This is a genomic window from Alphaproteobacteria bacterium, from assembly GCA_024244705.1.
Lineage (GTDB): Bacteria > Pseudomonadota > Alphaproteobacteria > JAAEOK01 > JAAEOK01 > JAAEOK01.
Genome location: JAAEOK010000042.1, coordinates 115,344 through 173,014 on the forward strand (window position 1 = coordinate 115,344; position 57,671 = coordinate 173,014).

Sequence of the window (57,671 nt, forward strand, 5' to 3'; positions counted from 1 at the left end):
CCTAGAAGAAGGCGGGCGTATTCTCATGGTCGATGAAATCGAGGCGGTCGAGAGGGCCGCGGTGGAAGATCTCGGCGCGGCGGCATCCGAGGAACTTCGCGCGGCCCTGAAGATTGAAAGCGGAGCCCTTGGGTCGGCCCACTGTTTGATTGCCGGCGGCCTGCCCGCTTCGGCGATCGTCATCAACCGAACGATCGGCCTTGGCCTTACGAAACCCGCCGACCGCGACTTGGTGGCGGACATGGTCGCCCGTTATCGCGCCGCCGGTGCCGCGCGCTATTTCGTCCACGTCCATCACCAAGCGCAACCCGACGAACTTCCGGGATGGCTCGGTGAGTTCGGCCTAAAACCGACACGCGGGTGGGCCAAATTCAGGCGCGGACGCGAAGCGCCGCCGGCGGTCGAGACGACGCTCGATATTCGACCGGCAACCGCCGACGCCTTCGGACGCATCGAGGCCGACGCCTTCGATGTCGGATCGGCGGGCGCGCCGTGGCTGGCGCGACTCGTCGGCCGTCCCAATTGGCACATCTTCATGAGTTTCGCGGGGGACGAGCCCGCCGGCGCCGGAGCGCTGTTCGTCCACGACGGCATCGGCTGGTGCGATTGGGGCGCGACTGCTCCCGATTTCCGCGGCCGCGGCGGCCAGAGCGCCGTCTTGCGCGCGCGCATCGTGGCGGCCCTCGACCTCGGATGTCGCATGCTCGTCACCGAAACCGGCGAAGAAGTCCCCGGCGACCCCCAGCACTCGTACAAGAATATCGTCAAAATGGGCTTCGAGGAGGCTTACGTGCGGGCCAACTACGCGCTGCCGAAATCAGTCTGATCGAGCGGGAAGGATGGGTTCGATCTCGTCCGCGACAAGGGCCCGCTTCACCGCCGGACGGGATTCGATTCGGGCCACCGTTTGGGCGGCATGGATGAACCGATCGAAATCGGGCATTTCATCGGCGTGCCACCGGCCACGGACCTCGAAGTACCAGCGCGCAAGCACATAAAGGTAAATGTCGGCGATCGAGTAATTGATCCCCAGCACGAACGGCCCATCTTTGAGGCGAGCATCGATTTCGGACCAATAGCGGACGATCCAGCTGATGCCGCGATGACGAATCCGGTCGGCGTCGGATTCATCGGTCGAATAGCGTGCCGGATAATAGGCCATCATGTAGGCGCCCTGGACCATTTCGGCCATGTCGAACATATGGCGGTAGCACAGGCCGCGAGCGGTCGAGCCCACGGCCGGGCACAAGGCCGTCGAGGGGTGCTTGTCGGCCAAATGGAACAGGATCGCCGCCGAGGGATAAACGACAATATCGCCGTCGACCAGCGAGGGAATCTTGCCATGCGGGTTTTGCGCCAAATACCAATCGGGTGGCGCCGGCTTGAGCTCGACCTCCACCACCTCATATGTGGCATCGACCTCTTCGAGAGCGATCCGCGCGACCAGGGCCGTCGATTCGTGGGTGTACGATCGTGTCGTGTAATAGAGCGTGTACATCGATCTAGCGGACTTGGCGCGGTCAGCTCAACGATGACGCGGCCCCGGTCCCGCCGTCAGATATCGGCATAGACGTGCGTTTCCGCGGTCGCCCCCGGATGAGTGACCGCGCCCTTATAGGCCGGCCCAACCGTCTGGGCATAACGCCACAATGCGCCGGATTGATAATTGTTCGTCCGCGCTGACCAAGCTCGCCGCCGTGCCGCGAATTCGTCCTCCGACAAATCGACGTTCAGGGTTCCGGCTTCCGCATCGATGTGGATCATGTCGCCGTCCTTGAGCATTCCGATCGGCCCCCCGACCGCCGCCTCGGGCCCGACATGGCCGATGCACAGGCCACGTGTGGCGCCGGAAAAGCGGCCATCAGTAATGAGCGCAACCTTCTGTCCCAATCCGCGTCCGATGAGTGCCGAGGTCGTGGCCAGCATCTCGCGCATGCCCGGTCCGCCTTTCGGCCCTTCATAGCGAACTACCATGACATCGCCGTCTTTGATCTGGTCCGTCAGCACCGCGCTGAAAGCGTCCTCCTCGCGTTCGAAAACCCGCGCCGGGCCCGAATGCTGCAGCTGAGTCAACCCGGCAATCTTTACGATCGCCCCCTCGGGCGCCAGCGACCCCTTGAGGCCAACGACCCCGCCGGTCGAAGACAACGGGTTGCTGACGGGCCGAATGACGTCTTGATCGGTCGGAAACACCACCCCCTCAAGGTTCTCGGCGATTGTCTTGCCGGTCACGGTTAGACAATTGCCGTCGAGATATCCACCATCAAGCAGCGTCTTCATCAAGACCGGCACTCCGCCGACCTCGTACATGTCCTTGGCAACGTACCGCCCGCCGGGCACGAGGTCTGCAATATAGGGGGTCTTGCGAAAGATCTCGCAAACGTGCTCAAGGTCGAATTCGATGCCGGCCTCGTTCGCGATAGCCGGAAGATGAAGCCCAGCATTCGTCGAACCGCCGGACGCAGCGACGATAACCGCCGCGTTCTCGAGCGCCTCTCTGGTGACGATGTCGCGCGGCCGGACCCCGCTGGCGAGCAGAGCCATGACTGCTTCGCCCGACGCCTCGGCGTATTGGTCACGACTCTCGTAGGGAGCGGGCGCTCCCGCCGAGCCCGGCAGCGCGAGGCCGATGGCTTCGGAAACACAGGCCATCGTATTGGCGGTGAATTGGCCGCCGCACGATCCCGCCGACGGGCACGCCACCGCTTCGAGTTCATGGAGCTCGTCATCGCTGACCTTGCCTGCCGCATGGCCGCCCACGGCCTCGAAGACATTGATCACGGTCACGTCCTTGCCCTTGAACTGGCCGGGCAGGATCGAGCCGCCATACATGAAGACCGAGGGCACGTTCAGCCGTACCATCACCATCATCAGCCCGGGCAGCGACTTGTCGCAGCCAGCGAGGCCGACCAGCGCGTCGTAGCAATGACCGCGCATCGTGAGCTCGGTCGAATCGGCGATGACCTCTCGCGACACCAGCGATGATTTCATGCCTTCATGACCCATGGCGATGCCGTCGGTGACGGTGATGGTGGTAAATTCTCTCGGCGTTCCGCCGGCGCGGTCGACCCCGCGTTTCACGGCCTGCGCCTGGCGCGCCAGCGCGATGTTGCACGGCGCCGCTTCGTTCCACGTCGTGACCACGCCGACCAAGGGCTGGTAGATCTCCGCTTCCTTGAGTCCCATGGCATAAAGGTACGAGCGATGCGGCGCGCGCTCCGGCCCGACCGTGGTATGGCGGCTGGGTAAATTCGATTTGTCGTACCGGGTTTCACTCATGGCAACATGTCCTCGGCATTGGGTTCCGGATACAGAGCCCTTTCTATGAACTCCGAGTCAATTCTGTTTCGCATGTGGCGCGCCGGTCCACAAGGAAGCACGCGCAGCGCGATGCAGAAGCATCGGGCAAGCTTGCTGACGCCGTGGTCGGCGGCCAGATGGAAACCCTACGGGACGGGCGCTTTTGGCCGCCGAGGGTGTCGCTCGTCGCTCGATATGCTTCGGCATGTCGTCGCTCCTCGCTCCCGCCCGACAGCCAAAACCGCTCCGTCAGAATCGCTCTGAATTCATAGAAAGGGCTCTGGCGGCAAGATAGCGATGGCGACCCGCCGGTGCCAGCGCAATTCGGCCCTGAATCATTTTCCTGTCGATCGGAGGGCGGTCGGCATTCGATTGGCGATCTAAGGTACCGGCAAATCCCGCAGGAACTTGTCGGTGTCCGCGTCGGCCGGAAACATGGTCTCGGTCCGCAGTTCCTGAAGCGTGACATCGTTTGGCGTGCCAAAGGTGGAGATCAAGGTGAAAAACCGGAGCACATTGCCATTCTTCTCTATATCGATCGCGATCATCGGATCGGTTTCCGCATCCGGCTCGAAGGCCTGCCACTGCGCCGGCACCCCGGGATAGCTCAACAGCTCCCCGATGAGCCGCACGGCCTCGGCGTCGTTTCCCGCTGCCGCCGTCTCGCGTTGCAGCCGTACTATGATCCCGGCGGCGACAGTCTCCCAATTCACGATCGCGGGACGGAGTCCGTTCGGGTCAAAAAAGGTCTTGAGCAGATTCGGCCGTGTCCCGTCCGCCGCCGCCAGCGGCATATCGAGGAATCCGATCAACCGTTGAATGGCGCCGTTCGCCATGATCAGGTTCCACAGCCGGTCGATAACGACGGCCGGATAGGGCTCGTGATTGTCGAGCAAAAAACGGAGCGCCCTGGCGACCGGGGCCATCTCCGGCACCGACAGGTCGCGCGCCGGAAACGCCTCCGCATAGCCCGCCGCATTCAACAGCGTATTGCAATGGCGCAACGGCACATCCAGCACCGCGGCAAGATGCACCACCATGTCGCGGCTCGGCTTTGACCGCCCGGTTTCGATGAAGCTGAGATGACGCGCGGAGATATCGGCTTCGGTCGCGAGACGGAGCTGGCTCAGGCCGCGACGCCGTCGCCAATAGCGAAGTTGGCTGCCGAAGGTCGAAATAGACGGGGCGGCCATAGTCATCGTCCTGGTTTCTTGCTTATACAGATTCCCTGAATCGATCTTGACGCAACGGCTGCGCCGAGGCCATTACGTTAGAGGTAATTGGTCTGAATCTTCCTGAGGTCGAGCGCCCCGCGCAATGATACACCGCAGTATCGACACGTCGACGGGAAACCATTTGAAAGCGCCTTACGTCCGGCGCAGTTTCGAATTCGACCGAAGGTTTTCGAGGCGATGGCACGATGCTTTCGCCGACGTACCCACATCGGGCGGCGCATGATCCTCGGAATAGTCCTTCTTTTCCTGCTTGTCGTCGGATCCCTCGGACTGGGGATACTTTCAATCCGCGGACTGGGTCGTATCGGTGTGCTCACCCGGGCGCAGCCGCCTTCAATCGGCGAAACCGGATTGATGGGTCTCCTGACCCTCGCTTTGATCGCGCTTACAGTTCATTTCGCAATCCCTTTGGGTGGGCCCGTGCCCTGGATTGTCATCGGCGCCGGCGTCGCGGCCGCGGTCGTGTATTGTCGGTCGTTGTACAAGGCCTTCTCCCCGTCGCCGGTGGCCGGTCTCGCTTTGTTGCTCGCGTTGATCGTCATATTCGCGATTTACATCCCCGACCGCCCCCTAACATATGACAGCGGGTTTTATCATCTACAGGCGATGATGTGGATGCGGGACGAGCCGGTGATTTTCGGCTTGGCCCAAATCCACGGCCGATTCGGGTTCAATTCCGTGTGGCTCGGTGTCGGCGCCTTGGCCTGGCTGCCTGGATTCGGTGTGCGCGGCATTTTTTTGGCCGAAGCCCTGCCGGTCTTATTCGTGTTGCACGCGCTCATGCAGCATGTGCTGGCGGCGGAGAGATGGCGGGCGCTCCCCCTGTCGACGAGTTTCGCCGCCCTGACGCTCATATTCTTGCTGCTCCGCGGCAACTACTTTCTCATCACCGGCATAACGTCGACCGACAATGTCACCGCCATGCTTGTCGTAATGTCCGTGTACCTGTTCCTTCGCACCGTCGATAGGGGCTGTTTCGGGAACGCGGAAGAGATATCGGACTTTCGGCTGGATGCGGTAATTCTGGCGTTGTTGTCGGTGATGACGATATTGGTAAAGCTCGCGCTCGTGCCGGTATTGCTATTGCCGATCGGTATCGTTGCGGCATCGTGGATCGGCCGCCTTCCCAAGCTGCCCGTGTTTCGACTGGGCCTGGTGGTCGGCGTCATCGGAATGCTGTGGTCGTTGCGGGCCTTCGTGCTCACCGGATGCTTGGTCTATCCGTCGGCACCGACATGCTTTCACACCCTCCCATGGGCGGTGCGCGCCCTCGACGTTCAGCTCGAATCCACCCATATCCACATGTTCCCGCGATTTCTCAGCAATGAGCCGCTCTTGCATCGCATGTACGGCGACAATTGGGCATGGGTTCCGACATGGTTCGATATTATCTGGAACACTCGCGTGCCGAGACTGAGCAAAATGCCGAAAGCCATCGCAATTGTCACGGCGATCGCCGTCCTGGTTCGTGCTCTAGAGCTCGTTGTTCGACCACCGCCGAGGTCGAGAACATCCTCGGGAGATAGACGGTTGGCTTGGGCCGCCCTGTTCTGGTTGGGCTTGACGATCCTGGTTTGTATCGCGTTCTGGTTCCTGCTGGGTCCTCAGCCGCGATACATAGTGGGCCCGTTCGTGGCCTTGGCCGTCTTGCCGGGTACGATGATTCTGTGGCCCGGCGTCGCCGATTTCAATATCGGGCGCGGTGGGCGCGCCGTGATCCTCCCCTTCTACGCCCTGGTTTTTGCATTTTTCGTAACCACCCTGGACCTTCGATGGCGAAGCTGGGCGCCGGACCCGGCCGAATTGCGCCCCAGTGTCGATCGCCACACAACGATCGACGGCGTGACCATTTTCGAGCCCCGCAGCGGACAACAATGCTATATGGCGCCTAAACCTTGTGCTCCCGACGTCAATCCCTATCTGGTTTTCGACCGCTTAGGCCCATATCTGATGATCCGAAACGAGGCTCCGGACGGCTTCGCCGTTCCACGGACATGATCCGTTCCCAGGTCCAAAATACCGCAATTTGAATGCCTCGGCGGCTCATTGACCCGGGCGCGGCGAGGCCGATAGAGTGCCGCATCAATTCAACCAGAAAGGGGCCGCAAATGCCCGCCGACGTCAGTCTCGACATCGAATTTGTTCGCGCGCAGTTTCCGCCCTTGGCGGATGGGTGGGCCTTTCTCGAAAACGCCGGCGGCTCTTATGTTCCTGGTTCGGTGATCGACAGTACCGTCGCTTATATGAGCGAATCTCAGGTGCAGCCGGGCATCGTCGGCGCGTCGAAATTGGCATCCGAGAGAATTGCCGCTGGGCAGAATGGAATCGCGACGGCGCTTGGCGCCGAGGCCGACGAAGTCATCATCGGTCCTTCGACCTCAATGAACGTCTACGTCTTGTCGCACGCCGTTCGACCCTGGCTCCGGCCAGGCGACGAGGTGATCGTGACCAATCTCGACCATGAAGCCAACAACACGCCGTGGCGGCGCCTAGAAGAGATTGGTGTTACCGTCAAGGAGTGGTGCTTCAACCCCGATACGGGGGGACTCGATTCGGATGCCCTGAGCGCACTGCTTACCGACCGAACCCGATTCGTGTGTTTCTCCGCGTGCTCGAATATTACCGGCACGATCAACGATGTCGCCGGCCTTACGGCGCTTGCTCACGAGGCCGGTGCCGTCGTCTGTGTCGATGCGGTCGCCCTCGGATCCCATCGGGCGATTGACGTCAAGGCGCTCGATGTCGACTTTCTCGCTTGCAGCATTTACAAGCTCTATGGCCCGCACGTTGCCGCCCTTTATGGGAAGCGTGAGCATTTCCTGCGGGCCAAAGGCCAAAACCACTATTTCTTCGGCGAGGATACCATTCCGCTGAAGCTCAATCCGGGCGGCGTGAACCACGAATTCACGGCCGCGCTCAAGGGTGTCATCGATTATTTCGACAGCGTTTACGCGTACCATTTCATGACCCCGGCAAACGACGTTCAAGCCCGCGTCCGCGCCGTCTATGGGTTGTTCGAGGATTTCGAGGAACGGCTGGTCACGCCATTCGTCGACTATCTGGAGAGCACCCCTTCGATCCGCCTGCTCGGCCTGATGACCGCCGATAAGACGCGGCGGGTGCCAACTTTCTCAATCGACGTGCCGGGCAAGGACCTGGCCGCGATACAGGCCATGGCCGCGGCGCGGCAGGTCAATATCGGCCTTAGTCACTTCTACGCGCCGCGCGCACTCGAAGGCTACGGCCTCGATGCCGAACGCGGCGTGCTGCGCATCAGCATGGTGCATTACAACAATGCCGACGACGTGCAACGGGCCATAGCGGCCATCGACGAGGCGCTTTCGGCTGGCTAGACGCCGAGGATTTCCGTTGTCGTTGAACCGCCACATGCGTGCGGCCGCCGGCGCCGAATATCGGCGCGATATTGCAGGGTGTCAGGGTCGCGCGCCGGCCGCCTCGAGCAGGGCCGCGATCGTCGTATAGCCGCGTTGACGGGCCAGGCTGAGCGGCCGTGTCCCGCGCCCGTCGGCGAGGTCGATATCGGCGCCGGCCTCGATCAACGATCGAACGATCGCGATATGATTCGGCCCGCCGTCGCCAAGAACGATTGCCTCGATCAAGGCCGTCCAAGCAAGATTGTTGACGTGGTCGAGAGGTGCGCCGCCATCGATGAGGGCCTGCACGACATCGACATGGCCGAGGTGCGATGCGGCGATCAATGCCGTGCCCTGGTAAGGGCTGGTGACAAGTCCGGTATCGGCCCCCGAGGCGATGGCGAGATTGACCATGTCGATATCGTCGATGACCGCGGCGATGGTGAGCACATCGTATTGATCCCCATCGAGGGCATTGATATCGGCGCCGGCTGCGATCAGCGCCTGGGCGGCACCGAGATCCCGTTGATAGCCGGCGATCATCAACGGTGTTCGGCCATGCCCATCGCGCACGTCAACACCGTCTCCCGCGGACACCAAACGCTGGATCTCGCTGATATCGCCGGCTATCGCGGCCTTGTGGAGGCCGTCATAGGCCGAGACTTCATGCGATGACGGTGCAGTCTGAATTTGTTGATACCCGGAAAACGGCTCGATCACGGTCGAGCCTACCATTTGCCCGAAGTAAGGCGAAGCCAGGACCTCTCCACACAAGGAGCAGGCGACAACGGTTGCGGCGAACAAGCCCGATATTCGGTCGAGTCGATTGTTGGATGTCCACCTCATTGACCGACCTGCTGGTCTGCCGATTTGACGCTATCAAGGCGCACATTCACGGCGCCCGCAGGATTGTGATTTGGCCGCCGCCAGCGTCTTAGGGATATCGGGCGTGCCCATCTCGAAATCCAACGCAGCTTGGGACGCGGGCGGAGCCAATCGTGCAACCTATCGATATCGACGCGCGCGGGCCGGACGATCGGACCGTTGGCGAGACGATGGCTGCGTCCGCTCAGACCATTCTTCTTGCATAGCAAACTGAAGATCGACTGGTCGTGACGATGGTCACGAAAGCCGGCCATGTTGGATTTGCCACATTCATTTTCGGCATCGGACAAGATTCTCGGGTCCAGGGCGAACCGCAGCCATTCGGCGACAAAGGTGCGACTAAATTCGTTGCAAACGAATATCAGTAATCCTGTCTCGATCTGCTTGTCGTCATGGAATTCCGCGCGGTCGCAATCCATCAGAATGAAGGCGTCGCGCTTCGTCCAGGTCCGCTCGGTACCGGTATCGCAAACGAATCCAAGCACGCCGGGAGTCTCGTCGCAACATAGGCGCACAAGGGGTTCCACCGATCGAATAAACACGGAACCGGAATCGCAATAGATCAGAACGTCGCCCGGTTCCGCCTTCTCGAGCGCATCGGCAATGATATAAGGTTTCCACAACCAATAGCCGGCGCCCCGATCCTGGTCCAAGACCTCCTTGTTCTTGCGTCGGAAGGCCTCATCGAGATCACCGGCGCCATAAGACCAACAAAGGTCGATACGGCCGGCCGTTAGCCCTGTCCACGTATTTCGAACCTGGGATTTCAAGAACGGGCAGTCGGCATAATTGATGAGGACGGTTTTCAATTGAACGAGAATCCCACAATTGATTCTTAAGAGTTGGGTAAACGCCCCAGCGCCTCTACCAACCGATTCCGCGTGCGTTCCGCCTCTTCCCGCCGCTCGCGTTGGGTGGCGACGACATCGGTCGGCGCCTTGGCCAGGAACCCCTTATTGCCAAGTTTCTTATCGATCTTGTCGATTTCGCCGCCGAGCTTCTCGATCTCCTTCCGCAACCGGGCCGATTCCGCAGCGACATCGATGAAGTCGCCAAGCGATAGAGCAAATACCGCACCGTCCTTGACGATCTGCACCGCGTCACCCGGCAGCTTGTTATCGAACTCGATCTGAGCCAGTCCGCCTAGTCGTCGGATCCGCTCGCGATGGCCCTCCAATCGCGCCGAGAGAATCGGATCCGGATCCTGTACCGTGAGGGGAACCTTGGCCTTGGCCGGCACATTCATCTCCGACCGCACGGCGCGAATTTCACTGACGATCGATACGATGGCCTCTATTTCGGCGGCGGCGACGCCATCCACGAGATCCGGCGCATAGTCCGGCCAATCTGTCGTAATCAGTAGCCCATCGCGCTTGGGTCCCAGTTCGCCCCACAGCTCTTCGGTAATGAACGGCATAAGGGGATGCAGCATGATCAGAAGTTGGTCGAGCGCCCACCCCGCGGTCGCCCGCGTCTCGTCATCGATGACACCGCTGCGGTCGTCGGGTTTGATGAACTCGATGTACCAGTCACAAAAGCTGTGCCAAATGAAATGATAGAGTTCGTTGGCCGCATCATTGAATCGATAGGCCTCCATCGCGGTCCGCAGCCGTTCTTCCAAGCTCGCGATTCCGCTGACGACCCATCGGTTGACGGCCTGTGTCGCCGATGCGGGATCGAATGCGGGGTTCGATAGGCAGCCGTTCATCTGACAGAATCGCGATGCCTGCCACAGTTTCGTGGCGAAGTTGCGATAACCTTCGATGCGGGTTTCCGCCAACTTTACGTCGCGACCGGGCACCGCGAGAGCCGCCAGGGTAAACCGCAGCGCGTCGGAACCAAAACTGTCGATGATGTCTAGCGGATCGACGATATTGCCCCGGGATTTCGACATCTTCTGACCCTTGGCGTCCCGCACCAGGGCATGGATGTAGACGGTGTGAAATGGCACATCACCCATGAAATGGACGCCCATCATCATCATCCGTGCGACCCAGAAGAAGATGATATCGAACCCGGTCACCAGCACGTCACCGGGATAGTAGCGGGCCAATTCGGGGGTCTCCTCGGGCCAGCCGAGGGTCGAAAACGGCCATAACGCGGAAGAGAACCAGGTGTCGAGCACATCGGGGTCGCGCTCGAGCGCCACCTTTTTTCCGTAGTGCGCGGCGGCGGCGGCTTCAGCCTCCTGCTCGGAGTATTCGACGAAGATGTGCCCGTCGGGTCCGTACCAGGCCGGGATCTGGTGGCCCCACCAAATCTGGCGCGACACGCACCATGGCTGAATATTCCGCATCCACTCGAAGTACGTATTTTCCCAGTTCTTAGGCACAAAAACCGTGCGTCCCTGCTCGACCGCCTCGATACACGGTCCAGCCAGCGTTTTCGCATCGACGAACCATTGATCGGTCAGCCACGGCTCGATCGGAACGCCTGATCGGTCGCCATAGGGCACGACATGGATCGGTTCCTCGATTTTTTCGAGCAGGCCGCGCGCCGTCATCTCGGCGACAATTATCTCCCGCGCTTCATATCGGTCGAGACCGCGGTAGGCCTCGGGAACCCAGTCGATGCACGGCGTAGACTCGTCATCGTCGCTGTCGCCCAGTCGAAATGTCGTCTCGGCGTTCTCGGGTCCAATAACCCGCGCCTCGGAATCGAAGATGTTCAGCGCCGCCAGATTGTGGCGCCGGCCAACTTCGAAATCATTGAAATCATGGGCCGGGGTGATCTTGACGGCGCCACTGCCCTGCTCGGGATCGGCGTATTCGTCGGCAACGATGGGGCAGCGATAGCCGGTGATGGGTTGAAGCGCGAACTTGCCGTGAAGATCGGCATAGCGCGGGTCGTCGGGATGGACGGCAACCCCGGTGTCACCGAGCATCGTCTCCGGGCGCGTTGTGGCAACGGTGACAAAATGTCCGTCCTCGCCTTCGATCGGATAATTGAAATACCACAGCTTGCCCTTGATCTCTCGCTGCTCGACTTCGAGGTCGGAGATCGCGGTATGCAGTTTCGGGTCCCAGTTGACCAACCGCTTGGCGCGATAGATCAAACCCTGCTTGTGGAGATCGACGAAGACCTTACGCACCGCACCGGACGGCCCCTCGTCCATGGTAAAGCATTCTCGCGGCCAGTCGGCCGACGCACCCAAGCGACGCAACTGCTGCAATATCGTGCCGCCGGAGTGCGCCCGCCAATCCCAGACCTTGGCAACAAAACCCTCTCGGCCGAGATCGTGCCGCGTCTTCCCTTCCTCGGCGAGATTGCGTTCGACGACCATCTGGGTCGCGATGCCGGCATGGTCCGTTCCCGGTTGCCACAGGGCATCGCGGCCGCGCATCCGGTAATAGCGGATCAGCACGTCTTGGATGGTGAACGTAAGCGCGTGGCCGATATGGAGGCTCCCAGTCACGTTGGGAGGCGGCATTATGATTGTATAGGGCGTCTTTTCGGACCCGAGATGCGCCGCAAAGGCACCATCCGCTTCCCACCGGTCGTAGAGCTTTGCCTCGACCTCGGCCGGCCGATAGGATTTGTCCAGCATTGCTGAATCCGTTTGGTTGTTCAGATCTCCGGGAGCGCTGTTTTAGCCGAACCGTTCCGCAATTTCATAGGGTTTTTGCGAACCGACAGCGACTTCTGATCTGACTTGGCAGCGGCCTCGGGACGTGTCGTGGCCAAGCCGGTCAATCGGCCTTATCGCGAATGACCTTCTTTATTTCCTGCCTGACCAACCGCTCGACCAAGTCGGGGAGGTTTTCGTCGAGCCATGCTTTGAGCATCGGCCGCAACGACGAGCCGACCAATTCCTCGATCGTCATATCCGCCGTCATCGCGGACCTAAGCTGTGAGCTCGAATTTTCCGATCCTTCCCGTCCGGCCATGGTACCGGCCAATCTACTGACCGCTTGGGAGGTTGCCGACGCGACGTCTTCCCTATTGACGGCGTCGGAGGACTGCGCCGACGGATTGGGACGGGCTTCGCCACGATCCTCGTCGACACGGTGCGGGCTTGATGGCGAGAGCCGCCCAGATTGGGCACTATCGGAGGACTCGATTGCGGCATCATCTTTGGCGGCGATGCGGCGGTCTCGCTCGACCACTTCGGTCGAAAGCAGCACGTCGTCGTCGATCGGAGAAGGCCCTTCGGTCGTGCAATCACGACCCTTGACCTGGCACGGCTTATCGCTGTCCGCCGTTACAATGCGTCGAATCGAAGCGAGAATCTCCTCCATCGATTCGGTGTCGTCGGCGCGATCCTTCATGCTAGGACAATACCGCAATAACGTCTTGCAAGCCGTTGAAATATAATTCGGTTATACTCTAATCCGTAACGCCTGAATCGAGATCATCGCCAAGACCCCACCATTTGTCCCGGACCTCGTCGTAGTAGATCTGGGAATCATAGTAGGGCACGTCGAGGCCGAGTTGAGGAGCGGTCAGGCGGCCGATCGCCGACAAAAGATTATAGGAGGCGACCACTTCGTCGCGCCGCGCGCCGACCAGATTGACCCGGGCATCCAAATTTTCCTGCTCCGCATCGAGCACATCGAGGACCGTCCGCAGGCCGGCCTGCGCCTCCTCTTGGACGCCTTCGAGGGCGAGCGCGGTCGCGTCAGCCTCCTCCTCGAAAGCGAGGACCTGAGCGCGCGAAGTCAGGAAGTTCTCCCAAGCCTGGGTCGCCACCTCCACCGCGGCGCGTTTCGCTTCGGCGATCTCCATGCGGCGTTGGCTCACGACTTGCTTCGATTCCCGCACTCTCGAAGTCACGGATCCGGCCTGATAGATGGGAATCGTAACGGTCGCACCAATCGACGCCGATTCCGCCTCCGACGTACCCGGTGCCGGATTGTCCGCGTAACTAAGGACTCCATCCAGGGAAACCGACGGCAGCAACTCGCCAAAGACGAGGTCGACCGTATCCCGCGCCGCCGCCTCACGGTAGAGCGCCGAGACCACTGTCGGGTTGTGTGTCGCGGCCAAATTGTTGACTTCGACAACGTCCGGCGGCAGATCGTCATAGGGTAGCGGCTGTTCCAATACGCCCGGCGGCACCCCGATGACCTGCACAAAATCGGCGCGGGAGATCTCCAAATTACCTTCGGCGGCAACACGGTCGGCGATAGCGCGGGCCAACCGGGACTCGGCTTGGGCGACATCGGTTCGTGTCACCTCTCCGACTTCGAAGCGATCACGGGTCGCCTCGAGCTCGCGCCGCAAAACTTGTTCGTTGTTGATATTGAGTTCGAGTACCGCTTGATCCCGCAGCACGTTCATGAACGCGGTCACGGCGTCGAACAGCACCTGCTGCTCGGTCGTCACCAAATCGGCACGTCCGGCCCGAACGAGGTTCTCGGCTTGATCGGTTTGCGCCTCGGTCCGGAAGCCGCGGAACAGCGGCTGCGATACGCTCAGCGAGACGCCGGCCTCCAGGTTATCGCCCTTCGCCGTCACCCCGCCCATCACCGTGCGGGCATACTCCTCCGCCAGATTGCCGGTCGCCGTAACGGTGGGGCGCCAATTAGAGAGCGCCTGCGGTACTTGTTCGTCGGTCGACCGCAGCTGGGCGCGCTGTGCCAGCAGAGTGGGGTTGCTGAGATACGCCAGGGCCAAGGCCTCGTACAGGGTCTGAGCATTCGCCGACCCGCCGGCCCCAAACAGGACCAGCGCGATCGCCACAACAGCACGGCAAAATCCGCCCCTGATCGCAGCCTGCGCCCTCATAATGTTCTCTCCCCCATTCTGATTGCGCAGTTTAGCATGGCGAACGATAAACGCACGCCGGAACTCTTAGGTCAGAACGTGAAACTGGCCGGCTTCCGGAACCCGGGAAGCAGATGGATCGCGGCGTCGAAGACGGTTCGATGCCATATCCTTCCGGCCTCTTTCAGGAACAATGTGGCGCGCCCGACGCCGCCCCCGCCGTCCGAGATCACGGCGGCGGCCCGGCCATTCTCGCCGAGCTGATCGAAATACACCGCCGGCACTTCGTCGACGGCGCCGTCGAACAGAATGACTCCGAAGGGTCCTTGCGCCGGGCAGCCGTCGGTTAGCGGGCCCTCGACCACGACGGCGTTATCAATGCCCAAAGCGACCAGAGCGTCATTCGCTTTTCGAGCCAGGGCCGGGTCGGATTCCAGCACAACAACCGTGGTGCAGATGTCTGCGAGCACCGCCGCGGAATAGCCGGTCGCCCCGCCCACGACGAGTGCTATTTCGGACGCCTCGGGAGACATTTCCTGCAACAAGCGCGCCAATACCATCGGTTCCATGAGGTAGCGGTCACGATCGATGGCGATATCCTCGTCAACATAGGCAATGCTGCGCATCGACTCGGGAACGAAATTCTCGCGCGGCACCTTGGTCAGGGCCTCGACAATCGCCGGATCGTTGACCTTGTTGGTCCGAATCTGACATTCGACCATATGCTGACGAGCAATCGTGTAATCGGACATATGCCGATCTCCCTTGGACGAATAAGACCGCCCACGTCGATGGGCGCGAGACGAACATCCTGGGCGTTTATAGTCCCGCAATTCGGTGGATACAACGCCCCTCGGGCAAAGCCGCCTTGACCGGATGGCGCGCACTCCCTATACCACGGCGCGACTTTTCCCCACCCTCCGGCCGGGTGGCAGAGTGGTTATGCAGAGGACTGCAAATCCTTGTACGTCGGTTCGATTCCGGCCCCGGCCTCCAGTCGTGCGAAAACCGCTGATCGATAGCCCGAAATCAAAATCCGTGTGCGCCATCGCTGGCGCGAAATCGGACGCACACGAGGGGCGTTGTCGACGATACGGATTCCCGGCGGGGTCTCCGGTTCATTGCCTCCGCCTGTTGCGCAAATCCGCAAGACCTCCCGCGCATGGAAGGTAAACCGCTCGGTGGCGCAACCGAGTGGCGCGACACGACTTGGCTGCCCGGTCCAGGGGCGACAAGAGGACTTGGCTTTCCCCAGCGGGCTGTGACAACATAAGCCGGTGGTGCGTTGATCGATGGTGTGGTTGCCGACAACCTCAGAGGGGGGCAAACAGCCATGGCGAAGGCAAAATCATCACGTTATAGTCCAATTCGCAGGCTCGGCCTGACCGGCCCGCGGGCCAGAATCGAAGTCGCCACCTCGGCGGAGGATCGCCTGCCGGAAGACGATTCGCCCGATTTCACCCTGTCGCTGCCCGCGCATCCGCAATTGAGCGATACCGATATGGCCGCGCTGCGCCGCCAAGGTCTCGAGCAAGAGCTGCGGGCGCTCAAGGATGAAGAGAAGCTGGCGAAAAAGATCATGCGGCTTCAGGACGGTTTCAGCAAGAAGGTCGCGCAGACCGTCGGCCTACAGGCCTGGTCCGCATTACGTGCCGAGATCATGCGTGACCGGGCCAGGCTCCACCGCCTGCGGCTCAGCGATACGGCGACCGGTACGACGGATGAGGACGAAGACGAAAAACGCCGCGCGGCGGCGGCCGATCGCTACGAGGCCGCGCTGCGCCGCGCCGGTTTAGATTCCGCCGACCTTCGTCAGGCGACGACGGGCTACCGGAAAGCGCTCGGCGCTGCGTTCGCGGGGGCCGCCGCTCCCGACCCATCTATCCAGATGATTTCCCGCGAGTGGGGCCTGCCAACCGGCGAACCTCAAGACACGCGCCAGATATGGGACAGTTTCTTCTACCACCGGACACGAACCCAAAAGGGTGGCGATCGGGATCTGTTACAACCGTTTGTCGAGGCCAATCGGGAGACCGGCAGGCTCCGCGTCGACCATGTCTGGGAAAACCATGATTCCGGCAACGCCGATGCCTTCTGGTTCTGGGGCACGAGTCAGTTGGGCGAGGTGCTTTGGCTGAATGCCGGCGAATCTTTCTCGCTCGAGGTCACCATCCGGTGCGTTCACACGGTCTACGAGGTCTTTGGCAAGGACGAGTGGGGTTGGTCGGATGCCTATTATTCCGGCCGTACGATTCTACTGATCGAGGTCGGGCCCCATCAGCACCGAGCCGACATCTGGGCCCATTCTGGCGGCACCGTCGGGCATCGGCTCATTACCCCGGTGGCCCAGGGTGAGGTGCGCACCTTTCGTATCGATAATATCGGTCCAATCGCAGCCGGCGGTTTCTACATCGTTTGGTCGGGGCTGCGCCAAATCCAGTGGAGCGAACAGAACGACTTTTCGCTCAATATCTTGCACCGCGACCGGTGGAAGCTGGTCAGCGTGAAAGTCATTCAACGGGCCAATCAGCGGCCATAACTCGCGGCCAGTTTATCTCTCGAGGACGACCTTGACCTCGTGGCCCGAGACCGTGTTCTCGAACTGAACCAGTTCTTTCTTCGTGTTAAACCATAAAGATGCCTTCCAACTGCCTGTAAAATCGAATCTTTCCGTCTCAATTGATTGTTTATCGGATTTCAGGGTTTCGTTCTTTTTCGATACCGAAACCTGCCAGACCGATAGGTCCTTCATGTCGAAAATCGCCGATGCCGTGGTAATGCCGTAGTGCCAGAACGCGCTGGGAAACGCGGTCACGGGAAGCTCCACCGGTTTGCCGTTCAGGGTGGCCTCGTATCCCGACTTGGTCCGTTTCACCGTGGCCTCGTATTTGGTCCCGTCATCGTCGGTTTCGGCGTGCATGGATTGCAGCTCTCCGTCCTCCCAGTCTTCGTGGATCGTTTGCGTGAAACTGTAGACATCGATGCCGAGCACGGACATCGATGCATTCGATTTCAGGGTCTCGACATCATCGTTATCTCCGCGCGTCTCGGTAAGGTGGATTTGGCCAACCTTGTCGTCATCGATATAAACCGACGCGAAGAAGTTCGCCGCTTTGGCGGTATCCGCGCCGGCGTCATGGGGCATGACCAAGGTGACCGTAGTCGCGAACAGCAATGCGAAGAGTCTCATCACCGGATATCCTCCTATGTTGCCTGCTCGGCCGGCCCTAAACCGCCCTGATTTGTCCGCCGGGGCAGCACCACGGTTTCGCCCTCCGGGCCCGAGTTCAATTCGAGACATCGTAAGCCTCGACTGCGTCGGTCAGCGAAATCACCGTCCGAGCGCCGGCCTCCTCGCCCCCGCCGACAACATACCACCGGCTGCCGACGATGGCCGAGGTCAGGCCGTGCCGGGGAGTCGGCATATCCGCCTGGGTCGACCATGTGTCGGTCTCGGGGTCGTAGACCTCATGCGCGGCAAAGGTCCATCCGGGCGAGAACGCCTCACCGCCGGTGACGTGAAGCCGACCGTCCAAAGCCCCGGCCGCAAGCCCGCCTCGCGGCGTCGGCATGTCCGCCGCCCCACGCCATCGATCCGTCACCGGGTCGTAGATTTCGAGTGTTGACCGGTTGCCGGCGCCAAATCCGCGGCCACCGACGACATAGAGTTCGCCGCCGAGGACCGCCGCGCTCAGGTGCTCGCGCGCGGTTGGAAGCGGAGCTCGCGACGTATCCCAGATTCCCGTCTGCGGATCGAAAACCTGCATTTTCCGATGCTCGGGCCCGACGCCACCGACCACGAACAGCTTGCCATCCAGCGCCGCCATGGCGTGGGCGGCTCGGGGCAGCGGCATCGGCGGTTCTTCGCGCCAACGCCTGGTCTGGGGGTCATAGGAGAACATCGCCGTTCGATCGGGATCGAAAGCAATGCTGTCGTAGCCGCCGGTGACGTAAATCCTGCCGGCCAATCCGGCCATGCCGAGATGATGCAGGGTTTCGGGCATCGCCGGCAGCTCTTCCCAAGATTCCGACCGAGGATCGAAGGCCTCGAAAGTCGCCGTGGTGCCGAACAGGGTCAGACCGCCGCCGACATAGATCCGGTCACCCACGACCGCCGCCGCGATTTCCGACTGGGCGGTCGACATTTGCGGCGCGGTGGCCCATTCGCCCGCAGCCGCCGATCCCACGGCCGCGGCAAATACGAATTGGCAGAGCACACCGGCACGAAACAAAGACATGCCCGGATCATAGTTCGCCATGTCGCGATTGTCGCGATCGGCGTGACGGAGAGTCCCGTTCGGCAATCGCAATCGGCAGCCACCACCGGGCCCGACGGTGTTGCCAACGCAGCCGCCGCCCTGCTATAAGGCCGCGCCGTCAACGGCCGTATTGCGGACGGTCGATTTCGACCTGATCCCCGGTAGCTCAGTTGGTAGAGCGGGTGGCTGTTAACCACCATGTCGCTGGTTCGAGTCCGGCCCGGGGAGCCAACCAATCTAGGGCGTTGGGCAGCCGAGCTCAGCCCTTTTTTTGATTCCTGCGTAAGGGCCGACCGGCCCATCCTGCCGGATCTGAACCGACTTTCGCTCCAACTGCCATGTTTGCTACGCTACCAATGGTCGCACATGGTCATGCGGGGAAATTCGGATCCATGAACGATTGTTCTCAGTAAGTTACGAATGTTGCGGTCGAGACGCCGGCCAGACAGTCACGAAAGACACCATCGGCGAGGACTGGTCAAAATGCTGAACGATCGTCGCGTAAGAGTGTAAGGGGGAAGCCGCCATGGAATTCATCGATCGCATTTTCGATGCGGCGCCCATATTGGCGATCTTCGTCACGATTGCCGTCGGCTTCTCGATCGGAAAGCTGACGATCGGAAAGTTCGTGCTCGGCGGAATTGCCGGCACCTTGATCGCCGGTGTCGTGATCGGACAGCTCGACGTCAAAGTCGATGACAACCTCAAGAACATCTTCTTTGCGTTATTTATCTATGCCGTCGGCTATCAGGGCGGCCCGCAATTCTTCCATGCCCTCAACCTGCGCACGCTCAACCAGCTCGCGTCCGCCGCCGTCATGTGCATCGTTGGATTGCTCTGCGTGCTTGCCGCGGCGTGGATGTTCGATCTCGACCGCGGAACGGCGGCCGGCCTAGCGGCCGGTGGGCTGACCCAATCGGCGATCCTCGGCACGGCGGGCGATTCCCTGGCCAAGCTCAACGTTTCGCCGGAGCTGATCAAGGCGATGCAAACCAATCTCGCGGTCGGCTATGCGGTCTGCTACATCTTCGGCAACCTGGGTCCGATCATCATGGTTACCTGGTTCTTCCCGACGATCATGAAGTGGGACATCCGGCAGGAGGCGCTCAAACTCGCCAAGGATATGTCGGGGGGCCGGGCCGAAATCGAGCCGGGGCAATTCAACATGGCCGTTACCGTAACGACTCGGTTCTATGAAGTCACCGGCGACGGCAAGGCAAACGGCAAGACGGCGCTCGAGATCGACGGCGCGCTTTCCGACGCTGCCGTCGAAGTATTGCTTCGGGACGGCAAGAAGATCGAGTTCGACAACGACTCCAAGGTCATGGCGGGCGATATCGTCGGAATCACCGGAAAGGTCCCTGTCCTGGAATCGGCAAGCGATTATTTCGGCCACGAAGTCGTCGCCCCGGATGATTTCGAACTGGTCGAGGAACAGCGCCACGTGGTTTTGACCAACCGCAAGCTCCACGGCCGGACGATCAAGCAATTGCACGACCATGTCGGCGTCGAAACTCGTCACGGCGTGTTCGTGGTCGGCGTCAATCGCATGGGCCGGCACCTCCCCCTCTATCCCAACCTCGAATTGCATACCGGCGACGAGATGCGCCTGATTGGCCGCACCAAGGACCTCGATCGCGTCCAGTCGCAGATCGGGTACAAGATCTCTGCGGCAGCGATTACCGATTTCATCTTCTTCGGCATCGGAATGGGGATTGGCGTCCTCCTCGGCATGCTCCAGTTCAAGGTCGCCGGCATCCCGGTGACGATCGGCGCCGGCGGCGGCTGTCTCCTGTCGGGGCTGTTCTTCGGCTGGCTGCGCAGCGTCCACCCGCGTTTCGCCGCGCTGCCGATGGGGGCGTCGAATTACCTCCGCGATTTCGGCCTCGCCGTCTTCGTCGGCGTCGTCGGCCTGACCGCGGGGCCCCAGGCTTTGGTCACCTTGGAGCAATACGGCCTGTTGTTGCTCTTTCTCGGTGCCGGCGTGACCCTGATTCCGCAGCTCATCGTTTTCCCCTTCTCCTATTTCGTCCTGCGCATCAGAAACCCGATCGAGGCCCTCGCCTGCGTCGCCGGCGGACGCAGCGCGAACCCCACTTTCGCCGCCCTGCTGGCGAAGGCCGGCAACGCGACGCCGGTCGTTACGTTTACCGTGACCTATGCGGTCGCCAACGTATTGCTCACATTGTGGGGGCCGCTCATCGTCGGCTTCATTACCACCAATCCCGCCCCATAGACCGGCGTAGAGAGGACATCCCATGTCGGAGCACGATTACAGCCAGTTCGCCGATTTGAGTCCGTTCGAACTAAAGAACAAGCTGATCGAGATCGCCTCGACCGACTCGGAACGCATGATGCTGAACGCCGGTCGCGGCAATCCGAACTTTCTCGCGACCCTGCCGCGGCGCGCCTTCCTGCGCCTCGGTGACTTTGCCCTCCAGGAGGCCGAGCGGTCCTACGCCTATCTGGACAGCGGTTACGGCGGCCTGCCGGAGCGGACGGGGATCGTCGAAAGGTTTCATGCCTACGCCCATCACCACCTGGACACCGAGGGCGTACGCTTTCTGGAATCGGCGGTCTCCTACGTTCGCGATCAGATGGGGCTGGATCGCGAGGGCTTCCTCTTCGAGGCGGTTGGCGCGTTCCTCGGCTGCACCTATCCGACCCCGCCGCGCATGCTTCGGCACTGCGAAGAGATCGTGAAAGCCTACCTTTCGAAGGAGATGTATGGCCAGAAAGCCCGAGGCGGGGACTTCTCGCTGTTCGCCACGGAAGGCGGAACGGCGGCGATGACCTACATATTCCAAACCTTGCGGGAGAATAGGCTGATCGCCCCGGGCGAGAAGATCGCCCTGGGCACGCCGATCTTCTCGCCTTACCTGGAGATACCGCCGCTCGCCGACTATCAGTTGGAAATCGTCGATGTCCGGATGGATGAGGATGCCGACTGGCAATACCCCGAAGCCGAGTTGCGAAAGCTCGAGGATCCGGCGATCAAGTTCCTTTGCGTGGTCAATCCGAGCAACCCGCCGTCGGTGAAGATCTCGAACACCGGACTGGACCAAATCTCAAAACTGATCGCCACCAAGCGTCCTAATCTCATTGTCGTTACCGACGATGTCTATGGGACCTTCGCGGACAATTTCGTTTCGCTGTTCGCGACCTGCCCGCGCAACACGCTGTGCGTTTACTCGTTCTCCAAATATTTCGGCGCGACCGGATGGCGGCTCGGCGTCATCGGATTGCACGAGGACAACGTGCTGGACGACGCGCTGGCGGCGCTGCCGGAGGACTCGAAGAAGGCGCTCGATGCGCGCTATTCATCGCTGACCACCGAGCCGCGGGCCTTACGCTTCATCGATCGCCTGGTTGCCGACAGCCGAACCGTCGCGTTGAATCATACGGCTGGACTTTCGGTGCCGCAGCAATTGCAGATGATGCTATTCGCGCTCAACGGGTTGATGGATCGGGGCGACCGCTACAAGAATTCGGCCAAGGCACTCATCCGCGACCGTTACCGGACCCTGTGGGAGAATATGGGGCTTGACCCCCATCGCGAACCGGATGACGTCAACTATTACACGTTGATCGACCTGCAGAAGCTCGGCGAAAAACTCTACGGCAAGGCGTTCGCAACCTGGTTCCGCAAGGGCAACAAGGGCACCGACTTCCTCTTTCGCTTGGCCAAGGAGACCGGTGTCGTGTTGTTGCCGGGCAAGGGCTTCGAGGTCGTCGATTCGTCGGCGCGCGTGTCGCTGGCGAACCTGACAGAAGCCGATTACATCGCGATCGGATCGCTCGCCCGAAAGGTGCTCGACGAGTACCACGCCGATTTCGAGCAGGGAGGCGCTTGACCACTCGTCAACACCGCGGCCGATGGCCGCATGGCTGGGTCGTTTCTTCTTGGCGAGGTCGTGGCGTTCAAATGGCTGCAATCACCGGCCAGACCGTCCGCGCGCCGCGGTTTGCGGCGACCCGCCTCCCGCCTCAGAATTTGCTGCTCTTGCTTAGAATACAATACCTGCAATCTCCTTTGTTCAAGACATACGGAGAATAATGCAACGTCGAGGTGCGGGCCCATGACAACGTCGGCCAAGAAACCGCTTCCGACCTCGCCTCTCAATCGGGCAATCTCATAACTGACATGACCCGGAAAACCAAATCTCCGGCGCGCGCGGAACTGCCTTTCGTTGCCGGCGCCATCACCGCAGCGATCATGCTTTCCGTCGGTGATTATTGGTTCGCCGACATTCGCAACCCCGCGCTCGCCCTGGCCCTGTTCGTCTGGATTTTCGTGGCCATGCTGTGGGGTGCTTTTGGCGTCGTGCGCCATGCCGACGCGCTCGCCGAGCTGCTCGGCGAACCGTTGGGCACCTTGATCCTGACGCTTTCTGTTATTGGCATCGAAGTGTCCCTGATCACGGCGATCATGTTGGCCGGTGACGGCGCTCTGTCCTCTACCATGCGGTATTCCTGGTCTTGACCATGGTGCCGATCGTGTTGCTGTCGAAAAAACTCGCCACACTGGTCGACTTTGCCGTCGACTCATGGCAGCTTCCGGTTGGATTGAGCGGAATTCTCATCGCCCTGCTGGTCCTCGCGCCGGAGGGCGTCAGCGCGCTCAAAGCGGCGCTCGCGAATCAACTGCAGCGCTCGGTCAACATCTGCCTGGGATCATCGCTCTCGACCATCGGCATGACCGTGCCGGCGGTCGTTGCGATCGCTCTTATCACCGATCAAAAGTTGGTTCTGGCCTGTCACCCGTCGCCATAACACTGCTGGTTTTGACGCTCCTGGTCTCGACGATCACGTTCAGCGGGCGACGTACCAACATGCTGCAGGGCGCCGTGCATATGGTTCTTTTCCTGATCTATGTCGTTTTGACGATCCGGCCTTAGGAATCGCCGCCACCATCGGCGACCGGACACGATCGAACAGCCCATTCGACGCCCAAAAGCCTACGCGGCGGGACGGTCCGGATAGTGGTGGGCGTAGAGGCAGAGGAACTCGACCGCCAGCGTCGCCGCCGTCAGCGCGGTAATCTCCCCGACGTCATAGGCTGGCGCCACCTCGACCACATCCATGCCGACCAAATTTATGCCCTGCAAGCCGCGCACGATCTCGAGCGCCTGGAACGACGTCAGACCCCCGGAGACCGGGGTGCCGGTACCGGGCGCATAGGCGGGGTCGAGGCAATCGATATCGAATGTCAAATAGCAGGGAGACTCGCCGACGATGCGCTTTATTTCGGCGATCACGGCCTCGATCCCGTTGTAGTGCACCCACCGCGCGTCGAGGATGTTGAAACCGCGCGTGTCCTCGTTGGTCGTTCTCAACCCGACTTGCACCGAACGCGACGTTTCGACGAGCCCTTCCCGGGCGGCATGGAAAAACATCGTCCCGTGATCGGCCCGGTCGTCCTCATCGGTCCAAGTGTCCGAATGGGCGTCGAAGTGGATCAGCGACAAGGGTCCATGTTTGCCGACATGCGCCTTGAGTAGTGGATAAGTAATGAAGTGGTCGCCGCCCAGGGTCAGGACTGCCGTGCCTTGCTCGATGATGGTCCGCGCATGCTGTTCGATGGCGCCCGGGACCGTTTCCGGGCGTCCATGATCGAAGGCGCAGTCGCCATAATCGACCACCGCCAAACGGTCGAAGGGATCGAAGGCGCTAGGCCAGATTCTTGGCCATGTAAGCTCCGTCGACGCGGCGCGGATCGCGCGCGGTCCGAAACGGGCGCCGGGGCGGTTGGTGGTCGCGGTATCGAGCGGCACGCCGGTGACCGCGACGTCGACCCCCTCGAGGTCCTTGCTGAAGCGGCGGCGCATGAAGCTCAGCCCGCCGGCATAGGTTGGTTCGGAAACCGTTCCGTAGAGATCGGTCCGCGTGAAGGCATGGTCGTTGCGGTGCTTCTGCGGCATTAATTCGCGTATTCCCTGGCTGATTTTCTGAGCCGGAGACTACCATTGTTGAGACATGACTGGCAGTTGGAATCGACCCACACGAACCGACTTCGCTTAGAAACAACTGTCTGGGATTTGTGCCGGCGCGGCCGCCGGCCGGGACGCGATCTATTTAAGGCAGCTCTTCACGATGTTTATGCACGGTGTCGGCGGGCCGAACAGACGGCGTTCCAGTCCCTCATAGGCGACGTGTTCGACACGGTCCCGGTAAATCGTGAAATCGGCCTGGCAGGTAAAGGCAAAATCGCCGTGCATTTCGGTTCGAACATAGGTGAGCGTCTCTTTCGCTGCGCCATAGGCGTCGCGGGTTGGAAGTCCTGCGCAATCGAGCAATTCGGATTTCTTCATGCCCAACATTTGCGTCCTCGCCGTCTGCGTCTCATCGACGCTAAGGCTGCACGCCGACAGAATACAGGCCGCACCAAGCACGAAACTCCTAACCATTCCGGCCACCCACGTTATCCGATTCCAGGCGCCCGCGACCCGATGTCACAGGCATTCTGTCCAATAGTGGTAGATAACCCTAAAGCTTTGATTAATCTTGGCATGTCGAGTAAGTTGCGCGGCGTCCTCCCCAGGGCACCCGAGCAACCAAACCCATGAGCTGATATCCGATGCCACACCAAGCTGTGCCCCCCGTGCGGTTAATTGCGTTCACATTGCTCCTTACGATACTGGTTTTTGCTTTCGGCGCCCGCGCCCAGCAACAGCCCCTCGAACCCGAAGCGACGTTTGACGATTGGGCCAAGGCCTGTGAGGAAATCCCTCAAGGCGGCCGAAAGTGTTTCGTGTTCCAAAATGTTACGACTCAGGACGGAACGCGGCCGATCGTCACCCTGACGGTTCTCAAGGTACCCGAAGCCGCGCGGCCGATTCTCCTGCTTACGGTTCCGCTCGGCGTCTTCCTGCCGCAGGGATTGGGCATGAGCATTGACGGCAATGAGCCGCTGCGCATACCGCTTCAGATCTGTTCACCCAACGGCTGCCAATCGCAATTCGAATTTCCGGACAAGCTGCTCGGCGCCTTCAAGGCGGGCAACAACGGGACCGTAAAAATGTTCGATCCGGGCGGAAAGGAAGTAAACGTTCCGTTTTCGCTCAAGGGCTTTACCAAGGCCCTGGCCTCGATCAGTTAGCCGGAAGCCGTGCCCTCCGCGTCGGCTTGAAGTGGGAACGGTTCGGCCTCGCCCATCGGCCATTTCTCCACATAAACCGACTGGGATGGAAACGCGAAGCCGGAACCGGCGCCTTCGACTATTGTTTTGATCTTGAATGCGAAATCCTGCTTGACGTCGAGCCATTCCGCCCAGTTTGTCGTCTTGGTAAAGCAATAGATCATAATATTGATGCTCGAATCGGCGAACTCGTCGACGAAAACCAGGGTCGACACCCGCTCCGGATCCGTCTCGAACGCATCGGTGTCGTGAATGTGGTCGCGGATCTGGTGCACGATCGTGCGGAGTTGGTCCTGTGTGGTCCGGTATTCGACGCCGACCTTCCAGTAAATGCGGCGATTCGTCATTTTCGAGTAGTTGATGATCGGCTCGTTGGTTAGCAGACTGTTTGGCACCGTCACCAGCGCCTTGTCGAATTGCCGGACGCGGCTCGCAATCAAGCCTATCTCCTCGACGACGCCCTCTAGGTGGCTGGTCTGAATCCAATCGCCACGATCGAAAAGCTTGTTCATGAAGATCATGGTGCCGCCGAAAAGGTTGGCGATCATGTCCTTGGCACCGAGCGCGAACGCCATGCCGGCCAGACCGAGACCGCCCAAGACGGCGGCCACGTTGAACCCCCATTCCTGCAGCACGGCCGCGATGCCCAAGATTACGATCAACACTTTGAGTATTTTTACGGCAAACGCGTGCAAGGTCTCCTGCGCCGTCAATGGCGTTCCCAATTGCGCCAGGACCCGGTCGATAAGGTAGGAAAACGGCTCCACCATCAGGAACAGAGCCCAGAATATGGTGAAAATTATCAGCACACGGATCAGGCTGTGGACCCAGTCCCCGGTATCGACCGAGCCCGACACGACCTGGACCGCCACGTACAGGCCGAGAACGAGAAACGCGAACTGAACCGGCTTTTCGAGAGCATCGACGAACATGTTGTCGATTCTGGTGGACGTTCTATCCGCCAACCGACGCATCGCCTTGAGGATCACTCGGGTAAAGAATCCGCGGGTCACCGAAAACAGGAAAAAGACCAAAACCGCGGCAAGAATCGGACCCAAGCTGACCCCGAAGACACCGGCTTTCCAGACCAATGCGACCTGCTGCCAGAATCCTTCAAGAATATCCATCACATCACCCAAAAAAACACGGCGCGAGGTTGCGTCGGGCTGTACAATCGAGGCGACGTGTGAATAATCGTTTTTGCCCGTGGCCGCAACACGCGGCCGTTCCTGCAGCACGAGCCAGACGTTGCCCTTGTCACGAATTTGTCCCACCGAAGGGGCAAACTCGCTTGATAGGGCTAGTCTGTTCTATCACCAGAACGGCGATTTCTAGGCAGGGGACCCGTATGTTCAATAAGTCAAAGCAAAACAACAGCGAGCCCGCAACTCCGCGGCCCGCAGTACCCGAATCGACACCAACGACGAAAGCGGAAAGCCCGGCCCCGGCACCCAAGCCGGTGGCCAATGTTGCTTCGGCATCGTCGATTATCAGTGCGGCGCTTAACGTCACCGGCAACCTTGACTGTGCCGGCGACATCGAGATCAAGGGCACCATCGATGGCGACGTTAAGGCCCGCAACGTGCGTATCGACGAAAGCGGAAAGGTAAAGGGCAAGATCGTCGCCGATTCGGCGTATGTCGATGGCACGGTGCGTGGCCAAATTGTGGCCAAGAACGTGGCCTTGGCGGGATCGGCAAATGTCCGTGGCGATATTCTTCACGAGTCGCTGTCGATCGAGGCTGGCGCTTTCCTCGATGGCAACTGCCGACGCCTGAAGGAGGCTGACCAAGCGGCCGATCAGCCGCAGAAGGAAAGGAAAGAGCCGGCGAAGCCGGCGGCAACAAATATGGCTGCCGCACCCGCAGGTTAGAACCGTTTTCGGACTCTCTGGGTCACGCCGATAGCTGTGACCAATGTCATTTCAGTGTCGCGCCCTTTCGTGCTAAAGAAGGCGCTCAAATACCATTTGTCCAAAGCAGAACGGGATAGAGGGTCCTCATGAACACGCTCGCAAAACGATCCACGACACTCGCCACCGCCGTGATTGTGCTTGGCGCCGTGACAGCCTGTCAGAATGTCGGAACGAAGACGCAAGTTGGTGCCGCGGGTGGCGCCGCCGCTGGCGGCCTGCTGGCAGCGGCGACCGGAACCGGGGCGGCCGGCATCGCCGCCGGCGTTCTACTCGGCGGCCTCGCCGGCGGCGCGATCGGCAACATGCTCGACCAGCGCGACCAGGAAATGGCGGCGCAAAGCACCCAGCAAGCCTTGGAGAGCGGCCAGACCGGTCAACAGACCCAGTGGGTGAATCCGGACAGCGGCCATAGCGGTACCGTACAGCCGACCCGCACCTACCAGACGTCGAGTGGACAGTACTGTCGCGACTTCCAGCAGACAGTCACGGTCAATGGCCGGACCGAAACCGCCACCGGCACCGCCTGCCGGCAGGCCGACGGTACCTGGCAGGTCGTTTAGGGAGGGCCGGGAGCAGCTGGCGCCTCCTTGCCGGTAACTGCCGGTCCCCAATCTCAGATTTGGGGATGTCCTGTGCGATTTCGGGACATCCCCAATTCGTTCCGTTGACACCCAAGCAGCCAAAATAGGGCCATGCGACGCTGGCACGGCATCGTTGTTGGTCTGCTGATCCTTGCCGCCGGGGTCGGCGTCCGGTTTCAAGATCCGGAGCCGTTGCAGGCCCTAAGGCTCATGGTGTTCGGTGCCTATCAGCGATTGCAGCCGCGGATCTATCAGCCGGCGCCGGTACGTATCATCGACATTGACGAGGAAAGCCTGCAGCGTCACGGCCAATGGCCGTGGCCGCGGACCGTGATCGCGCGCCTCATCGACAGGTTGAGGGATAGTGGCGCGGCAACCATCGTTATGGACATCGTGTTTGCGGAAGTTGACCGCACTTCGCCGATCCAGGTCGTGCGTTCCCTTCCCGACCTCGAAAAGCGCGCCGCCATTTTAAGCGCGCTGCAAGACATCGACCTGCCCGACAACGACGACGTATTGGCCAAGGCCATCGTACCGGGTGGCGTGGTGACCGGATTCGCGCCCATAAACAGGCCCTCGCCCTTGCCGAACCGCGTCACGACATTTGCCTTCGTCGGAGCGGATCCGCTTCATTTCGTGCCGGCCTTTGGCGGCGCCATCGTCAACCTTCCCGACCTCGAAAAATCGGCGGCCGGGAACGGTGCCATCTATGCACAATCCGATGTCGATGGGGTATTTCACCGACTGCCCTTATTCGTCAATATTCGCGGCGAGATGTACCCGTCGCTGGCGGCCGAAGGGCTGCGCGTCGGTCAGGGTGCCGCCACCTTGATGTTGCGGTCATCAGACCAGCGCGATCTTGAGAGCCTCGGCACCGCGGCCGGGATTTCGAAAGCCAAGATCGGCGCGTTCGTGGTGCCGACCGACCCCAACGGGCGTATGTGGCTCTACGATACGGGTCGTGTGCCGGAGCGCACAATTCCTGCCTGGGAGGTCCTCGACGGAAACTTCGACCCCTCGCGCGTCGAGGGCATGATTGCGGTGGTCGGCGTTTCGGCGGAAGGTCTTTCGGACGTTGTCGCCACGCCGCTCATTCCGAGAGCGACCGGCGCCGAGCTCAATGCGCAGGCGATGGAACAGATCCTGCTCCAAGATTTCCTGCAGCGCCCGCTTTGGGCCAAAGGCGGCGAGGTTCTGTATCTTATCCTGCTCGGTCTCGCGCTCACCACCGCTTTCCTGGTCGACCGCTTCGGTGCCGTGATGTCGACGGTGCTCGGCGGAGTATTGGTCGCCGCCGGGGTAGCAATCAGCTGGTGGGCCTACGCGCAGCACGGACTGCTTCTCGATCCGGTCTATCCGGTTCTCATCGGCACGGCGATCTATCTGTCCAATTCGATCATGAAATACATCGTCAGCGAGGCACAGCGGAAGGAGGTGCGCGGAGCCTTCAGCCAGTATGTCGCGCCGGCGCTGGTCGACGAGCTCGCCCGCAACCCGTCTGCCCTCAAGCTGGGTGGCGAAAATCGCCAGATGACCGTCTTGTTCTGCGATGTCCGCAATTTCACCGCCATCTCCGAACAGCTCGATCCCGAGGGGCTGACGCACCTGCTCAATCGCTTTCTCACAGTGATGACACGCCTGATCCTGTCGCGCCGCGGCACCATCGATAAATATATGGGTGATGCAATCATGGCGTTTTGGAATGCTCCGCTGCCGGACCAGGACCACGTTCGCAATGCCTGCGCTACGGCCTTGGCAATGGTCGGTGCATTGCCCGATTTTGACGAGGAATTGAAGGCCGATACCCAGTACAACGGTTTCGATTTCGGCGGTTTTCGGTGCGGGATCGGTCTCAATACCGGGCCCTGCCTGGTTGGCAACATGGGCTCGGAGCAGCGCTTCGATTATTCCGTCCTCGGCAATACGGTAAACATGGCCTCGCGCTTCGAGGGGCAATGCAAGACCTATGGGGTCCCCATCATTGTTGGTGAAAGCACCCACGATGAAGTGACGGATTTCGCAATGCTGGAGCTCGATCTCGTTCGCGTCGTGGGAAAACGCGAAGCGACCCGCATCTTCGCCCTGCTCGGCGACGATGAGACCGCGCGAACGGAACACTTCGAAAACCTCCATCGAGAACATACAGCGTTGCTTTCGGCATACCGGCAACAACATTGGGACATCGCTCAAAAACAGCTCGAAATTTGCCGCCGGCAGATGGGTGAAATCGACCTCGGCGGTCTCTACGATCTCTACCTAGACCGATTGGTGGCGTATATGGCGGAGCCGCCCGGTGCCGATTGGGACGGCGTCTTCGATGCAAAAACAAAGTGATCCAGGTCACTGATATTTTTCGGTTGCGGTATTATGCTCTGTCAGTCATGTGGTAACGTCTAACCGGCGACAAGCCAAACAAGACAACAGCCCGTGTCAACGAAGATGTACTTACAATATACAAATATCCGACGTCTGATCGTCATGATGTCTGTTGTCGGCGTCCTGACCGCTTTCCATCCGGCCACGGCCGAGAGCAACGAATCGCTCGAAGCGGAATACGATCAACTGTTCCGAGAATTGCTCAGGCAACCCAACGATTTGGATAACATGGCGCGGTTCGCCTATGTGGCGACGCAGCTTCGGAACTACGAGGCGGCGATCCAGACCTTCGAGCGGATGCTGCTGATCAACCCCAACCTGCCGACCATAAAGTTGGAGATTGGCGTTCTTTATTATCGTCTCAAGGCCTATGACACCGCCAAAGTATATCTGGAAGACGCGCTCACCGATCCGGCAATGCCGCCGATTTCGCGGGCTCGCGCCCAGCGCTATCTCGACGAAGTCGATGAACGCGTTGCCGCCTCGACGTTCAGCGGCGCGGTACTGGCCGGAATCCGCTATCAGGACAACGCCAATGCGGGACCCGACGGTCCGTTCATCTTGTCTGGCGGTTTTCCGGCGATGATACCCACAGGATTTCAGCCGACCGACGATATCAACGGCTTCGTGTCCGGACGGGTGCGCCACCGCTACGACCTGGCGACGCCGTTGGACGAAGCATGGGTGACCGACGCCGAATTCTACGGCACCGCCCAAGTCGATCTCGACCAGTACAATGTCGGATTCATGGAGCTGCGCACGGGTCCCCGTATCGCCGTCCTGCCGCAGAGCGTCGATACCCTTTTCGTTCGACCCTTCTTCATCTCGAATGTTTCATTTATCGGTCAGGACTTGTACGGCTATGGCTTCGGCGGCGGCGTCGACCTCGAGAAGGAATACGGCGACGATACAAAGGTCGGCCTGCGCTATATCGGGCTCTACAGGGACTTCCAAAATATTTCCGTCTTTCCCAACGATTCGGAAGACGGCGTTCAGCATCGCCTGACGTTTTGGGCCACCGATCGTCCCAACGAGGATTGGGTCCTTTACGGGCAGGTCCGCGGATTCGACGTGCAGGCGAATTCACCGCAGAACGCCTATCACCGCGTCGATGTCTACGGCCGCATCGGCTATTACTATGATGCGCCGTTCGATCTCGCCTGGCCGTGGCAGGTGTCTGTCGGCGGGTGGTACATCTATCGGGAATACGATGCCCCGGATCCGGTCGTATCGCCGTTCGTAACGCGGCAGGACGACGAATACCGAATTGCCATTTCGAACGACTTTCAGATCGATCGAGACTGGTCGATCTTCTGGCAGCTCGAGTACATCAGCGTCGATTCGAACCTGCCGAATTATACCTACGACAATCTGTCGACGTTGGTTGCCGCTCGGAAGCGATTCTAAGGAGGGCGCGATGATGCTATCCAAACTTGCCACGGTGCCGTTTTGCGCCGCTGCGCTGTTGCTTGCCATCATGGGTGCGGCCTACGCCGCCGAAGTCGGTGTCACCGCCGCCGTCAATCCGAGCGCCCTGGGTACGCCGCCCGGCGAATCGACGCGCACGCTGGTCGTCGGCAATGATGTCTTCTTCGAGGAACGGATCGTCACCGAAGGCAGCGGACAGACCCAGATCCTGTTTCTCGATCAGTCGTCGCTGACCATCGGGCCGGGTTCGGATCTCGTGCTCGACGAGTTCGCCTATGACCCGGACACATCGGTCGGCAAGATGGCGATCTCCGTCACCACCGGCGTCTTGCGCTATATCGGCGGCCGGATCGCCAAACAAGAGGACGTCATTTTCACGACGCCCCACGCGACCATCGGCATTCGCGGCAGCAGCTTGGGCATCGACACCGGCGCCGACCAGTCGATCGGCTACCGCACATCGGGGCGCATGTTCTGTGCCGACGACACGGAAGTCGTGGTGATCACCGAGGATGGCTGGGTCTGCATCATCGATGACGATGGCGTTCGCGTCGAAAAGGTGGACCCGGCGTGGCTCAAGAAATTCCTCGCCTCCTTTGTCGGCCGCGATGGCTCGCCGGACCTGCCGGAGGACGAAGTGGTCGAGAAGGTCGATGCCGAATGCGGCGCCGGTGCGCCCGTCGTCGGCGGCTTTTGCGGCGACGGCAGCCCCAAAGTACCGGATCCGAAGGAATTCGACGACAAGGCCGAGGTCGAACAGTTCATTCAGACCGAATTGGACAATAACCTGGAGCCGAACGACGACATCCCGCAGGATTGCGAAGTCTGCAACTACGACGTCGATCAGATCCAATAAAAGGCATTCAAATACGGCGTCATTGCTCCGCCGCCGAGCGCCTCTATCGCATATCCGGATAGTTGTTGGGCCCCGGGTTCCACATCCCACGGCGCGCGTCGCGGGCTTCGATTTCAGTGTTTCGATAGACCGCGTCGGCGGCGTGGGCCCAGCCCGTATAGACCATGCCGTAGGACAGGTCATAGCCGTTCGCCAGGCAGCGCGCGACAACCGGACCCTGATCGGCGACCTCGATGGCCCGACACTCGACCACCGCACCGGCGGTCAAATCGAGCAACTGGGCGCGTGCAATGCGCCCACAATCGCGGTCTTGACCTCGAACCGTACAAATCTCACCCGGAACCGGCACGAGGATGCCCGCCAAGCGGAATGCCGTACCATCCAGATCGACGGTCTGGCCATCGATAACGACCAACGCTTGCGCGTCGGCTCGTTCCGCGGGAAACGCGGACCAACTCAAGATCAGGCAGATTCCGACAGCCGGCCATCGCAGCATCGCCATGCTCCCGATCGCGAGACAATGGTGTATCCAGATATCTGGGTTATAGCGCCGACATACCTTTACGGACCATCACGTTTCCGCGATAAATGCCTTAGATGCGGCAGCGGACCGGCCGCGCCCGATCCCTACGAGCGCCGTCATGCAAAAACCGAGCTATCCGGAGCAGATCACGATCGGCGGTCGCGCCTATCGCGTCGATAGGGTTCTCCACGACGATTTTTTCTCGATCAACGTGCTTTATGTGGAGCCAGGTGGCGGCCGCCAGATTCTCAAGCTCAGCGACTTCCGCATGATCGGCGGCTTCCTCTTCCGTCCGATGGCGGCGTGGATGTCGCGCCGGGAATACCGTATCTACGGAAAGCTTGAAGGCGTTGTCGGGGTGCCCACTCTCGGACCACGATGTGGCGATCGCGGCTATTTCCATGACTTCGTGCCCGGAAAACCGCTCGATCGGCTGGCGCCGGACGAAACCGTGCCCGACGATTTCTTCGACCGCCTGGTGGACACCTACAAGGAAATGCACTTGCGCGGAATCGCCCATGTCGATTCGAACAAGCGCAGTAATCTAATCCTCGGCAACGACGGCCGCCCTTATGTCATCGACTTCCAGGTCGCGCTCGACCGCGGCAACGGGCGCACATTGCGCCGCCGCCGCGAATCTTTGTTTTTGGCCCTGGCCCGATCGGACATCTACCATGTCTACAAACTCAAGGCTCGTTTGCGCCCCGACCTGATGCGGCCGGAGGAATGGGCCCTTGCCGATCGGCCGCGCCAAAACCGAATCTACGACCGGATTTTCGGCGGCCCCTACCGCACGCTGAAACGCATGATCTACCGCTCGGGCAGCACCCAGCCACGATGGCGGCGCAGCGGCAACGGTCGGGATACGGACGCCTAGGGCGTGATCGGCTCACATCGAAACGAAGTGAGCCGTGAATCACGCCCCAACATATTGAGTTAGAGCAAGATTCACGTTTCAGGTCGATTCGATCTGAAACGATCTTGCTCTTGGCACGGGATTCGGTGCCAATGCGACGGGAACACGTTGTCCGAAATCTCTATTCCAGCTTTTCCGGGTAAAGCGTTGCCAAGCCCAGCGCCGATGCCTCGCAAAGACCGCGTTCAGTGATCAGGCCGGTGACCAGGCGCGCCGGGGTGACATCGAAAGCGTAGTTCGCTGCCGGGCTCCCTTGTGGCGTGATGGTGACCGTATGGACCGCACCGTCGGCATCGCGACCGGTCATCGTGGTTACCTCGTCCGCGCCCCGCATCTCGATCGGAATGTCGAACCCATCGGTTAACGTCCAGTCGATGGTCGGACCGGGGAGCGCGACGTAGAACGGCACATCGTTGTCGCTAGCCGCCAAGGCCTTGAGATAGGTGCCGATCTTGTTGGCAACATCGCCGGATGCCGTCGTCCGGTCGGTGCCGGTGATACAGAGGTCGACCGCGCCGCGCTGCATCAGATGCCCGCCGGCGTTGTCGACGATCACCGTGTGTGAAACCCCTTGTCGACCGAGCTCCCAAGCGGTCAGCGCCGCGCCCTGGTTGCGAGGCCGTGTCTCGTCGACCCAGACATGGACCGGCACACCTTTTTCGTGGGCCTTGTAGATCGGCGCCAGCGCCGTCCCCCAATCGACCGTCGCCAGCCAGCCGGCGTTGCAGTGCGTCAACACGTTGACCGGGCGGGATTGATCGGACTTCCGCCATTGCTCCTCGATCAACGGCAAGCCGTGGTCGCCGATCGCCGAATTCATGGCGACATCGTCGTCGCAGATCTCGGCCGCGCGTCGGTAGGCAGCTTCGACACGCGCCTCATGCGGCCGGTTGCGGACATGGGCCCGCATTTCGTCGAGCGCCCAGCGCAGATTGACCGCGGTCGGGCGTGTCGCCAGTAGCTGGTCATAGGCGAGCTCGACGGCCGCGTCGCTGGAATCCGCACGCAGCGCCAGGCAAATGCCATAGGCTGCGGTGGCGCCGATCAACGGCGCTCCCCGCACCAGCATATGGGAGATCGCCTGCGCCGCATCGTCGACCGACCTCAAACCGGTAGTGACGAAGGCATGTGGAAGTTTGGTCTGGTCGATGATCGAAATCGACCAACCGTCGTCATTGAGCCAGATCGTTCGATAGGACTCGTCGTGGACCTTCATGATTGTCCTCTACGACCACCGCGGGGAGTCGGTGCACGGCCATGACAGAGTCGTCCGTGCTTTGTTGGAACGCTTACTAGAACTTCCCGTAGACGGGTACGATTCCGCCGCGGGTCACCTGGTTGCCCGGGGACACCAGAAAGGCGATGGTTTCCGCGATTTCCTCCGGCTTGGGCCAGGTGTCGTGATTTGCCTTGGGCATCGCTTCGCGGTTTGCCGCAGTGTCGATGATCGACGGCGCAACGGCATTCACCCAGATATTCTTTTTGGCGAGTTCTTCGCCCAGGGCTTCGGTCAACGCCGCGACCGCGGCCTTGCTCGCCGCATAGACCGCCATCCCGGCGCCGCTGCGCGGTTCTACGCCGGGCCGTGCCGAGACGTTGACGATGCGGCCGCCGCGACCGGTTTCGTCAATCCGCCGCGCCGCCGCCCGGCAGCACAGAAACGCGGTCCGCAAATTGATGTCGATCATGTGGGCGAAATCTTTGGCCGTCGTATCGGCCAGCGACGCCATGGCAAAACCGCCGGCGAGATGGACCGAAGCCCACAGCGGCGGGCAACTGTCGAAGAACGCGTCGACCTGCCCTTCATCGCTGAGGTCGATGCCAGTCTCGACCACGACGTTCGGATGGTCGCGGTGCGGGTAACCTTCGAGCTGCTTGGCGTGAAAATTCGGCAAATGAATGATTGCGCCGTCCTCGAGCAGCCGTCCGACGACCGCCCGTCCAAGGCCGCCGGTGCCGCCGGAAACCACGATATGGTGTTGTTCCAATTGCATGATCGAGACTGTCTCCGTCAATACGTGTCCTGTCAATCCCGTGATCTTGCCGAACCAGCCGATGAGCGATAGCCGCCATCGGGTCGAAAGCGGCGGTCACACTATTTTCGAGATCGGCCTTTGGGCCGGCGCCCGGGCCTTGCCTTGATACGACCGCGACAAGTAGGGTCGACCGGCAAATTCCCGTATCCGGAGACACACCCATGCCGTTCGAGCTGCGCCCCCTGCCCTACCCCTATTACGGCCTCGAACCCCACATGTCGGCCGATACGCTCGGCCAACATCACGACAAGCATCATCGCAAATATGTCGACCGACTCAACGATTTGGTGACCGGTACGAATTTCGCCAACCAGCCGCTCGACGACATCATTCGCGGTTCGGCGACCGACCCGGATCTCAAGACGACCTTCAACAACGCGGCGCAATCCTGGAATCATGATTTTTTCTGGAATTGCATGGCACCCGTGGGAACGGTCAGCAAGAGCGACGTCGTGAACAAGCGCCTTACGGAAACCTTCGGCAGCGTCGACCGGTTCAAGGAAGCGTTCAAGGCGATGGCCGTCGGCCAGTTCGGCAGCGGCTGGGCGTGGCTGGTTTTCGACCATGGGGAGTTGGCGGTGACCAAGACGGCGAATGCCGGCAATCCAATGACCGAGGGTGTGGTACCGCTCCTGACCTGCGATGTGTGGGAGCATGCCTATTATTTGGACTACCAGAGCCGACGGCTGGATTTCGTCACCACCTTCCTCGATCGTTTGGTCAATTGGCCGTTTGTCGAACGGCGCCTCGACGAATGCCGAGATTGAGGCCGGCCGGTTGCGCTCTGTGGGGCTTAGCCGGACCCCTCCAATTCGTGGATAACGATCACGCGGCACGGCGATCCGCTGACCCCTTCGAGACGCAGCGGCAAGGCGATCATGCGTCCGCCGGGAGTTACGGCTCGTGCCGCCTCATGGTCGATCTCCTCGATCAGCGTGACGCCGTTTTCAGCGATCATCTGATGGATCAGCAGGGGCGGCTGGTCGCGGATGGTGATGGCGGTCGCGAATGCCCAAACCGGACATGCGAGGGCGAATAGATCGCGAATAGCGGCTTCTGACAGCTGGCCCGTGGGCATCGTGCCCCGCAGGAGCAGGATCTTCTGTCCGTCAAAACGCGAGATCGCTTGCGTCCGCGCGGCGGTAGCATCCAATCCATCGATATCGACCAGGAAATAGGCACCGATCAGATTGCCGAGATCGACCGCATCTATGGTCGCGCCGCCGTCCACGAGATGCGCCGGGGCATCGATATGGGTACCGGTCTGGGCACCCATGTGCAGCTTCGAGACCCGGAATCCCCGGCTCCTGATATCGCACCAGTGTTCGACGCGGAACGGCGGGTCACTGAAGTCGCCGTCTTGGTAGATCGGGGTTTGCGCGTTGAGACGCCGTGTCAGGTCGATGATCTGTTGGGTCATGGAACATCCTCGGTGGGGTAAGCGCGGCGTATCGGCACCGTCTTCTAGCAAATTCGGGAGGACGGCGTCTTATCGGTTATGAGGCGGAATTTGGCCGGTCTCCAATCTCCGGTTGACTCCATGAAGGCACTCAATTAGAACAAAACAAGAACAAATAACGAGATCCACGATGGAGACCCAGTCTCAACTCCGCTCAAACGAATCGCCCGCCGCCTTGCGGGCGACGATTGCGCGTCTCGAGGGGTGCGGCTTCGACGGTACAGGTCCGCCACCGATCCGCCTTGGCCTTGCCGCCATCGATCGTCACCTGCCCTGGGGTGGTCTGGCGCGCGGTGCGGTGCACGACATTCTTGGTCTCGATCCCCTCGACGGCGCCGCCAGCGGGTTCTGCGCCGCCCTGTTGGCGCGACTGGGCGCCATGGCGGGACCGGTGCTGTGGGTATTCCGCCCGCTTGGCGGAGACACGGCGGCGCCCTATGGCCATGGGCTTGCGCGTTTTGGACTCGATCCCGGCCGAATCGTGTTCGCCCGTGCCGACAGGGACCGAGACCTATTGTGGGCCGCCGAGGAAGGGCTGCGTACCCCTGCCTTGGCCGCCGTGGTGGCCGAGACCGGTGCCGTCGATCTCACCGCCAGCCGCCGCCTGCAATTGGCCGCCGAGGCCAATGGCGTCACCGCTTTCCTGTTGCGCCGTACCCGAATGTCCGATTCTCCCGTCGCCGCCGCGACCCGGTGGCAGGTCGCCAGCGTACCGTCTTCCCCCCGCGATCTCCCGCGCTGGCATCTCGATCTCGACCGGTGTCGCGGCGGCACCCCCGGAAACTGGCTTGTGGAGTGGTGCGATGAGACGGGTGATCTCGCTTTGGCTGCCGACACTGTCGACCGACCGGATCTGCCGCGCGCATCCCGATTGGCGGGCTGAACCTCTGGTCACGGCGGCGGTCGAGAACGGCGCGCTGGTCATCCGCGCCGCCAACGCCGCCGCCCAAGCAGACGGCATCCATCCCGGCCTCAAGGTCGCCGATGGCCGTGCCATGATACCCGGCCTGCGGGTCGTCGACGATGCTCCGGCAGAGGATCGCAGAGCCCTCGCCGCCGTCGCCGATTGGTGCGATCGCTATACGCCGTTCGTCGGCAGCGGAGGCGACGGCTTGTTTCTCGACATCACCGGCTGCGCCCACCTCTTCGGCGGCGAAGCGGCTTTGCTCGACGGGATCACCGCTCGTCTTCACGGCTTCGGCTTTGCCGCCCGGGGCGCCCTCGCCGACACGCCCGGCGCGGCTTGGGCCGTCGCCCGCTATGGCCGCGCCGATGACCGTGTCGTGCCGCCCAATGGCGGCCCCAGCACCCTCGCCGGATTGCCGGTCGCAGGGCTGAGGCTCGACCCCGCCACCACCGATACTCTGGACCGTCTCGGTCTCAAGCGTGTCGGTGAGCTTGCCGCCCTGCCGCGCGCCGCTCTCGCCGCGCGCTTCGGCACCGAACCGGGCCGCCGCCTCGACCAAGCCTATGGCACCATCGGCGAGCCGATCTCGCCCCGCCGGCCCGCGCCGGCGCTGCGTGCCCGCCTCGTCTTCACCGACCCCGTCACCCGGACCGAGGACATCGCCTATGCGCTCGACCATCTGCTGGCCGATCTGTGCCGTCAGCTCGAACAGACGCATCGCGGCGTGCGCCGGCTTGAACTGGCGTTGTTTCAGACCGGCGGCGGTGTGATCCGTCTCGCCATCGGCACCAGTGCCGCGACCCGCGACCGCGGCCACCTGGCCCGCCTGTTTGCCGAGCCCCTGGCACGGCAGATGGAAGAATCGGCATGTCCAGGGACCGAGATCGAGGCCGCACTCCTGGCCGCGCCAACGGTCTCCCCCTTCGCCGCCGACCAGCTTTCCCTCGACAACGGCAATCTCCCCTCGCGGGCCACCCACCACGAGATCGCCGCCCTCGTCGATCGCCTCGCCAACCGCCTCGGCACAGACCATGTCTTCCGCCACGATCCGGCCGAAAGCCACATTCCCGAACGCGCCGTCATGCCGCGGCCCGTTTTTGCGGCGCAAGGCGGAGCGACGCTCGGCTGGCGACGCGATCTGCCACGGCCGCTCCGCCTGTTCGCCCGGCCCGAGCCGGTCGATGTGGTGGCCAGCATCCCCGAGGGTCCGCCGGCGCTGATCCGCTGGCGACGGCAGATGCTGCGGGTCCGCCATGCTGCCGGGCCGGAGCGCATCGCCCCCGAATGGTGGCTGGAACGCAGTCCGACGCGCGACTATTACCGCGTCGAGGATCGCGACGGACGTCGGTTGTGGCTCTATCGCGCCGGGCTCTACCGGCCCGACACCCCGCCCCAGTGGTTCCTGCATGGATTGTTCACCTGACGGCGGGGCCGCCCAGAGCATGACCGCCTATGCCGAACTTCAGGTCACCAGCAATTTCAGCTTCCTGCGCGGCGCCTCCCACCCCCAGGAACTGGTCGCCGCGGCACGGACCAATGGTCTTCACGCCATTGCCCTGACCGACCGCAACAGCCTGGCCGGAATCGTCCGCGCCCATGCCGCCGCCAATGAGGTCGGCATGCGGCTAATCGTTGGCACCCGCCTCGACCTGCAAGATGCTCCCAGCCTGCTCTGCTTTCCCACCGACCGCGCCGCCTATGGCCGTCTTACGCGGCTCCTCACCCTGGGCCGGCGGCGCGCACCGAAGGGCGATTGTCACCTCACCCTGGCTGACCTCGCCGATCATCGTGATGGTCAGGTTCTGATCCTCGTCCCGCCCCAAGATCAAGATATAGAATTAACTGAAATCAAAGCAGTAAAAGATAAAATTAACTCAAAACTTTATTTGAGCGCGAGTGCTCCCTACGGCCCCCGTGACCATGCGCGCATAGCCCGCCTGGCCGACCTTGCCGTTGCTGCCGACACGCCGCTGGTGGCGACCAACGATGTCCATGCCCACAGCCGGGCGCGGCGGCTATTGCAGGACGTGCTGACCTGCATCCGTGAAGGCTGCACCATCGCGCAGGCCGGCTATCGCCTGCACGCCAATGGCGAGCGCCATATCAAACCGGCGGCGGAAATGACGCGGCTGTTCGGCGACCATCCCGAGGCGATCGCCCGCACGATCGAAATCGCCGACCGCTGCCGCTTTTCGCTCGACGAGCTGCGCTATGAATATCCCGTCGATCCGGCCCCGGAGGACGGCTCCCCGCAGGCCGCGCTGGAGCGGCTGACATGGGCCGGTGCCCGCGCCCGCTTCGGCGCCGAGGTGCCGGCCAAGGTCCGGACCATGATCGAGCACGAATTGACGCTCATCGGCGAGCTCGACTACGCGCCCTACTTCCTCACCGTTCACGACATCGTCCGCTTCGCCCGCGACAACGGCATCCTCTGCCAGGGACGGGGCTCGGCGGCCAACTCCGCCATCTGCTACTGCCTCGGCATCACCGCCGTCGATCCCAGCCGTCTCGACCTTCTGTTCGAGCGCTTCGTCAGCGCCGAGCGCAACGAGCCGCCCGACATCGACGTCGATTTCGAGCACGAGCGGCGCGAGGAGGTGATCCAGTACATCTATGGCAAATACGGCCGCGACCGTGCCGGACTGGCGGCGACCGTCATCTCCTACCGCGCGAAAAGCGCGATCCGCGAGGTCGGCAAGGTTATGGGCCTGTCCCAGGATACGGTGGGCGCTCTGTCGAAGTCGGTCTGGGGCTGGAGCAAGGAAGGCATCGACGACGACTATGTCCGCGAGATCGGCCTCGATCCCGGCGAACGCAACCTGCATCTGGCGCTAGGCTTGGCCCGCGAGCTGATCGGTTTCCCCCGTCACCTGTCGCAGCATGTCGGCGGTTTCGTCATCACCAAGGAGCCGCTCGATGAAATGGTCCCGATCGAAAACGCGGCGATGGAGGACCGCACCGTCATCCAATGGGACAAAGACGATCTCGACGCCGCCGGCATGCTAAAAATCGACGTTCTCGGGCTCGGTATGCTGACCTGCATACGCAAGGCCTTCGACCTGATCGAACGCCATTACGACAAGCGCTATAGCTTGGCCACCGTCCCGGCTGAGGATCCGGCGGTCTACGACATGCTGTGCAAAGCCGACTCGATCGGTGTCTTCCAAGTCGAAAGCCGCGCCCAGATGACGATGCTGCCGCGGCTCAAGCCCCGCGCCTTCTATGACTTGGTGATCGAGGTTGCCATCGTTCGCCCGGGACCGATCCAGGGCGATATGGTCCACCCCTACCTACGCCGCCGCCATGGCGAAGAAAAGGTCGACTATCCCTCCGAAGAACTACGCCAGGTGTTGGGCAAGACCCTGGGCGTGCCGCTGTTTCAAGAACAGGCGATGCGCATCGCCATCGTCGGCGCCGGCTTCACCCCGGCCGAGGCCGACCGGCTGCGCCGTGCCATGGCGACTTTCAAGAAGACGGGACAGATCCATACCTTTCGTGAAAAGCTGGTCGCGGGCATGGTCGCCCGCAGCTACGACGAGGATTTCGCACACCGCTGCTTCAATCAGATCGAGGGCTTCGGCGAGTACGGCTTTCCCGAAAGCCATGCCGCCAGTTTCGCCCTCCTGGTCTATGTCTCGGCCTGGCTAAAATGCCACTACCCGGCGGTCTTCGCCTGCGCCCTGCTCAACAGCCAGCCGATGGGCTTCTACGCCCCGGCGCAGATCGTGCGCGACGCCCGCGACCACGGCGTCGAGGTGCGCCCGGCCGACGTCAATATCAGCACCTGGGATCATAGCCTGGAGCCGGCCCATGAAGGATCGATGGCGTTGCGCCTCGGCCTGCGCCAGGTCAAGGGTCTCAAGGAAACAGAGGTCGAGAAGCTGATCGCCGCCCGCGGCAACGGCTATCCCGACATTCGCACCCTGTGGCGGCGCGCCGGCGTGACGCCGCAATCGCTCGAGGCGCTGGCCCGCGCCGACGCTTTCGGCTCGATGGACCTCGCCCGCCGCGACGCCTGGTGGGAGATTCGCGCGCTCGGGCCGGCGCCCCTGCCCCTGTTCGCCGCCGCCCAGGAGGACGACCGCGGGGCCGATCAACCCGTCGCGCTGCCCGACATGCCGTTGGGCGAACAGGTGATGAACGACTACGCCGCCCTGCGCCTGACGCTCAAGGCGCACCCGATTGCCCTGTTGCGCCATGACCTGGCCCGCGAAGGAGTGATTCCGGCGGCACGGCTGATGCACCTTCAGAACGGCGACAAGGTCCGGGTCGCCGGCCTGGTTCTGGTGCGCCAGCGTCCGGGTAGCGCCAAGGGCGTCATCTTCGCCACGCTTGAGGACGAGACCGGGGTCGCCAATATCGTCGTTTGGCCACCCATCTTCGAACGTTTCCGCCGCCAAGTCATCGGCACCACGCTGATGCGGGTCACCGGCAAGATGCAGCGCGAAGGCATCGTCATCCATGTCGTCGCCGACCTGATCGAGGACCTGTCCGAGCGGCTGGTCCATCTGTCCGGCGACGAGGTCGTTCACCCCGGTCGCGATACGCGGCCGCCGCCGCTCCGCCGTGGCACCGTCCGCTTGCGATCGCGCGACTTCCATTAGCGCCAAACCGCAATCGGAATGCTAAGGTCGCCAACGTCACCAGCCGAAAGACCACGCCATGACATTGTCGATCGCCTTGGCCCTAGTCATCCATGTCCTGTCCGCGACGCTGTGGGTCGGCGGCATGTTCTTCGCCTATATCTGCCTGCGCCCCGCCGCCGGTGCGCTCGAACCTCCGCTACGGCTCGCCCTGTGGCGCGGCGTCTTCGACCTCTTCCTCCCCTGGGTCTGGGCAACCGTGCTGGCGCTGTTGGCCACCGGTTATTTCCTCGTTTATGGCTTCTATGGTGGGTTCGACCTGGCCGGGCTCCCGATCACCATCATGCATGCCGTCGCCTGGCTGATGACGATACTCTTCCTGGTGCTCTATTCCGGCCCCTACCGGTCGCTCGGCCGCGCCCTCGATGGCCAAGACGTTCCCGCCGCCGCCGAATCTCTAAACCAAATCCGCCGCATCATCTCGATCAACCTGCCGCTCGGCCTGATCAATATCGCGGTCGGCGCCAGTGGCCCGTTTTGGCGCTAGCCCGAAGCGACCCAGCGAGTATCGATCTTGATCTCCGATTTCAGCGTGCGATGAACCGGGCATTTATCGGCGATCTCCAACAGGCGTGACCGTTCCTCCGCACTCAGATTGCCGTCCACGGTAAGCTCCCGCTCGATATGATCGATTCGCCCCTCGCGGGTCTCGCAATCGGCGCAGTCGGCGGCGTGGATCTTGTCATGGCGCAGCGTGACGGTGACCTTATCAAGCGCCCATTTCTTGCGGTCCGCATACATCCGCAGTGTCATCGACGTGCACGCCCCAAGCGCGGCCAAGAGCAGATCGTAGGGCCCCGGTCCGGTATCGAGCCCGCCCACGCTGGCCGGTTCGTCGGCGCGGAGATAATGCGGCCCGGCGGCGATCTCATTGGCATAACCGCCCTCGCCGGTTTCGGCGACGATGACGGTGCCGGCCGGCGCGCCGAACGCCCTTTCCTCGACCGCGCCGACGTATCGCGTCGCCCACGCCGAGAGCACATCGGCGACGTAGGCGGCATCCGGCTTTCGCGTCAGCAGATGATCGGCGGCATCGAGCGAGACGAAGCTCTTCGGGTGCTTGGCGGCGGCGAATATTTCACCCGCATTGTCGATCCCGACGAGCTCGTCGCGCGGCGCGTGAAAGATCAGCAATGGCCGGCGCAAATCGGCGATCCGTTTTCGCTGGTCATGCATCTTGATGTCATCAAGGAACTGCTTCTTGATGCGGAACGGCCGGCCCGCCATGGATACCTCGGCCTCACCCTCGCGCTCGATTTCGTCGCGCTTGCCTTCGAACAGATGGGCGACATGTTCCGGGTCCACGGGTGCGCCGATCGTCGCCACCGCGCGGCATTCGGGAACCCGGCCGGCCGCGGCCAATATCGCCGCCCCGCCCAACGAATGTCCAATCAGCAGGGCCGGCGCCTCGTGATGGGCGCGCAGATAGTCGGCGGCGGCAACCAGATCGTCGACGTTGGACGTGAAATTGGTATTGCCGAATTCGCCCTCGCTATGGCCGAGACCGGTGAAATCGAAACGGAGCACCGCGAATCCGTTCGCTGCCAGGGTGCCGGCGATGCGCGATGCGGCGGCAATATCCTTGCCGCAGGTGAAGCAATGGGCGAACAGGGCCGTTGCCCGCGCCCGGCCGGCCGGACGATCCAGGCGCGCGGCCAGGCGTTCGCCCTGGGCGCCATCGAATTCGAGTTTGTCCGAACGGGTCGGCACTTCACGTCCTCCCTGAAAATTGCCGTGGCGGGGCGGCGGCGCCTTCGCTAGGTTGGCCGTCGCCAAATCCAGGGGAACAGAATGACCGAGGACCGCGTCGAAGTCATCGCCAAGGAAACAGTCTTCGACGGCTATTTTCGTATCGACCGCTATCGCCTTCGTCACACGCTGCATGAGGGCGGATGGAGCAAACCATTGGTGCGCGAGGTCTTCGAACGCGGGCACGCAGTCGCGGTCTTGCCCTACGATCCGGTCCTCGACCGTGTCGTTCTGATCGAACAGTTCCGCGTCGGCGCCTACGCCGCTGGCGATCCGGGATGGATTCTCGAAATCGTCGCAGGAATCATCGAGACCGGAGAGGATCCGGCCGATGTGGCGCGTCGAGAAACCCACGAGGAAACCGGCCTTGATGCTCTCGACCTGATGCCCATCGCCGAATTCTACGTCAGCCCCGGCGGGACGACACAGTTCAATCGGCTCTTCTGCGCGCGCGTCGATGCGACGGCCGCCGGCGGTATTCATGGCCTCGACCACGAAGGCGAGGACATCCGCGTGATCCCGATACCGGTGAGCGAATTACCGAAGATTATCTCGTCGACCGGCATTCGGGATGCGTCGACGTTGATCGCCTTGCAATGGTTGTTTGCGAATCGGGAAACGCTGCGCCAGGCGGATGCTTGAACGTCCCCGGTTGTCGCCTTAGTTTAGCGCTCACCAACAGCCCCGCCGCAGGACCAATCGATGGACATTCGCGATAGCTTCACCGGCAGCATCGGCCAGACGCCCCTGATCCGCCTGAAACGCCCATCGGAACGAACCGGTTGCGAAATCCTCGGTAAGGCGGAGTTCCTTAACCCGGGCGGTTCCGTGAAGGACCGCGCCGCGCTGTTCATCGTAACCGACGCCGAAGATCGCGGGCTGTTGCGGCCGGGGGGCACCATTGTGGAAGGCACCGCGGGAAATACCGGCATCGGACTCGCGCTTGTCGCCAATGCCCGCGGCTACCGCACCGTCATCGTCATTCCCGAGACGCAAACCGATGAAAAGAAGGAAATGCTGCGTATCTGCGGGGCCGATTTGCGCGAGGTTCCGGCGGTGCCCTACAAGGACCCGAATAACTACGTCCACGTCTCCGGCCGCCTCGCCGAGGAATTGAACGCAAGCGAGGCCAATGGCGCCATCTGGGCCAATCAATTCGACAACGTGGCCAATCGGGACGGCCACATCCGCACCACCGGCCCGGAAATCTGGGAGCAGACCGACGGCACCGTGGACGGCTTTATTTGTGCCGTCGGCACCGGCGGTACGCTGGCCGGTGTGGCGACCCATCTCAAGGAACGCAACGCCGACATCGTTACCGCGGCGGCCGACCCGATGGGCGCGGCGATCTATTCGTGGATCAAGACCGGCGAGCTCAAATCGGAAGGCAGTTCGATCACCGAAGGCATCGGCCAAGGCCGCGTGACCAAGAACCTCGAGGGTGCGCCGCTCGACGATGCCTTCCAGATACCCGACGCCGAGGCGCTCGACGTGTTGTTCGACATCCACGCGCACGAAGGGTTCGTGCTCGGCACCTCGTCCGGGATCAATGTGGCCGGCGCCATCCGACTGGCCGAGCAGATGGGCCCGGGCCATACGATCGTCACCGTGCTCTGCGACTACGGGACCCGTTATGCCAGCAAATTGTACAATCCCGATTTTCTCCGCGAAAAGGGACTGCCGATCCCGCCATGGATGAATCGATGAAAATAGGTAGGGTCCGGTCTGATGCCATACAGTAATACGGAATCCCTGGTCTCAACCGACTGGCTGGCGCACCACCTTTCCGCCCCCGATGTCCGGGTCGTCGACGGGACGTGGTTCCTGCCGGCCATGGAACGGGATGCGCGCGCCGAATATGTCGAGGCGCATATTCCTGGCGCCGTGCTCTTCGACATCGATGAGATCGCCGACACCGACAGCGCGTTACCCCATATGCTGCCCGCGCCCGAGAAGTTCTCGGCGCGGGTGCGCAAGCTCGGTCTTGGCGATGGCAACCGAATCATCGTCTACGACGCCCTCGGCCTGTTCAGTGCAGCACGGGTATGGTGGATGTTTCGGGTTTTCGGCCATAACGACGTCGCGGTACTCGATGGTGGGTTACCCAAATGGCTGGCCGAAGGCCGACCGACCGAAAGTGGCGTGGTGACGCCGCAGGAACGCCATTTTACCGCGCGCCTCAATAATATGATGGTTCGCCACGTCGACCAGGTGCGGGTCAATATCGACCGCGACCGCGAGCAGTTGCTTGACGCTCGGTCGGCTGGCCGTTTCAACGGCAGCGAGCCGGAACCCCGTGCCGACCTCCGTAGCGGTCACATCCCGGGCAGTATCAATCTGCCCTATGGGGATCTTCTCGACGCGACGACCGGTACCGTCCTGTCCGCCGATGAATTGAAGGCACGATTCGCCGCCGCCGGCCTCGACCTCGGACGGCCTGTGGTCACATCCTGCGGGTCGGGCGTTACCGCGTGTATCTTGGTCCTCGGCATGCATCTCATTGGACACACGGACAACGCGGTCTATGACGGGTCGTGGACCGAGTGGGGCGGGCGTCCCGATACGCCCATCGATGCCGGTGCTTCCTAGCTTGCTGCTCCGCCTCGGATATCGGTGCTTGCCCGGGCCGCCCGAGCCTTGCATTCTAGCGCCCGCAACGGCATGTGACGGAAACGGTGACGGCCTTAATGTCCGCTAGTGGGGCACAAGCATCCCCAGTCGAACCTCGGCTGACCGTTCGCCCCTACGCCGCGACCGATTTCGGCGCCGTCGCCGACCTTTGGCAAAGATGCGGACTCGTCGTTTCGCACAATCCGCCGGCAACAGACATCGCCCTTTGCATGGATACGCCGTCGAGCGCGCTGTTCGTCGGCACGGTGGACGACGCCGTGTGCGCGTCGATCATGGCCGGATCGGATGGCCACCGTGGCTGGCTCTACTATCTCGCGGTGACGCCGGATTTTCGCGGCTTCGGATTTGGCCGGGCGATGGTCCGGCACGCCGAATCATGGTTGTCGGCCCGCGGTGTTCGAAAGGTTCACCTGATGATCCGGAAAACCAACCTCGATGTGCGGGATTTCTACCGGCACCTCGGCTACGGCGAAAATCCGTGCCCGGTCATGCAGCGCTGGCTGGTCGACCCGCACGCGGGCTAATATTGAACGATGGCATCTTCACCGAAAAAGCCGCGGATTCTCGATTTCGTCATCACCTATTTGGAAATGACGGGCCCGCCGAAACTTTCGGTCATCATGCCTTCGGGCCGGAAGCTCGCGCTGCTGCGCGCCGAGGAACCGACGGTTTCCTTCTATCGTTATCTTTACAACACGGTCGGCGAACCGTGGCTATGGTGGGAGCGACGTGCGCTCGCCGACGACGCGCTCCGCGCTATCATCGAAGATGACAAGATCGATGTGTATGTGCTTTACGCGAACGGCGTGCCGGCCGGCTTCGCGGAATTGGACCGCCGCCGCCTGCCCGAGATCGACCTTGCCTTCTTCGGCCTGATTCCGGAGTTCATCGGCCAGGGCCTTGGTCGGTACTTTCTCAATGTGATCATCGAGACGGCTTGGTCGCTCAAGCCGCGGCGCCTCACCGTCAACACCTGCAATTTTGACCACCCCAAGGCGATCCAGACCTATCAGCGCGCCGGTTTCGTGCCTTACGACCAGAAACATCGCGCGGTGAAAGACCCGCGGGATATCGGCCTCATTTCGGCTGACATTTCACACCCCAACGACTAAGCGACGGGCGGTTTTCGAAGATCGTTATCGGCGCGTTCGACGATCGCGGCGCGATCGATGCGGCGGCGATCAGATCGCGGTAGGGGCCGCGGTGTGCCGCGACCCAATGCCAGAAGCGATTTCTAGTGCGACAGGATCTGGCTGAGGAACAGCTTGGTGCGATCGTTTTGCGGGTTGTTAAAGAACTCTTCGGGCTCGTTCTCTTCGATAATCTGGCCCTCGTCCATGAAAATAACCCGGTTGGCGACCTTGCGCGCGAAGCCCATTTCGTGAGTCACGCACAGCATGGTCATGCCGCTTTCGGCGAGACCGACCATGACTTCGAGAACCTCGGCGATCATTTCCGGATCGAGCGCCGACGTCGGTTCGTCGAACAGCATGATGCGCGGATTCATGCACAATGAACGGGCGATCGCGACGCGCTGTTGCTGCCCACCGGACAATTGCCCCGGATATTTCTTCGCCTGCTCGGGAATCTTCACGCGCTCGAGGTATAGCATGGCGCTTTCTTCCGCTTCCGCCTTGGGGATCTTGCGCACCCAAAGCGGCGCCAGCGTCAGATTGTCGAGCACGGTAAGGTGGGGAAAGAGATTGAAGTGCTGGAAAACCATGCCGACTTCCCGGCGAATATGCTCGATATTCTTGAGATCGCCCGTGAGCTCGATACCGTCGACGAGGATCTGTCCCCGTTGGTGTTCCTCGAGGCGGTTGATGCAGCGGATCATGGTCGACTTACCCGACCCGGACGGGCCGCAAATTACGATGCGCTCACCGCGATTGACGAGAAGGTTGATGTCCTTGAGGACGTGAAAGTCGCCGTACCACTTATGGACTTGCCGCAGTTCGATTGCGACTTCGTCCAGGACTTGCATCTTGCTGGTATCAACCGCGGTTTCGATTTCTGCCATGGTCGCCTCCTTAGCGCTTATGGCCGGTATGGAGTTTACGTTCGATCGCCTGGCTGTATCTCGACATACTGAAACAGAAGATCCAGAAGCCAAGGCCGGCAAATACATAGCCTTCCGGCGCATATCCCAGCCAGTCCGGATTGGTTGCCGCCAACTGGACCATGCCGAGCAGATCGAACAGGCCAATGATCAGGACCAACGTGGTGTCCTTGAAAAGCCCAATGAAGGTGTTCACGATGCCGGGGATCACGAGCTTCAAGGCCTGAGGCAGGACGATCAGCGACATACTCTTCCAAAAGGTCAGGCCGAGCGCTTGGGCCGCCTCGTATTGGCCTTTCGGGATCGCCTGCAATCCGCCACGCACGACCTCCGCCATATATGCCGACGAAAACAGCGCGACGCCGATCAAAGCCCGGATCAGCTTGTCGAAATTCATGCCTTCGGGCAAGAACAGCGGGAACATGACCGAGGCCATGAACAGCACCGAGATTAGCGGAACGCCTCTCCAGAGCTCGATGAACGCCACGCATAGCGCGCGGACGATCGGCATCTTCGAGCGCCGGCCCAGGGCAAGCACGACACCAATCGGCAGCGAGGCGACGATACCAACGCCGGCAATCACCAGGGTCAGGAATAGCCCGCCCCACAGCGGCGTTTCAACAAAGGGCAGCACCGTCGCAATACCGCCAAGGATCGGGCGCGCATTGGAGTTCCAATCGAGACTGGTGAAATTGAGTGCATCCGGAGGTCCGGCAAAGACGAGGTAGGCGACCACCACATAGACCGGCATCAGCAGCAACGACAATTTGCCGAGGGCCCCCGCTTCGCTGGGTTCGTAGCCCCATGGCGCGATTGCGGCAAAGCAAAGCGCAGCCGGCGCGACCGCCATCACCCACGGCGGCGACGGGCCGGCGACCTCATTCCAAGTCAGCAGCGGTAGCGTGAATCCGATGAACGTAAGCACCGCCGCAATGATGGTAACCTGAAGGAACCGGTCATGAAGGCCCTCCCGCCACCCCGGTACGAGACGGCCCAGAAATACGGCGATTGCCGGCCCAACGGCCAAGACAATTGCGACGATCGCCGCCCAACCGGGCGCGCCGCCGAGCGTGCCGGTGGTCCAGGTCGCGGCCGCCGACAGACCCCACAACGAGACCAGGACCAGCGAAATAAGCGCCACCAAGCCGGATCGTTCTCGTAGGGTCTGCAGATGGGGCATTGCCGTCAGCACCGCGAGTGCTATGGCCGTGATGCCCATCAATCGTAGTGGCCAAGCGTTAACCGCGGCGCGGTCGAACCCGCTGAACAGATAATATGCGATGGCGGGATAGATGATCAGCAGGAAAGCGCCGATCCAGATCTTGCCCTTGACTCGCTCGATGAAGAGCGGGGCGGCGACAACGATCAGAATGAGGAAAGCCAAATTGATGCGCCACAATTGATCGTCGGGATAGCGGCCGTAGATGATCTGTTTGAACCACACGCCGATAAAGGTCCAACACGCGCCGTCGTAGCCCGCGGCCCACGAAGTGATAGGTTGAAGCGTGGCGATATCGGCTTTGGCCGCTTCGACGTTCCCGGCTTTGAGCGCTTCGGCGAGACCCGATTTTAGGGCGTTGAGGTCGCGACTTTCGAGGATCGAGGCGAGGCCGGACGGGACGGAAGCACCCTCCGCGCTGGTCGCCTTGATGAACTGCCCCAGAAACTGTCCGCTTTCGCGAATCGCCTTTTGCGATTTGGGGTCTTCCAGGTTGTTGAAGTCGATGCGGTCGAAGGCGCCCCCGAGGGAACCCGCGGTACGCCCCATATCGCAAACGTGCCGCGTGTCGCCACTGAAGACCGCCGAGACGAATGCCCAGTTCACGACCGGCGGAACGATAATATAGACCAGGTAAAGCCCGATCAGCGTCAGCGCGATATTCAGCGGGCTCGAGAACAGGTTCGAACGCATCCAGCCGACGATTCCGACGGTGGATTTCGGCGGCGGCAGGTCCGGGTGTTGCCCTACTTCATGGCTTTGCGACGTGGTGTCGGTCATCCTATCGCTCCACCAGCGCAATGCGCTTGTTGTACCAGTTCATGAACATCGAAATGACGAGGCTGATCGTCAGGTAGACCGCCATCGTCATGGCGATGACCTCGACCGCCTGCCCGGTCTGCATCAAGACCGTTCCGGCAAAGACCAGAACCAGATCGGGATAGGCAATGGCCGCGGCCAGCGATGAATTCTTGGTCAGATTCAGGTATTGGCTGGTCAGCGGCGGAATGATGACCCGGAGCGCCTGAGGGATGACGACCAGGCGAAGCGTCCAGCTATTCCGCAAGCCAAGCGAGCGCGCGGCCTCGGTTTGGCCATGGCTCACCGCCTGAATGCCGGCCCGAACGATCTCTGCGATGAACGATGCGGTATAGATCGACAAGGCCAGGACGAGCGACACGAGTTCCGGAATCAGGTTGAGCCCGCCCTTGAAGTTGAACCCCTTCAATTCGGGCGACTCGAAGGAAAGCGGAAAGCCCATGATGGCCGACACCGCGATCGGCAGCCCGATGATGAGTGCCAGCCCGGCCCAAATCGTCGGGAACTGCTGGCCGGTTGCCTCCTGCCGTTTGCGCGCCCACCTGGAGATGGCGATTGTCGCCGCAATGCCGACGAAAAAGGAAATCCATACGAGATCGAACCCGGCCTCCGGGATCGGCCTGGGAACGTAGACACCACGGTTGTTGAGGAAGAAATCGCCCATGACGGAAACACTGTCCCGGGGTTGCGGCAGCGCCCGCAAAACGGCGAAATACCAAAAGAAAATTTGCAGCAGAAGCGGAATATTGCGGAATATCTCGATATAGACCATCGCCATTCTTGAGATCAGCCAATTCGCCGACAGCCGCGCAACACCGATGATAAAGCCCAGAATAGTGGCGAAGATTATGCCAATGAACGAAACCAGGAGCGTGTTCAGGATCGATACGACGAAGGCCCACCCGTAGGTCATCTCCTCGTTCCAATCGACCAGCGACATGAGGATCCCGAAACCGGCCGTGGTCTCAAGAAATCCGAAGCCGGAGGATATGCCTCTGGCCGCCATATTCTCGATCGTATTATTGGTGATGTAGATCCCGAAACCGATAACCGCGGCCACGACCACGACCTGGAAGAAGATGCCGCGATAGACCGGGTCGTTCCATATCGGCGGCTTGGTCGGCGCCAGATCGATATTGCCGGCGGCAGTATTTTCGCTCTCGGCAGCCATATGGCTCCCCCCTGAGCTCTTTTAATTCGAAATCAAAATTCGCAAGTGGCGGGCTGGACCGGCACGCAACGTAACCGGTCCAGCCATCGCCCAATATTTCGCCTAGCGCATCGGCATCGAGTATTGGATGCCGCCGTCTTTCCACAAGGCGTTCAGACCGCGTTCGATCTGGAGCGCCGTGTCGGGGCCGACATTCATGTCGAAGCTTTCGCCATAGTTACCGACCTGCGCGATAATGTTGTACGCCCAGTCGGCGCTAAGGCCGAGATTTTCGCCAAGATCGCCTTCGGTACCGAGGAAGCGCTTCTTGCCGGGATCGGTCGTGGAACTGCGCTCGCTCTCGACATTCTTCGAGTTGAGGCCGAGTTCCTCGCCCTCGAGCATCGCATAGAGCGACCACTTCACGACGTCGCCCCACTTGTTGTCGCCATGACGGACGACCGGTCCAAGCGGCTCCTTCGAGATGACTTCCGGCAGAACCACGTGCTCATCCGGATTGGCCATCTTGATGCGCTGGGCATAGAGGCCGGATTGGTCGGTCGTGTAAACGTCGCAACGGCCGGCATCGTATGCCGCAACAACCTCGTCAGCCTTCTCGAAAACGACCGGGGTATATTCCATGTCGTTGGCACGGAAATAGTCGGCCAGGTTGAGTTCGGTCGTGGTGCCGATATTGACGCACACGGTCGCGCCGCCGAGCTCCTTCGCGCTCTGCACGCCAAGGTCTTTGCGGACCATGAAACCCTGCCCGTCGTAGTAGTTCACGCCGACAAAATCGAGGCCCAGCGCGCTGTCACGGACAAGCGTCCACGTCGTGTTGCGCGACAGCAAATCAACCTCGCCGGACTGCAGGGCGGTAAAGCGCTCCTTGGCCGACAACGGCGTGTACTTCACCTTGCCGGCATCGCCAAATAGAGCGGCCGCAACGGCACGGCACACATCGACGTCGATCCCGGTCCAATCGCCTTTTTCGTCCGGATTCGAAAAGCCGGGCAGTCCCTGGCTGACGCCGCATTGGACGAAGCCCTTCTTTTTCACGTCGTCGAGCGTATCGGCGAACGCTGCGGTGCCGAGCGCAAACACGCCGACCGCCGCACCAGCAGTAAGGAGTTTGAGATTTGTCATGTTTGATATCTCCCTGAGTTTAGTCAAAAGCCCGGGCCGCCGCGATGACCGCGTCATGCTTGTCCGTCCCGGTTAGCACGAAAAAGGACCATGCCGGTCCTATCCGAACACCAATTCCCTGTTTCATAGGCGCGAGTTGGGGCCCGCGTCAATGTTGACGCCATAATCCGCGAACAAATCCACCCTGCCAAGGATAATTTTCACGCGAATTACCTTGACCTCAACGTCGAATTGTGGCCCGCAAGGGAGCGTCGGATGGCCCATTCGACGATCGCGGCAACCGTTACCCGGCTCGGCAACCAGTCATGAAACGAGACACCGACGTCATCGAGGGTGGGCGCAACCCCGAGGACCAGAAAGGCGCCGTCAATCCGGCGACTTACCGGGCGTCGACCGTGACCTTTCCGACCCTTGACGCTTTCGCAAAAGCCCAACACAACCGGCACAACCAGTTCTATTACGGCCGTTACGGCACGCCGACGACCCATGCCCTGGAAGACGCCATCGCGAGCCTCGAAGGTAGCGGCAGAACGATAGCCGTCGGCACCGGGTTAGGCGCGATTACGACGGCGATACTGAGCTATTGCGATAGCGGCGACCATGTTCTGGTCGCCGATAACGTCTATGCACCGGTACGAGCCTGCTGCAATCGCCTGCTGGCGCGGTTGGGGGTGTCGGTTACCTTCTATGATCCGATGGCACCCGACGCCTTGGGCACGCTGGTGCAGGCGAATACAAAGGTGTTGTACATCGAAGCGCCGGGTTCCCTGACGTTCGAGACCCCTGACGTGCTCGCCCTTGAATCGGCCGCAAAAACCGCGGGATTGACGACCATTCTCGACAATACCTGGGCCACCCCCTACTTCTATCGGCCGCGCGAGATTGGGATCGACGTCTCGGTCCTCTCCGGGACCAAATATATCGGCGGCCATGCCGACCTGATGCTGGGATTGCTGACCGTTCCCCAGGATGATTTCGACAAGGTCCGGATAACGGCCAACTATCTTGGCAATACCCCCGGTCCGGACGATTGTTATTTGGCCCTTCGCGGCCTGCGGACCTTGGCGGTGCGCCTGCGACAACACCAGGCGGCCGCGCTCCGTCTTGCCGAATGGCTGGCCGCGCGTCCGGAAGTCGAATGCGTGCTGCATCCGGCGTTTCCAGAGACACCCGGCCACGCATTTTGGAAGCGCGATTTCGGCGGCTCGACGGGCTTGTTTTCCATCATCCTCAAGCCATGCCCAGAGGTCGCGGTTGCCGCCATGGTCGACGGGCTCGATCTATTTGCCATCGGCGCCAGTTGGGGCGGCTTCGAGAGCCTGATGACCCTTGAGCGGCCCGAAAGGTCCCGAACGGCCACCGAGTGGCGGGCATCGGGTCCGGTCCTTCGAATCCACGCCGGGCTGGAGGACGCCGACGATTTGATCGAGGATCTCGCCGCCGGATTCGGGCGCCTGAACGCGGCGGCAGGTTGATCATGGCGGAAAACAACGCCATCGATGCCGTGATCGACGCCCTGTCATTCGACGACCGCGGTCTCATTCCCGCGATCGCGCAACAACACGATACCGGCGAGGTTATGATGCTGGCCTGGATGAGCCGGGAATCGATCGCGGAAACCATTCGCACCGGTCGCGCCTGCTACTGGTCCCGGTCGCGCCGCCGATTGTGGCGCAAAGGCGAAAACTCGGGCCAAATCCAGTCATTGAAAGAATTTCGCTACGATTGCGACGGCGACACCATTCTGCTCCTTGTCGACCAGGTCGGGGTCGCCTGCCACACCGGACGCCGCAATTGTTTCTTCAATGCACTGCGCGGCGGACGCATCGAAACCATTGCGGAAATCGTCGTCGACCCCGCCGATATGTATAATGAATGAGTATCCCCTCGTGTCGCGGCGATTAACTGGCGTGGCCCCGATCGCCCTGCGATCATGCCCAAGGAGTTGAAAATGTATCGCGCGCTCACCGCCCTATTGACGATGCTGCTGCTGGCCGCCTGCCAGGATAACGGCACGATGTCGCCACCGTCCCAAAGCGGGACGAAGATGGCCAACCCGGCATCGGTCAATTGTGTTGAAAAGGGTGGCAAGCTTGATATCGAAACAGCCGGCGACGGCGGCCAATATGGCGTCTGCCTGTTCGAGGATAATCGTCAATGCGAGGAATGGGCGTTGCTGCGCGGGGAATGCCCCGACGGCGGCATCAAGGTGACCGGATACGTCACGCCGGCCGGTCGCTACTGTGCCATTCGCGGCGGGGTCTATAGCGTGACAAAGGAACAGGGCGCCGACGGTGAGCAGGGAAATTGCCGGATACCCGGCGGGACGGTATGCGATGCACAGGCCTACTATGACGGCACCTGTCCTTAGGCGTGAGCCGCCAGTCCGATCGGGACATCGTCGCCCGGTCCACGCACAAGAACACAGTTTCGCGATCCTGTGTAATTCCCGCTTGACGAACGGGCTTTCATTTGGCACCCGAATTGAGGCCCAAGAGGATAATTGATTGACGCTCGACTATAGAAATCGCCCGCTGAATCCCCGTCCGCCATCGGATAACGATAACAACAAGGAGAAGTTGATGCCCCAAAGGCACATCGCCCGCCGGACGGCCCGGCCAATTGGAGTGATCATGGCCGCTACAATTGGATGGACTTCTGCCGCTTGGGCCGACGATGAATTCACCGATTGCGGTCAAATCGGTCATTCGATTGCCTCGCCTTTCGTCCAGGGGCGCACGCAGCTCTCCATTCTCAATCTCAACAGCACCGAGGCGCCGATTTGCAATCTCGTAGAATTCCGCATCGCCGAAGTGGTCAAACCACCGGAGATCATCAAAAAGGATGATGTCGAGAGCCGATGGTGGAAGGAGAATTGGGGCGTTTACCGGTGCGGCGAGCCGGTGGTTTATGACGTCTGGTACTACGAAATCGGCTTGGGTGGCGTGACCTTCAAGGCTGAGCCCAACAAGAGCCCTTCGCCAACATTTCTCGATCGGCTGGTGACCGGCAAAGCCGAGCCCCTGTCACCGGAGTTGATGGTTACCGCCAAGGAAGAACCGGCTGGCGGCGAGCTCAGCGAAGAGGATTTGCTGGTTATTGCCAGGGCCGCGATCGCCGGCAAGGAGGTGGCCAAGCAGATTGCCGCCAAGGAACCCACGCCCGAACCGGCCACAGAAGCCCCGCCCACGGAAGCCCGGCCCGCGCGGCGAATCCTCGAGTTCAAGTCGCCAAACTTCAAGGGTCACGACGTGTGCGCCGTCCAGCGTGCGTTAATCGCCGAAGGCCTCTCGGTCAGCGTCGATGGCGCCTATGGCCCCGGAATGAAAAAGGCCGTGGCGAAGTTCCAAAAGAAGCACGG

Annotated in this window: 50 protein-coding genes, 2 tRNA genes and 1 pseudogene (1 of these 53 only partly in view); 30 read left to right on the plus strand and 23 right to left on the minus strand. The window is 61.4% G+C overall.

Annotated elements, in window-relative coordinates; all coding sequences use genetic code 11:
• Nucleotides 1-25 precede the first annotated feature (25 nt).
• Nucleotides 26-826 (plus strand): hypothetical protein, encoded by an 801-nt coding sequence (locus tag GY791_06720; GenBank protein MCP4328114.1) that lies wholly within the window; start codon nt 26-28, stop codon nt 824-826.
• Here the strand turns inward: GY791_06720 and GY791_06725 are convergent.
• The 3 genes from GY791_06725 to GY791_06735 form a co-directional block, all read right to left on the minus strand.
• Nucleotides 818-1,498, minus strand: a complete 681-nt coding sequence (locus GY791_06725; GenBank protein MCP4328115.1) for a glutathione S-transferase family protein — start codon at nt 1,496-1,498, stop codon at nt 818-820. The two genes, GY791_06720 and GY791_06725, sit on opposite strands and share 9 nt — an antisense overlap.
• Nucleotides 1,499-1,554: 56 nt before the next feature.
• Complete coding sequence (ilvD, locus tag GY791_06730; GenBank protein MCP4328116.1) at nt 1,555-3,279, minus strand: dihydroxy-acid dehydratase; 1,725 nt, start codon at nt 3,277-3,279, stop codon at nt 1,555-1,557.
• A 401-nt stretch (nt 3,280-3,680) separates the two neighbouring features.
• Nucleotides 3,681-4,499: a helix-turn-helix transcriptional regulator gene (locus GY791_06735; protein ID MCP4328117.1), complete on the minus strand. Its 819-nt coding sequence runs from the start codon at nt 4,497-4,499 to the stop codon at nt 3,681-3,683.
• A 255-nt stretch (nt 4,500-4,754) separates the two neighbouring features.
• Here GY791_06735 and GY791_06740 point away from each other — a divergent pair, with 255 nt between their 5' ends.
• Together GY791_06740 and GY791_06745 are read left to right on the plus strand one after the other, a co-directional pair.
• Nucleotides 4,755-6,533 carry a hypothetical protein gene (locus GY791_06740; GenBank protein MCP4328118.1) on the plus strand — a complete coding sequence of 593 codons (1,779 nt, stop codon included), beginning with the start codon at nt 4,755-4,757 and terminating at the stop codon, nt 6,531-6,533.
• A 110-nt stretch (nt 6,534-6,643) separates the two neighbouring features.
• On the plus strand, nt 6,644-7,888 hold the full coding sequence (locus tag GY791_06745) for an aminotransferase class V-fold PLP-dependent enzyme (GenBank protein MCP4328119.1): 1,245 nt from the start codon (nt 6,644-6,646) through the stop codon (nt 7,886-7,888).
• 81 nt (nt 7,889-7,969) lie between these two features.
• Here GY791_06745 and GY791_06750 read toward each other — a convergent pair whose 3' ends face one another.
• The 6 genes from GY791_06750 to GY791_06775 form a co-directional block, all read right to left on the minus strand.
• Nucleotides 7,970-8,644: an ankyrin repeat domain-containing protein gene (locus GY791_06750; protein ID MCP4328120.1), complete on the minus strand. Its 675-nt coding sequence runs from the start codon at nt 8,642-8,644 to the stop codon at nt 7,970-7,972.
• Between the two features lie 107 nt (nt 8,645-8,751).
• The gene (locus tag GY791_06755) at nt 8,752-9,603 is read right to left on the minus strand and encodes a hypothetical protein (GenBank protein MCP4328121.1); all 852 of its coding nucleotides are present in this window, start codon (nt 9,601-9,603) and stop codon (nt 8,752-8,754) included.
• A gap of 26 nt (nt 9,604-9,629) precedes the next feature.
• Nucleotides 9,630-12,341 (minus strand): valine--tRNA ligase, encoded by a 2,712-nt coding sequence (locus GY791_06760; GenBank protein MCP4328122.1) that lies wholly within the window; start codon nt 12,339-12,341, stop codon nt 9,630-9,632.
• A gap of 142 nt (nt 12,342-12,483) precedes the next feature.
• A complete protein-coding gene (locus GY791_06765; protein ID MCP4328123.1) occupies nt 12,484-13,062 on the minus strand; it encodes a DUF2497 domain-containing protein in 579 nt (192 codons plus the stop codon).
• 58 nt (nt 13,063-13,120) lie between these two features.
• Nucleotides 13,121-14,521: a TolC family outer membrane protein gene (locus GY791_06770; GenBank protein ID MCP4328124.1), complete on the minus strand. Its 1,401-nt coding sequence runs from the start codon at nt 14,519-14,521 to the stop codon at nt 13,121-13,123.
• 71 nt (nt 14,522-14,592) lie between these two features.
• Nucleotides 14,593-15,252, minus strand: a complete 660-nt coding sequence (locus tag GY791_06775) for a protein-L-isoaspartate O-methyltransferase (protein MCP4328125.1) — start codon at nt 15,250-15,252, stop codon at nt 14,593-14,595.
• Nucleotides 15,253-15,422: 170 nt separating this feature from the next.
• On the opposite strand from GY791_06775, the gene GY791_06780 reads away from it, so the two are divergent.
• A tRNA-Cys gene (locus GY791_06780) sits at nt 15,423-15,496 on the plus strand.
• Nucleotides 15,497-15,833: 337 nt separating this feature from the next.
• A complete protein-coding gene (locus GY791_06785) occupies nt 15,834-17,039 on the plus strand; it encodes a hypothetical protein (GenBank protein MCP4328126.1) in 1,206 nt (401 codons plus the stop codon).
• 12 nt (nt 17,040-17,051) lie between these two features.
• Here the strand turns inward: GY791_06785 and GY791_06790 are convergent, their stop codons facing one another.
• Nucleotides 17,052-17,690 carry a hypothetical protein gene (locus GY791_06790; protein ID MCP4328127.1) on the minus strand — a complete coding sequence of 213 codons (639 nt, stop codon included), beginning with the start codon at nt 17,688-17,690 and terminating at the stop codon, nt 17,052-17,054.
• 97 nt (nt 17,691-17,787) lie between these two features.
• Nucleotides 17,788-18,759: a galactose oxidase gene (locus GY791_06795; GenBank protein ID MCP4328128.1), complete on the minus strand. Its 972-nt coding sequence runs from the start codon at nt 18,757-18,759 to the stop codon at nt 17,788-17,790.
• A gap of 155 nt (nt 18,760-18,914) precedes the next feature.
• On the opposite strand from GY791_06795, the gene GY791_06800 reads away from it, so the two are divergent.
• The 4 genes and pseudogenes from GY791_06800 to GY791_06815 all read left to right on the plus strand — a co-directional run bounded on the left by GY791_06800 (nt 18,915) and on the right by GY791_06815 (nt 23,657).
• A tRNA-Asn gene (locus GY791_06800) sits at nt 18,915-18,990 on the plus strand.
• Between the two features lie 295 nt (nt 18,991-19,285).
• Complete coding sequence (aspT, locus tag GY791_06805; GenBank protein MCP4328129.1) at nt 19,286-20,995, plus strand: aspartate-alanine antiporter; 1,710 nt, start codon at nt 19,286-19,288, stop codon at nt 20,993-20,995.
• 22 nt (nt 20,996-21,017) lie between these two features.
• Nucleotides 21,018-22,613 carry a bifunctional aspartate transaminase/aspartate 4-decarboxylase gene (locus GY791_06810; protein ID MCP4328130.1) on the plus strand — a complete coding sequence of 532 codons (1,596 nt, stop codon included), beginning with the start codon at nt 21,018-21,020 and terminating at the stop codon, nt 22,611-22,613.
• Nucleotides 22,614-22,975: 362 nt separating this feature from the next.
• Nucleotides 22,976-23,657 (plus strand): annotated as a pseudogene (locus GY791_06815) (hypothetical protein).
• A gap of 60 nt (nt 23,658-23,717) precedes the next feature.
• Here the strand turns inward: GY791_06815 and speB are convergent.
• A complete protein-coding gene (speB, locus tag GY791_06820) occupies nt 23,718-24,680 on the minus strand; it encodes an agmatinase (protein ID MCP4328131.1) in 963 nt (320 codons plus the stop codon).
• 150 nt (nt 24,681-24,830) lie between these two features.
• Nucleotides 24,831-25,166 carry a hypothetical protein gene (locus GY791_06825; protein ID MCP4328132.1) on the minus strand — a complete coding sequence of 112 codons (336 nt, stop codon included), beginning with the start codon at nt 25,164-25,166 and terminating at the stop codon, nt 24,831-24,833.
• Between the two features lie 215 nt (nt 25,167-25,381).
• Here GY791_06825 and GY791_06830 point away from each other — a divergent pair, with 215 nt between their 5' ends.
• On the plus strand, nt 25,382-25,858 hold the full coding sequence (locus GY791_06830) for an invasion associated locus B family protein (protein MCP4328133.1): 477 nt from the start codon (nt 25,382-25,384) through the stop codon (nt 25,856-25,858).
• Here the strand turns inward: GY791_06830 and GY791_06835 are convergent.
• Nucleotides 25,855-27,024, minus strand: a complete 1,170-nt coding sequence (locus tag GY791_06835; protein MCP4328134.1) for a mechanosensitive ion channel family protein — start codon at nt 27,022-27,024, stop codon at nt 25,855-25,857. The genes GY791_06830 and GY791_06835 overlap by 4 nt on opposite strands.
• Before the next feature lie 332 nt (nt 27,025-27,356).
• Between GY791_06835 and GY791_06840 the strand changes: the two genes are divergently transcribed.
• From GY791_06840 to GY791_06860, 5 genes are all read left to right on the plus strand, one after another.
• Nucleotides 27,357-27,770, plus strand: coding sequence for a polymer-forming cytoskeletal protein (locus tag GY791_06840; GenBank protein ID MCP4328135.1), 414 nt, complete (start codon nt 27,357-27,359; stop codon nt 27,768-27,770).
• Nucleotides 27,771-27,898: 128 nt separating this feature from the next.
• A complete protein-coding gene (locus GY791_06845; GenBank protein ID MCP4328136.1) occupies nt 27,899-28,372 on the plus strand; it encodes a hypothetical protein in 474 nt (157 codons plus the stop codon).
• Nucleotides 28,373-28,504: 132 nt separating this feature from the next.
• A complete protein-coding gene (locus tag GY791_06850) occupies nt 28,505-30,727 on the plus strand; it encodes an adenylate/guanylate cyclase domain-containing protein (GenBank protein MCP4328137.1) in 2,223 nt (740 codons plus the stop codon).
• A gap of 144 nt (nt 30,728-30,871) precedes the next feature.
• Nucleotides 30,872-32,176 (plus strand): hypothetical protein, encoded by a 1,305-nt coding sequence (locus GY791_06855; GenBank protein ID MCP4328138.1) that lies wholly within the window; start codon nt 30,872-30,874, stop codon nt 32,174-32,176.
• 10 nt (nt 32,177-32,186) lie between these two features.
• Entirely contained in the window at nt 32,187-33,053 is an 867-nt protein-coding gene (locus GY791_06860; protein MCP4328139.1) for a FecR domain-containing protein, read from the plus strand.
• Nucleotides 33,054-33,096: 43 nt separating this feature from the next.
• Here GY791_06860 and GY791_06865 read toward each other — a convergent pair whose 3' ends face one another.
• Complete coding sequence (locus GY791_06865; GenBank protein ID MCP4328140.1) at nt 33,097-33,549, minus strand: thermonuclease family protein; 453 nt, start codon at nt 33,547-33,549, stop codon at nt 33,097-33,099.
• Nucleotides 33,550-33,694: 145 nt separating this feature from the next.
• Here GY791_06865 and GY791_06870 point away from each other — a divergent pair, with 145 nt between their 5' ends.
• Entirely contained in the window at nt 33,695-34,453 is a 759-nt protein-coding gene (locus GY791_06870) for a hypothetical protein (protein MCP4328141.1), read from the plus strand.
• A 160-nt stretch (nt 34,454-34,613) separates the two neighbouring features.
• Here the strand turns inward: GY791_06870 and mtnA are convergent, their stop codons facing one another.
• Complete coding sequence (gene mtnA / locus GY791_06875) at nt 34,614-35,708, minus strand: S-methyl-5-thioribose-1-phosphate isomerase (protein ID MCP4328142.1); 1,095 nt, start codon at nt 35,706-35,708, stop codon at nt 34,614-34,616.
• 76 nt (nt 35,709-35,784) lie between these two features.
• Nucleotides 35,785-36,486, minus strand: a complete 702-nt coding sequence (locus GY791_06880) for an SDR family NAD(P)-dependent oxidoreductase (GenBank protein ID MCP4328143.1) — start codon at nt 36,484-36,486, stop codon at nt 35,785-35,787.
• 203 nt (nt 36,487-36,689) lie between these two features.
• Here GY791_06880 and GY791_06885 point away from each other — a divergent pair, with 203 nt between their 5' ends.
• The gene (locus GY791_06885) at nt 36,690-37,295 is read left to right on the plus strand and encodes a superoxide dismutase (GenBank protein ID MCP4328144.1); all 606 of its coding nucleotides are present in this window, start codon (nt 36,690-36,692) and stop codon (nt 37,293-37,295) included.
• 26 nt (nt 37,296-37,321) lie between these two features.
• Here the strand turns inward: GY791_06885 and GY791_06890 are convergent, their stop codons facing one another.
• Nucleotides 37,322-37,948 carry a hypothetical protein gene (locus tag GY791_06890; GenBank protein ID MCP4328145.1) on the minus strand — a complete coding sequence of 209 codons (627 nt, stop codon included), beginning with the start codon at nt 37,946-37,948 and terminating at the stop codon, nt 37,322-37,324.
• Nucleotides 37,949-38,117: 169 nt separating this feature from the next.
• Between GY791_06890 and GY791_06895 the strand changes: the two genes are divergently transcribed.
• The 4 genes from GY791_06895 to GY791_06910 are packed head-to-tail and all read left to right on the plus strand — an operon-like array spanning nt 38,118 to nt 44,024.
• Nucleotides 38,118-38,870: a hypothetical protein gene (locus tag GY791_06895; GenBank protein MCP4328146.1), complete on the plus strand. Its 753-nt coding sequence runs from the start codon at nt 38,118-38,120 to the stop codon at nt 38,868-38,870.
• The gene (locus GY791_06900) at nt 38,791-40,317 is read left to right on the plus strand and encodes a DNA polymerase Y family protein (GenBank protein MCP4328147.1); all 1,527 of its coding nucleotides are present in this window, start codon (nt 38,791-38,793) and stop codon (nt 40,315-40,317) included. The genes GY791_06895 and GY791_06900 overlap by 80 nt, the downstream gene beginning before the upstream one ends.
• Nucleotides 40,318-40,336: 19 nt before the next feature.
• Nucleotides 40,337-43,498, plus strand: a complete 3,162-nt coding sequence (locus GY791_06905; protein MCP4328148.1) for an error-prone DNA polymerase — start codon at nt 40,337-40,339, stop codon at nt 43,496-43,498.
• A 58-nt stretch (nt 43,499-43,556) separates the two neighbouring features.
• Nucleotides 43,557-44,024 carry a hypothetical protein gene (locus GY791_06910; GenBank protein ID MCP4328149.1) on the plus strand — a complete coding sequence of 156 codons (468 nt, stop codon included), beginning with the start codon at nt 43,557-43,559 and terminating at the stop codon, nt 44,022-44,024.
• On the opposite strand, the gene GY791_06915 is transcribed toward GY791_06910, so the two are convergent.
• Entirely contained in the window at nt 44,021-45,421 is a 1,401-nt protein-coding gene (locus GY791_06915; GenBank protein MCP4328150.1) for an alpha/beta fold hydrolase, read from the minus strand. The two genes, GY791_06910 and GY791_06915, sit on opposite strands and share 4 nt — an antisense overlap.
• Between GY791_06915 and GY791_06920 the strand changes: the two genes are divergently transcribed.
• The 5 genes from GY791_06920 (at nt 45,329) to GY791_06940 (ending at nt 49,029) form a co-directional block, all read left to right on the plus strand.
• Nucleotides 45,329-45,928: an NUDIX domain-containing protein gene (locus GY791_06920; protein MCP4328151.1), complete on the plus strand. Its 600-nt coding sequence runs from the start codon at nt 45,329-45,331 to the stop codon at nt 45,926-45,928. The two genes, GY791_06915 and GY791_06920, sit on opposite strands and share 93 nt — an antisense overlap.
• A gap of 60 nt (nt 45,929-45,988) precedes the next feature.
• Nucleotides 45,989-46,993 carry a cysteine synthase A gene (locus tag GY791_06925; GenBank protein MCP4328152.1) on the plus strand — a complete coding sequence of 335 codons (1,005 nt, stop codon included), beginning with the start codon at nt 45,989-45,991 and terminating at the stop codon, nt 46,991-46,993.
• A gap of 21 nt (nt 46,994-47,014) precedes the next feature.
• Complete coding sequence (gene sseA, locus GY791_06930; GenBank protein MCP4328153.1) at nt 47,015-47,875, plus strand: 3-mercaptopyruvate sulfurtransferase; 861 nt, start codon at nt 47,015-47,017, stop codon at nt 47,873-47,875.
• Between the two features lie 98 nt (nt 47,876-47,973).
• Nucleotides 47,974-48,441, plus strand: a complete 468-nt coding sequence (locus tag GY791_06935; GenBank protein MCP4328154.1) for a GNAT family acetyltransferase — start codon at nt 47,974-47,976, stop codon at nt 48,439-48,441.
• 9 nt (nt 48,442-48,450) lie between these two features.
• The gene (locus tag GY791_06940) at nt 48,451-49,029 is read left to right on the plus strand and encodes a GNAT family N-acetyltransferase (GenBank protein ID MCP4328155.1); all 579 of its coding nucleotides are present in this window, start codon (nt 48,451-48,453) and stop codon (nt 49,027-49,029) included.
• A 122-nt stretch (nt 49,030-49,151) separates the two neighbouring features.
• Here GY791_06940 and GY791_06945 read toward each other — a convergent pair whose 3' ends face one another.
• The 4 genes from GY791_06945 to GY791_06960 all read right to left on the minus strand — a co-directional run bounded on the left by GY791_06945 (nt 49,152) and on the right by GY791_06960 (nt 54,310).
• Nucleotides 49,152-49,937, minus strand: coding sequence for an amino acid ABC transporter ATP-binding protein (locus GY791_06945; GenBank protein ID MCP4328156.1), 786 nt, complete (start codon nt 49,935-49,937; stop codon nt 49,152-49,154).
• Between the two features lie 10 nt (nt 49,938-49,947).
• On the minus strand, nt 49,948-51,156 hold the full coding sequence (locus GY791_06950; protein MCP4328157.1) for an amino acid ABC transporter permease: 1,209 nt from the start codon (nt 51,154-51,156) through the stop codon (nt 49,948-49,950).
• Nucleotides 51,157-51,976: 820 nt separating this feature from the next.
• Nucleotides 51,977-53,185: an amino acid ABC transporter permease gene (locus GY791_06955; protein ID MCP4328158.1), complete on the minus strand. Its 1,209-nt coding sequence runs from the start codon at nt 53,183-53,185 to the stop codon at nt 51,977-51,979.
• Nucleotides 53,186-53,287: 102 nt separating this feature from the next.
• Entirely contained in the window at nt 53,288-54,310 is a 1,023-nt protein-coding gene (locus GY791_06960; GenBank protein ID MCP4328159.1) for a transporter substrate-binding domain-containing protein, read from the minus strand.
• Nucleotides 54,311-54,615: 305 nt separating this feature from the next.
• Between GY791_06960 and metC the strand changes: the two genes are divergently transcribed.
• From metC to GY791_06980, 4 genes are all read left to right on the plus strand, one after another.
• Nucleotides 54,616-55,785 carry a cystathionine beta-lyase gene (gene metC / locus GY791_06965; GenBank protein MCP4328160.1) on the plus strand — a complete coding sequence of 390 codons (1,170 nt, stop codon included), beginning with the start codon at nt 54,616-54,618 and terminating at the stop codon, nt 55,783-55,785.
• 2 nt (nt 55,786-55,787) lie between these two features.
• The gene (gene hisI / locus GY791_06970) at nt 55,788-56,189 is read left to right on the plus strand and encodes a phosphoribosyl-AMP cyclohydrolase (GenBank protein MCP4328161.1); all 402 of its coding nucleotides are present in this window, start codon (nt 55,788-55,790) and stop codon (nt 56,187-56,189) included.
• Nucleotides 56,190-56,261: 72 nt separating this feature from the next.
• Complete coding sequence (locus tag GY791_06975) at nt 56,262-56,681, plus strand: DUF333 domain-containing protein (protein MCP4328162.1); 420 nt, start codon at nt 56,262-56,264, stop codon at nt 56,679-56,681.
• 262 nt (nt 56,682-56,943) lie between these two features.
• On the plus strand, nt 56,944-57,671 hold the 5' portion of the coding sequence (locus GY791_06980) for a peptidoglycan-binding protein (GenBank protein MCP4328163.1). Its footprint extends 130 nt past the window's final position; only the first 728 of its 858 coding nucleotides appear in the window; it begins with the start codon at nt 56,944-56,946; its stop codon lies off the right edge, out of view.

What these genes read in the sequence shown, in the direction of transcription:
- GY791_06880 (MCP4328143.1), bottom strand. Translation starts at nt 36,486, where the DNA reads ATGCAATTGGAACAACACCATATCGTGGTTTCCGGCGGCACCGGCGGC.
- GY791_06955 (MCP4328158.1), bottom strand. Translation starts at nt 53,185, where the DNA reads ATGGCTGCCGAGAGCGAAAATACTGCCGCCGGCAATATCGATCTGGCG.
- GY791_06860 (MCP4328139.1), top strand. Translation starts at nt 32,187, where the DNA reads ATGATGCTATCCAAACTTGCCACGGTGCCGTTTTGCGCCGCTGCGCTG.
- sseA (MCP4328153.1), top strand. Translation starts at nt 47,015, where the DNA reads ATGCCATACAGTAATACGGAATCCCTGGTCTCAACCGACTGGCTGGCG.
- GY791_06775 (MCP4328125.1), bottom strand. Translation starts at nt 15,252, where the DNA reads ATGTCCGATTACACGATTGCTCGTCAGCATATGGTCGAATGTCAGATT.
- GY791_06825 (MCP4328132.1), bottom strand. Translation starts at nt 25,166, where the DNA reads ATGGTTAGGAGTTTCGTGCTTGGTGCGGCCTGTATTCTGTCGGCGTGC.
- GY791_06790 (MCP4328127.1), bottom strand. Translation starts at nt 17,690, where the DNA reads ATGAGACTCTTCGCATTGCTGTTCGCGACTACGGTCACCTTGGTCATG.
- GY791_06910 (MCP4328149.1), top strand. Translation starts at nt 43,557, where the DNA reads ATGACATTGTCGATCGCCTTGGCCCTAGTCATCCATGTCCTGTCCGCG.
- GY791_06850 (MCP4328137.1), top strand. Translation starts at nt 28,505, where the DNA reads ATGCGACGCTGGCACGGCATCGTTGTTGGTCTGCTGATCCTTGCCGCC.
- GY791_06940 (MCP4328155.1), top strand. Translation starts at nt 48,451, where the DNA reads ATGGCATCTTCACCGAAAAAGCCGCGGATTCTCGATTTCGTCATCACC.
- mtnA (MCP4328142.1), bottom strand. Translation starts at nt 35,708, where the DNA reads ATGAAGGTCCACGACGAGTCCTATCGAACGATCTGGCTCAATGACGAC.
- GY791_06750 (MCP4328120.1), bottom strand. Translation starts at nt 8,644, where the DNA reads ATGGTAGGCTCGACCGTGATCGAGCCGTTTTCCGGGTATCAACAAATT.
- GY791_06925 (MCP4328152.1), top strand. Translation starts at nt 45,989, where the DNA reads ATGGACATTCGCGATAGCTTCACCGGCAGCATCGGCCAGACGCCCCTG.
- GY791_06890 (MCP4328145.1), bottom strand. Translation starts at nt 37,948, where the DNA reads ATGACCCAACAGATCATCGACCTGACACGGCGTCTCAACGCGCAAACC.
- GY791_06855 (MCP4328138.1), top strand. Translation starts at nt 30,872, where the DNA reads ATGATGTCTGTTGTCGGCGTCCTGACCGCTTTCCATCCGGCCACGGCC.
- GY791_06785 (MCP4328126.1), top strand. Translation starts at nt 15,834, where the DNA reads ATGGCGAAGGCAAAATCATCACGTTATAGTCCAATTCGCAGGCTCGGC.
- GY791_06810 (MCP4328130.1), top strand. Translation starts at nt 21,018, where the DNA reads ATGTCGGAGCACGATTACAGCCAGTTCGCCGATTTGAGTCCGTTCGAA.
- GY791_06765 (MCP4328123.1), bottom strand. Translation starts at nt 13,062, where the DNA reads ATGAAGGATCGCGCCGACGACACCGAATCGATGGAGGAGATTCTCGCT.
- GY791_06915 (MCP4328150.1), bottom strand. Translation starts at nt 45,421, where the DNA reads ATGCAGCGTGTGACGAAGGCGATAGCGGTCGATACGAAAATAGCCGTC.
- speB (MCP4328131.1), bottom strand. Translation starts at nt 24,680, where the DNA reads ATGCCGCAGAAGCACCGCAACGACCATGCCTTCACGCGGACCGATCTC.
- GY791_06760 (MCP4328122.1), bottom strand. Translation starts at nt 12,341, where the DNA reads ATGCTGGACAAATCCTATCGGCCGGCCGAGGTCGAGGCAAAGCTCTAC.
- GY791_06950 (MCP4328157.1), bottom strand. Translation starts at nt 51,156, where the DNA reads ATGCCCCATCTGCAGACCCTACGAGAACGATCCGGCTTGGTGGCGCTT.
- GY791_06795 (MCP4328128.1), bottom strand. Translation starts at nt 18,759, where the DNA reads ATGGCGAACTATGATCCGGGCATGTCTTTGTTTCGTGCCGGTGTGCTC.
- GY791_06900 (MCP4328147.1), top strand. Translation starts at nt 38,791, where the DNA reads ATGAGACGGGTGATCTCGCTTTGGCTGCCGACACTGTCGACCGACCGG.
- GY791_06865 (MCP4328140.1), bottom strand. Translation starts at nt 33,549, where the DNA reads ATGCTGCGATGGCCGGCTGTCGGAATCTGCCTGATCTTGAGTTGGTCC.
- GY791_06770 (MCP4328124.1), bottom strand. Translation starts at nt 14,521, where the DNA reads ATGAGGGCGCAGGCTGCGATCAGGGGCGGATTTTGCCGTGCTGTTGTG.
- GY791_06975 (MCP4328162.1), top strand. Translation starts at nt 56,262, where the DNA reads ATGTATCGCGCGCTCACCGCCCTATTGACGATGCTGCTGCTGGCCGCC.
- GY791_06745 (MCP4328119.1), top strand. Translation starts at nt 6,644, where the DNA reads ATGCCCGCCGACGTCAGTCTCGACATCGAATTTGTTCGCGCGCAGTTT.
- GY791_06920 (MCP4328151.1), top strand. Translation starts at nt 45,329, where the DNA reads ATGACCGAGGACCGCGTCGAAGTCATCGCCAAGGAAACAGTCTTCGAC.
- GY791_06740 (MCP4328118.1), top strand. Translation starts at nt 4,755, where the DNA reads ATGATCCTCGGAATAGTCCTTCTTTTCCTGCTTGTCGTCGGATCCCTC.
- GY791_06885 (MCP4328144.1), top strand. Translation starts at nt 36,690, where the DNA reads ATGCCGTTCGAGCTGCGCCCCCTGCCCTACCCCTATTACGGCCTCGAA.
- aspT (MCP4328129.1), top strand. Translation starts at nt 19,286, where the DNA reads ATGGAATTCATCGATCGCATTTTCGATGCGGCGCCCATATTGGCGATC.
- hisI (MCP4328161.1), top strand. Translation starts at nt 55,788, where the DNA reads ATGGCGGAAAACAACGCCATCGATGCCGTGATCGACGCCCTGTCATTC.
- GY791_06895 (MCP4328146.1), top strand. Translation starts at nt 38,118, where the DNA reads ATGGAGACCCAGTCTCAACTCCGCTCAAACGAATCGCCCGCCGCCTTG.
- GY791_06720 (MCP4328114.1), top strand. Translation starts at nt 26, where the DNA reads ATGGTCGATGAAATCGAGGCGGTCGAGAGGGCCGCGGTGGAAGATCTC.
- GY791_06905 (MCP4328148.1), top strand. Translation starts at nt 40,337, where the DNA reads ATGACCGCCTATGCCGAACTTCAGGTCACCAGCAATTTCAGCTTCCTG.
- metC (MCP4328160.1), top strand. Translation starts at nt 54,616, where the DNA reads ATGAAACGAGACACCGACGTCATCGAGGGTGGGCGCAACCCCGAGGAC.
- GY791_06945 (MCP4328156.1), bottom strand. Translation starts at nt 49,937, where the DNA reads ATGGCAGAAATCGAAACCGCGGTTGATACCAGCAAGATGCAAGTCCTG.
- GY791_06960 (MCP4328159.1), bottom strand. Translation starts at nt 54,310, where the DNA reads ATGACAAATCTCAAACTCCTTACTGCTGGTGCGGCGGTCGGCGTGTTT.
- GY791_06845 (MCP4328136.1), top strand. Translation starts at nt 27,899, where the DNA reads ATGAACACGCTCGCAAAACGATCCACGACACTCGCCACCGCCGTGATT.
- GY791_06870 (MCP4328141.1), top strand. Translation starts at nt 33,695, where the DNA reads ATGCAAAAACCGAGCTATCCGGAGCAGATCACGATCGGCGGTCGCGCC.
- GY791_06835 (MCP4328134.1), bottom strand. Translation starts at nt 27,024, where the DNA reads ATGGATATTCTTGAAGGATTCTGGCAGCAGGTCGCATTGGTCTGGAAA.
- GY791_06735 (MCP4328117.1), bottom strand. Translation starts at nt 4,499, where the DNA reads ATGACTATGGCCGCCCCGTCTATTTCGACCTTCGGCAGCCAACTTCGC.
- ilvD (MCP4328116.1), bottom strand. Translation starts at nt 3,279, where the DNA reads ATGAGTGAAACCCGGTACGACAAATCGAATTTACCCAGCCGCCATACC.
- GY791_06935 (MCP4328154.1), top strand. Translation starts at nt 47,974, where the DNA reads ATGTCCGCTAGTGGGGCACAAGCATCCCCAGTCGAACCTCGGCTGACC.
- GY791_06725 (MCP4328115.1), bottom strand. Translation starts at nt 1,498, where the DNA reads ATGTACACGCTCTATTACACGACACGATCGTACACCCACGAATCGACG.